This window comes from Streptomyces sp. NPDC005878 (assembly GCF_040629815.1).
In the GTDB taxonomy this organism is placed as follows: Bacteria; Actinomycetota; Actinomycetes; order Streptomycetales; family Streptomycetaceae; genus Streptomyces.
The window spans coordinates 1-56571 of record NZ_JBEXWK010000038.1; the positions used below are offsets into that span (position 1 = coordinate 1).

The following is a 56571-nucleotide window of genomic DNA, read 5'->3' on the forward strand; positions in this document are numbered from 1 at the left end:
CATCGCCGCGGCGGGCGAGCTCTTCGCCACCGCGACCCTGGGCGGGCTGACACCGCGGCCGCGCCCCCGGGCACCTAGGGGCGCGGGGAACTGCGCGACCAGCCCCCACCCACCCGCAGACACCAACCCACCCGGAGGGCTCACCCCATCGAGCCGCAGGCACACCCGGCCCGGACCTCTCTGCGGACCATGCTGGGTTGCCCGCGCAGCTCCCCGCGCCCCCGGGCACCTAGGGGCGCGGGGAACTGCGCGACCAACCCCCACCAACCCGCAGACACAAACCCACCCGGAGGGCTCACCCCGTCGAGCCGCAGGCACAGCCCCGGCCCGGAGGGGCGGAGCCCACCAACCCGGAAACACCACCCCGGCCCGGAGGGCTCACCCCACCAACCCGCAGGCGCACCCGGCTCGGAGGGCTCACCCCCGAGACACAAACCCCGCCCGGAGGGCTCACCCCACTGAGCTGTACGCCACCACGCCCCTCAGCAGCGCGTCCACCGCCTTGCGGGCGTTCTTGGGCACCGTGCTGCCCGTCGAGGTGCCGGGAGAGGCCGCCGCGATCTGGCCGAGCACGTCGATCACCTGCTTGCACCAGCGCACGAAGTCACCCGCCGGCATCTCCGCCTCGCGCAGCACCTCGTCCAGGCCCTGGCCGGAGGCCCACTGGAAGGCCGCCCAGGCGAAGCCGAGGTCCGGCTCGCGCTGGCCCACCCCCTCCGCCTGGTTGATCTTGTGGTCCTCCTCCAGCGCGTCGAGACGGCCCCAGATGCGGACCATCTCGCCGAGCGCCGCCTTGGCCGCGCCCGAGGGCAGCTTCGGCGCCACCGCGTCGTCGGCCTGGCGGGCCTCGAAGACCAGCGCCGAGACGCACGCGGCGAGCTCGGCCGGGCTCAGGCCCTCCCAGACGCCCGCGCGCAGGCACTCGCTGGCCAGCAGGTCCAGCTCGCCGTAGAGCCGGGCCAGACGGCGGCCGTGCTCGGTGACCTCGTCGGCGCGCAGATAGTCCAGCTCGGTCAGGAGCGACACGATCCGGTCGAAGGTGCGGGCGATGGTGTTGGTCCGCCCCTCGATCCGCTTCTCCAGCTGCCGGGTGTCGCGCTGGAGGCGGTGGTACCGCTCGGCCCAGCGCGCGTGGTCCTCGCGCTCGTCGCAGCCGTGGCAGGGGTGGGCCCGCAGCTCGGCGCGCAGCCGGCTGATCTCGCGGTCGTCGGCCGCCTCGGAGCGGCCCCTGCGGTGGCGCTCGGGCACGATGTGGCCGGCCTTGGTGCGCAGCGCGGAGGCGAGGTCGCGGCGGGACTGGGGCGAGCGCGCGTTGAAGGACTTGGGGACCCTCATCCGCTCAATCGCCTCCACCGGCACCGGGAAGTCGATCGCGGCGAGCCGCTTGACCTGCCGCTCGGCGGTCAGCACCAGCGGGCGCGGCCCGTCGTGCTGGTCGAAACCGCGGTGGCCGTTGGAGCGCCCGGCGGGGATGCCCGGGTCGAGCACGAGCGCGAGCCCGGCGAACTTGCCCGTCGGTACGTGGATCACGTCACCGGGCTTGAGCCGCTCCAGGGAGGCGGCGGCCGCGGCCCGGCGCTGGTTCGCGCCCTGCTTGGCGAGCTCCGTCTCGCGGTCCTTGAGGTCGCGGCGCAGCCGCGCGTACTCCTCGAAGTTCCCGAGGTGGCAGCTCATGCCCTCCTTGTAGCCCTCCAGGCCCTCCTCGTTGCGCTGCACCTGACGGGAGATGCCGACGACGGACTTGTCCGCCTGGAACTGCGCGAAGGAGGTCTCCAGGAGCTCGCGCGAGCGGTGCCGGCCGAACTGCTCGACGAGGTTCACCGCCATGTTGTACGACGGCCGGAAGCTGGAGCGCAGCGGATACGTCCGGGTGCCGGCCAGGCCCGCGAGCGCGCCCGGGTCCATGCCGCGCTGCCAGAGCACCACCGCGTGGCCCTCGACGTCGATGCCGCGGCGGCCGGCGCGGCCGGTCAGCTGGGTGTACTCACCGGGGGTGATGTCGGCGTGCTGCTCGCCGTTCCACTTCACCAGCTTCTCCAGGATCACCGTCCTGGCGGGCATGTTGATGCCCAGGGCGAGCGTCTCGGTGGCGAAGACGGCCTTCACCAGACCGCGGACGAACAGCTCCTCCACGACCTCCTTGAAGGTCGGCAGCATGCCCGCGTGGTGGGCCGCGATGCCCCGCTCCAGGCCCTCCAGCCACTCGTAGTACCCCAGGACGTTGAGGTCCTCGCCGGGGATGGAGGCGGTGCGCTCCTCGACGATCTCGCGCACCCGCATGCGCGCGTCCTCGTCGTTGAGGCGCAGGCCCGCGTACATGCACTGCTGGACCGCGGCCTCGCAGGCGGCGCGGCTGAAGATGAAGGTGATGGCGGGCAACAGGCCCTCGGCGTCGAGCCGTTCGATCACCTCGGGGCGGCCCGGCGTCCAGATCCGGGAGCGCTGGCGCCGCTCGCGCTCGCGGTCGGCCTCGCGGACCATCTTGCCGCGTCTGCGCTCGCGCGGGTTGTACGTCTTCTGGTTCTCCATCCGGGCCATGCGCAGCAGGTCCGGGTTGACCTCGCGGCGGGCGCCGCCGCGGCCGCCGTGGTCGGTGGACTCCTCGAAGAGGTCGTACATCCGGCGGCCGGCCAGCACGTGCTGCCAGAGCGGGACCGGGCGCTCCTCGGAGACGATCACCTCGGTGTCGCCGCGCACGGTGTCCAGCCAGTCGCCGAACTCCTCCGCGTTGGACACGGTCGCCGACAGCGACACCAGGGTCACCGACTCGGGCAGGTGGATGATCACCTCTTCCCAGACGGCGCCCCGGAAGCGGTCGGAGAGGTAGTGCACCTCGTCCATGACCACATAGCCCAGGCCCCGCAGCGACTGGGAGCCCGCGTAGAGCATGTTGCGGAGCACCTCGGTGGTCATCACGACCACCGGCGCCTCGGAGTTGACGCTGTTGTCGCCGGTGAGCAGGCCGACCTTGTCCGCGCCGTAGCGCCTGACCAGGTCGGCGTACTTCTGGTTGGAGAGCGCCTTGATGGGCGTGGTGTAGAAGCACTTGCGGCCCTGCTGGAGGGCCAGGTGCACGGCGAACTCGCCGACGATCGTCTTGCCGGAGCCGGTCGGGGCGGCCACGAGCACGCCCTTGCCGCTCTCCAGGGCCCGGCACGCCTCGATCTGGAAGGGGTCCAGATCGAACTCGTACAGGTCGCGGAAGGGTGCGAGCGCGGTCGCCTGCTCGGCGGCGCGGAGCCGGGCAGCTGCGTACGCTTCGGCTGGTGAGAGGTCCTCTGTCATCTTGTCTTCGAGCCTACCCGCCGCCTCTGACAGAGGTCGCGATCTTTATGGGACCGGGGCCCGGCAGGGGGCGCGCGGGGGCCCGGAACGCGGAAGCGGCCGGGTGCGCGCCGTGCGCGCCCCGGCCGCTTCGCGGCGGGCGTCAGGTGACGTCGTCGTACCCGTTGACCCGGCTGCCGGAGCGGTGGGCGTCCGCCTGCTCGGGCAGGGACGGGGACGCGACCGGCTCGATGCCGCCGATGTCCGACGGGGTGAGGTCGAGGTCGGAGGCCTCGTCGTCGGCGGGTCCTGCCGCGGCGCGCTCGCGGCGGCGCTTGTCGTTGAGGAACGAGATGCCGACGGCGATGAAGTACAGCAGCACGATCGGGGCCGCCAGCGAGAGCATCGACACGGGGTCGACGGTCGGCGTCGCGAAGGCCGCGAAGACCGTGACACCCATGATCATGCCGCGCCACCAGCCGAGCATCCGGCGTCCGGTGAGCACCCCGCCGAAGTTCAGCATGATCAATAGGAGTGGCAGCTCGAAGGAGAGGCCGAAGACGACGATCATCCGCAGGGTGAGGTCGATCAGCTCGTTCAGCGGGAGCAGGTTGAGCGTGCCCTCGGGGGTGAAGTCCAGGAGCACCTTCGCCGCCGCGGGCAGGACGTGGTACGAGAACCAGCCGCCGGCGAGGAAGAGGGGGAAGCCCGCCGCGACGAAGCCCAGCGAGTACTTCTTCTCGTTCTTGTGCAGGCCCGGGGCGACGAACGCCCAGAGCTGGTAGAGCCAGACCGGGCTGGCCCCGACGACGCCCGCCACCAGGGACGTCTTGATCATCAGCGTGAACGGCGACATCAGGCCGGACATCGTGACGTTGCCGCAGGGATCGTCGCTGTCCTTCTTGGCCAGCGTCTGCAACGAGTCCGGGCAGCCGACCGACTCCCTGACCGGCTTGATGATCAGGTCGACGATGTCCTTGTAGTAGAACGCCGCCACCACGGCGCAGACCAGGATCGCGAGAACCGCCTTGGCGAGCCGGTTGCGCAGCTCACGGAGATGGTCCGAGAGGGGCATCCGCCCCTCCGGGTCCTTCTGCTGTTTGCGGGCAGACTTCAGCAACCCACGTCCTCATCTCGTGCGGCAGGGCACCTTGGTGATCAGCGCCTGCTTCGGCCCAGGTGTCAGCGGGTGGAGTCGGTCGGCTCGGTCACGGGACGCGAGCTGCTGACGTCGCCGGGGGCCGACTGGATGGTGCGCTGGGCCGGCGGCTGCTCGCCCGGGTGGGGCGGGTCGGCGGGGGCGGTCTGCTGGCCGTCGGACTTCATGGCCTTCGCCTCGCTCTTGAGGATGCGCGCGGACTTGCCGAGCGAGCGCGCCATGTCCGGAAGCTTCTTCGCGCCGAACAGCAGGACGATGACGACGAGGATGAGAATGATCTCGGGGGCTCCGAGCCTTCCGAACATAAGCTTTTACCTTCTCACCGAGGCGACGTGGGTGGGGCTGCGGGTCCCGGTCGGACTGGTGTCCGACCGTGTGCGTGCAGCGATCGTAACGCGCAGGGGTGAACGCCGGGCAATCCCCGTACGTCCTCCCGGACACGGCCCACTGCCTCGCTGCGTGGTCCGCGCTCTGAAGCGTACCCAAAGGGACGGACACACAGGAGTCCCCACCGGTCACCGCGGGGTCTCTGCGGCCCCGGAGAGTTCAACTGCGGCGCGTTCCAGCTCCTCGGCGGCGCTGTTGATCTTCCTTGTGGTGTCGGCCACTTGCCGGCCGAGGCGCTGCGCCTCGACGAACACCTTGATCGCGAGGACGCCGAGGACGGCGATGGAGAGGAACCCGACGGCGACGGCGGTCATCGGCCAGAACATGAGCGGACCCTAGACGCTGGAGTGGAGGCGGAGGGTGCGGACCCCTCCGCCGGTGAGGAGTTCGACGATGCGCTCACCGGCCGGCTTGCGCACGGCGGAACCGCACTCGGGGCAGGTGAAGGAGTAGAAGGTGGTACGGCGGCTGGCGCCGATGGCCAGGCGCAGCGCCCCCGCGGCCAGCTCGATGCGGGCGCGGCAGTCGGGGCAGGCGGCCTTGAAGAGCACCGACTGGACCGCGGCCATCTGACGGGAAATACCGGGCATCACCGACATGTTCCGCTCGTCTCCTCAGCTCTGTCCGTCGGGCGCGCTCTGCTCTTCGTACGCCGCCAGCGCCGCCAGGGCCGCGGTGCGGGCGCTTTCCGCCAGGTCGCCGGGGGCGACGATCCTGCCGTCGCCGCCGAGCCGCAGCGCCAGACGCCGCAGCGAGGCCGGCTCCGGGGTGCGCAGGGTGATCCGCAGACCGCCGTCGGGCAGCTCCTCGGCGCTGTCGTGCGGGTAGTACTCGGCGACCCAGCGCCCGCCGGGACCCACCTCGACGACCACCTCGGGGTCCTCGGCGGCGGGCTGCACCAGCCCCTCCGAGAGGTCCCGCAGCTCCAGCTCGGGCGGCGCCGCGGGCTCGTCGAGGAGACGGATCTCGGCCACCCGGTCCAGACGGAAGGTGCGGCGCGCCTCGGAGAGGCGGCACCACGCCTCCATATAGGTGTGGCCGACGGCGAAGAGCCGGATCGGGTCGACCTCGCGCTCGGTGAGCTCGTCGCGCGCGGGCGAGTAGTAGCGCACCCACAGCCGGCGCCGCTCGGAGATCGCCCGGTCGACGTCGGCGAAGACCCCGCCCTCGGACTCGAAGGTCACCGAGAGCCGGGAGCTCGCGCCCGCCGCCTCCCCGGCCGCCGCCTCCAGCTTGGCGGTGGCGCGCAGCAGCGCCTGGCGGTCGCCCTCGCGCAGCCCCGGCAGCGTCGCCACCGCGCGGGCCGCGACCAGGAGGGCGGTCGCCTCGTCGGCGGCGATCCGCAGCGGCTCGGCCGCCTCGGCGCCCAGGGCGTTCGGATTGCGCCACCAGATGCGGTCGCCGTCGGTGTCGATGTCGAGCAGGTCGCCGCCGCGGAAGCTGGTCCCGCACATGGGCAGCACGTCGAGGTCCGAGATCAGCTCGTCCTCGCTGATGCCGAAGGCGCGGGCGACGTCGGCGACGTGCGCGCCGGGCCGCTCGCGCAGATAGGTGACGAGGGAGAGCATCCGCCGCGTCTGGTCGATGGCGTTGGCAGCCATGGTCGTCCGGTTCCCCTCAGCCCTTGGCCACGGCGCGCAGCCGGTCCACCACGTCGGCCCGCAGATCCGCGGGCTCCAGCACGACCACGTCGGGGCCGAACTCCACGAGCCAGGCGTCCAGCCCGTGCCCGTACGGAATCTCCAACTCGTCCCACCCGTCGCCGAGTTCCCGCGTCGCGGTGGCCCGCGAGCGCAGCGGGTAGCCCGCGCCGGCACGCAGCCTGATCCGCGCGGAGCGGGTGGCGGTCTCCCCCGCCCAGCTCTCCACGGTCTCGCGCACGGTCACCACGTCGGGCACCGGCGCGGTGAAGGAGCCGGCCCGCGAGCGGACCTTGCCGGTGATCCGCGAGAGCCGGAAGACCCGCTCGGCGCCGCGGTCGCGGTCCCAGCCCGCCAGGTACCAGTGGCCGCGCCAGCACTCCAGCGTCCACGGCTCGACATGGCGGGTGCCGGGGCGGGCGGCGGTGGCCTTGCGGTACTCGAAGACGACCGGGCGGCGGTCGCGGCAGGCCAGCATCAACGGCTCGAAAGCGGCCTCGTGGACCGGGATGCGTGGCTCGATCGCGCTGTGCTCGTAGGGGTTGTCGGCTTCCGGCATTCCGGCGGCGCGCAGCTTCTGGAGTGCGCCGCTGGCCGCTCCCGCGAGCCGGGCCTGCTGCCAGACGCGGGCGGCGAGCCCGAGCGCCGCGGCCTCCTCGGCGTCCAGCTGGACCGGCGGCAGCCGGTTGGAGTCGCGGCGGGCCAGATAGCCGGTCTCCCCGTCGAGGTTCTCCACTGTCTCGATGACCAGGCCGAGTTCGCGCAGGTCGTCCTTGTCGCGCTCGAACATCCGGTTGAAGGCGTCGTCCGAGCCCGCCGCGCTTCCTTCCGGCCCAGCGGCCTCGACATACGCCTCGATGGAACCGCGCAGTTCGCGCTTGCTGAGCGGACGGCGCGTCCCCAGCAGACACAGCGCCAGGTTCATCAGCCGCTCGGCCTTGGCAATCGCCATCGACGCCCTTCGCCTCTCCTCGAAATCCGCTGCTCCGACCGTTGACCGTACCGCCCCGGGGTGTCGGGGCAAAAGCCGAGGGCCCGTGCCGGACGGCACGGGCCCTCGGTGTGATCGGGTGTGATCAGACAGCGACCAGGTCGCAGACGAAGATAAGCGTCTCACCCGGCGCGATCCGGCCACCGGCACCGCGGTCGCCGTAGGCGAGGTGCGCGGGGATGGTCAGCTGACGGCGGCCACCGACCTTCATGCCCTGCACGCCCTTGTCCCAGCCCTGGATGACCTGGCCGACACCGAGCTGGAACTCCAGCGGGGTGTTGCGGTTCCAGGAGGAGTCGAACTCCTCACCGGTGGAGAAGGCGACGCCCACGTAGTGGACCTTCACGTAGTCGCCCGCCTTGGCGACGGCGCCGTCGCCCTCCCAGATCTCCTTGATCTCCAGGTCCGCCGGCGGCTCGCCCTCGGGGAAGTCGATCTCGGGCTTCTCGATGCTCACTGAACTGCTCCTCTTGAATACGTGCAGGGCAACCGGGACAGTCTTACATCCCCGCCGTCACATCTTGGCCAGGATGTCGATCGAGAAGACCATGGTCGAGTTGGCCGGGATCCCGGACTGCTCCTTGTCGCCCAGACCCTGGTCCGGCGGGATGACGACGAGGATGCGGCTGCCGACCTTCTTGCCGATCAGACCGGCCTTGAGGCCCTTGAGGGTCAGGTTCGGGAGCGCGAAGGTCTGCGTCTTGCCCTGGTCGTAGGTGCTGTCGAACTTCTTGCTGTCCTTCCACAGGAAGCCCTCGTACGCCAGGACCACGCTGTCGGTGTCCTTCACCACGTCGCCGTCGCCCTCCAGCACGTAGTCGGAGACCAGCTTCTTAGGCGCGTCGGTCTTGGGGATGGTCAGCGAGGGCGCCTTGCCGTCGGTGTTGGTGCCCACCTTCGGCAGGTCCTTGTCGTCCTGCGCGACCTCCTTGCCCTTGGCGGAGGCGGGGATGGTGGTCGCCTTGACGATGTCCACGACGAAGACCAGCGTGGCGTTGGGCTTGATGCTGTCGCCCTGGCCCTGCGCGCCGTACCCGAGCTCCGGCGGGATGCCCAGCTCGACGCGGCTGCCGACCTTCTGGCCTTCCAGGCCCTGGTCCCAGCCCTTGATGACCTGGCCGGCGCCGAGGGTGAGCGTGAACGGCTGCTTGCGGTCGAAGCTGTTGTCGAACGGCTTGTCCGAGTCCCAGGCCTGGCCGAGGTAGTTCACGGACACGGCGTCGTTCTTCTTGAGCGCCGCCCCCTTGCCCTCGCTGATGACGTTGACCTTGAGGGCCTTGGGCGGGTCGCCCTCGCCCTTGGCGAGGGTCGGCTTCTCCCCGAACGTGGCGCCCGCGGTGATGGCGGGCAGGCCGTTCTTCATCGAGGCGGTGTCGGAGGGGGAGTCGGAGCCCTTGTCGTCGCTTCCGCAGGCGGCTGTGGCAACCAGCAGCAGCGGGACGGCGAGCAGGCCGGCAAGTCGGCGCACGTGTTCCTCAGATCTCAGACGGCACGGTAGTTTGCCGCCACTCTAAGGCGTACCACGGGCCCCGTACGAGGAACGTACGGGGCCCGTGTTCCGGCGGCCGGTACCGCCGGCCGCTCACATTCCGGCGATCAGCTTCTCCACCCGGTCGTCCACGGAGCGGAACGGGTCCTTGCACAGCACGGTGCGCTGCGCCTGGTCGTTGAGCTTCAGGTGCACCCAGTCGACGGTGAAGTCCCGGCGCTGCTCCTGCGCCCGGCGGATGAAGTCGCCGCGCAGCCGTGCCCGGGTGGTCTGCGGGGGCACCGACTTGCCCTCGAAGATCTTCAGGTCGTTGCAGATCCGCGCCGCCTGGCCCTTGCGCTCCAGCAGGTAGTACAGCCCCCGCTGGCGGTGGATGTCGTGGTACGCCAGGTCTATCTGGGCGACCCGGGGGTGCGACATGGTCATGTTGTGCTTCGCCCGGTACCGCTCGATCAGCTGGTACTTCATCACCCAGTCGATCTCGGTACCGATCCGGTCGAGGTCCTCGGCCTCGATCGCGTCCAGGGTGCGGCCCCACAGCTCCAGGACCTGCTCGACGGTGCCGGTGCGGATGCCCCGGCGCTCCACGAAGTCCACGGCCTTCTCGTAGTACTCCCGCTGCACTTCGAGCGCCGAGGCCTCGCGGCCGCTGGCCAGGCGCACCTTGCGCTGGCCGGTGATGTCGTGCGAGACCTCGCGGATCGCCCGGATCGGGTTCTCCAGCGTCAGGTCGCGCATCACCGTGCCCGCCTCGATCATGCGCAGCACCAGGTCGGTGGCGCCGACCTTGAGCAGCATGGTCGTCTCGGACATGTTGGAGTCGCCGACGATCACGTGCAGCCGCCGGTAGCGCTCGGCGTCGGCGTGCGGCTCGTCCCTGGTGTTGATGATGGGGCGCGAGCGGGTGGTGGCGGAGCTGACGCCCTCCCAGATGTGCTCGGCGCGCTGGCTGACGCAGTAGACCGCGCCGCGCGGGGTCTGGAGGACCTTGCCCGCGCCGCACAGGAGCTGGCGGGTGACCAGGAACGGGATGAGGATGTCCGCCAGCCGGGAGAACTCGCCGTGCCGGGCGACGAGATAGTTCTCGTGGCACCCGTAGGAGTTTCCCGCGGAATCGGTGTTGTTCTTGAAGAGATAGACGTCGCCGGCGATTCCCTCCTCGTGCAGGCGGCGTTCGGCGTCGACGAGCAGGCCTTCGAGAATGCGCTCGCCCGCCTTGTCGTGGGTGACCAGTTCGGTCACGTTGTCGCATTCGGGAGTCGCGTATTCCGGATGCGAACCCACGTCGAGGTAGAGACGGGCGCCGTTCCGCAGGAAGACGTTGCTGCTGCGGCCCCATGACACAACACGGCGGAAGAGGTAGCGCGCCACTTCGTCAGGTGACAGTCGGCGCTGTCCCCTGAACGTGCACGTGACGCCGTACTCGTTCTCCAGCCCGAAAATGCGGCGGTCCATGACTGAACATTACGCCCGTTGCCCTCAGCTGAAACCGGGTTCGACGGCACGGGTTGGATCATTTTGGTCAACTCCCGCGACGCTTTCCGTACGCCCGTCGGCTGCGAGGACCCCTCGGGTGGCCAGGAGCACCACCAGCGCCGCCGCTCCGCCGCCGCCCGCCACGGCGAAGCTCGCCGCGCTGCCGCCGAGTTCGACGGCGGGGCCCGCGACGGCCGTACCGAGCGCGGTGCCGACGCCGAAGGCGGTCACCAGCCAGGAGAAGGCCTCGGTCACGGTGCCGCGCGGGGCGTGCCGGTCGACCACGATGAACGCGCAGGCGATGCACGGCGCGAGGAAGAGCCCGGAGACGACGGAGAGCAGCGCCATGGGCACCACACCGGGTACGAGCATCAGCGGCAGATAGCCCACGGCGAGCAGCGCGACGAGCGAGATCAGCCGTTTCTCGGGAGTTCCGGACCACTGGCGCGCCCCGTACACCAGACCGCCGAGCAGCGCCCCGAGGCCGTTGGCCGCCATCAGCCAGCCGTAGATCGCGTCCCGGCCGTGGTCGTCGGCGTACGCCGAGGCCGCCACGATGATGGCGCCCAGGGCGAGACCGACGAAGAAGAAGGCCCCGAGGAGCGCCAGCAGGCCCGTCGAGCGCAGCGCGCCCAGCCAGTGCGCCTCGCGCGGGGCGGAGCGCCACGCGCGCGAGGGGCGCGAGAGGACCACCGAGAGCGCGCCGAGCACGCCGAGCGCGTTGATGGCGACGAGCGCGACGGCGGGCGACCACAGGGCGATGCCGAGGGTGACCAGGAGCGGGCCGACGGTGAACATCACCTCCTGGGCTATCGCGTCCATCGCGTACGCGGTGTGCACCTGGTCCTGGCGGGTCAGGACGCTGGGCCACAGCGCCCGCAGCCCGCCCTCCAGGGGCGGTGTGCAGAAGCCCGCCACCAGCATCGCCGCGTAGGCGAGCGCGACCGGGTCGATGCCGGCCAGGGCGAGGACGCACATGCCGAGCGCGCTCGCCACCGACGCGGGCAGCATCACCCGGGGCTGCCCGTACAGGTCCACGGCGCGGCCGAGCAGGGGCTGCCCGGCCGCGGTCGCCACCCCGTACACCGCGGTGAGCGCGCCCGCCAGCGAGTAGCTGCCGCCCTCGGCGCGGACGAACAGCACCACGGCGATGGCCGCCGTGGCGTTCGGCAGCCGTCCCGTGAGGGTGCCCGCCAGCAGCCGCGCGGCGTGCCGCGTCCGGAGGATCTCCAGGTATCCCGCCGCCATGTCGCCCCTCGATCGGTTGAGTGTTACGTATAACGTACGCCGTCATACGTACCATGTCGACAACCCCCGGGTCCACCCCCGGACCGGGGGCGCCCAGCGACCGCCCACCCCGCCGGAGGACCCGTGAAGACCCAGCCGACCAGCCGGGACGTCGCCCGCGCGGCCGGGGTCTCCCAGGCCACCGTCTCCCTGGTCCTCGGCGACAAGTGGCGCGGCCGGGTCTCGGAGCGGACGGCCGCCCTGGTGCGCGACGCCGCCCGCGACCTCGGCTACCGGCCCAACCTCGCCGCCCGCAGCCTGCGCCTGGGACGCACCCGCACGGCCCTGCTGGTCGTCCCGGCCCTCACCAACGAGTTCTTCGCCCGCGTCTACACCGGCGCCGCCCGGGTCGCCGCCGAGCACGGGTTCGGTGTGGTCCTCTACCCCTCCCCCGAGGGCGTCGGCCCCGCCCGCGACCCCTTCGCCTCCGCCAGCGCCGCCCTCGACGGGGTCATCGCCTCCTCCATGGCCGCCGACGCCCTCGCGTCCATCCGCGGCACCGATCTGCCGCTGGTCATGCTGGACAGCGACCCCGCCGCGTCCGGGCCCGCCGCCCGCGTCAACCTCGACATCGCCGACGGCATACGGCAGGTGACGGACCATCTGCTCGGGCTCGGCCACCGCCGGTTCGTCCACCTCGCCTCGGCCGTGGACTCCTGGACGTTCCGGGTCCGCGCCCGGGCCCTGGAGGACGCGCTGCGCGCGGTGCCCGGCGCCGAGTTCCTGACCGTCCCCTCCGCGCTCACCGTCGACGCCGGCCGCGCCGCCGCCGAACACGCCCTGACCCGGCCGGGCCCGCGCCCGACCGCGCTCGTCTGCGACGACGACATCCTGGCCGCGGGAGCCTGCAAGGCCGCCCGACGGCTGGGGCTGCGGATCCCGGAGGACCTCTCGGTGGCCGGATTCGACGATCTGGCCCTGGCCACCGCCCTCGAACCGGAGCTCACCACCGTCCGATTGCCCGCCGAGCGGGTGGGCGAGCGGGGCATGGCCGCGCTGCTCGCCGTGCTGGAGGACCGGGATCCGGAGGCGGGCGATCTGCCGGTCTCCCTGGTCGTCCGCGGCTCCACGGCCCCGCCCGCGTCCTGACACGGGAAAGGCCCGTGCCCCGCCGTCGGGAACGGCGGTGTACGGGCCCCGGGGTGCTTGCGCGCCCCTACTCCTCGTCGTCGTCCGACGGCACCTCGGTCGGCTCGGCGCTGGCCTCCTCGGTCTGGAGGAGACGCGAGAGCTGACGGCCGACGATCCGCTTGAACTTGCGCTGCTGCGGCCTCGTCCGGTCCAGCACCGCGACCTCCAGCCGCTCCGCGGGGATCTCCCGGTCGGCGCCGTTGGTCTGGTTGGACAGGGCCTGCACCGCCAGCCTCAGCGCCTCCGCCAGCGACATGCCGTCCTGGTGGCGCTGGTCGAGGAAGCCGCTGATCTGCTCCGCGTTGCCGCCGACCGCGACCGAGCCGTGCTCGTCCACGATCGAGCCGTCGTGCGGCAGCCGGTAGATCTGGTCCTCCTCCGGCGTCGCCCCGACCTCGGCGACCACCAGCTCCACCTCGTACGGCTTCTCACCGGCGCTGGAGAAGATGGTGCCCAGCGTCTGCGCGTACACGTTCGCCAGGCCGCGGGCCGTCACGTCGTCCCGGTCGTAGGTGTAGCCGCGCAGGTCCGCGTAGCGCACACCGCCGATGCGGAGGTTCTCGTACTCGTTGTACTTGCCGGCGGCGGCGAAGCCGATCCGGTCGTAGATCTCGCTGAACTTGTGCAGGGCACGGGACGGGTTCTCGCCGACGAAGACGATGCCGTCGGCGTACTGCAGCACGACCAGGCTGCGGCCGCGCGCGATGCCCTTGCGGGCGTACTCGGCGCGGTCGGCCATGGCCTGCTGGGGTGAGACATAGAACGGCGTCGACACCGGCTATCCGTCCCTTTCTGTCAGTGGCGGGGTCATCTCTGCGGCCTCAGAGCAGCGCGGCGCGCGGGCCGTCGGGCTGCTGAAGGCGCTTCTCCAGGATCGAGCGGGCGATCTCGGAGGACTCCGCCTCGGTCAGTCTCCGGAAGCCCTCGTCGCTGATGACGGTGACGATCGGGTAGATCCGGCGGGCGACGTCGGGACCGCCGGTCGCCGAGTCGTCGTCCGCCGCGTCGTAGAGCGCCTGGACGACCAGGGTCGTCGCCTGCTCCTCGGTGAGGTCCTCGCGGTACAGCTTCTTCATCGAGCCCCGGGCGAAGATCGAGCCGGAGCCGGTGGCCGCGTAGCCGTGCTCCTCGGAGCGGCCGCCGGTCACGTCGTACGAGAAGATGCGGCCCTTCTCGCGGTCCACGTCGTACCCCGCGAAGAGCGGGACCACGGCGAGGCCCTGCATGGCCATGCCGAGGTTGCCGCGGATCATCGTGGACAGGCGGTTGGCCTTGCCCTCAAGGGAGAGGGTGGTGCCCTCGACCTTCTCGAAGTGCTCCAGCTCCAGCTGGAAGAGCTTCACCATCTCCACGGCCAGACCCGCGGTGCCGGCGATGCCCACCGCCGAGTACTCGTCGGCGGGGAAGACCTTCTCGATGTCGCGCTGGGCGATCATGTTGCCCATCGTGGCCCGCCGGTCGCCGGCGAGCACCACGCCGCCGGGGAAGGTGGCGGCGACGATGGTGGTGCCGTGCGGGGCCTCCACGTGCCCCTGCACGGGCGGCAGGACGCGCTTGCCGGGCAGCATCTCCGGCGAGTGCTCGGCCAGGAAGTCCATGAACGAGGACGAGCCCGGCGTCAGGAAGGCAGCTGGTAGACGCCCTGTGCCACGGGTGTTGGCTTCCACGAGGTTCCCTCCAGGTAGGCGGCAGCCCGACGAACTGTGTCGGGATCGTCTCCCAACTTGCCGATGGCCGAATCGCAGTTGAAGCACCGTACGCCACGGACCTTACCCGGCTCGTGGCGGTGATCCACATGAACGGCGGGGGCGGAAGGGCGTCTTGGGCGCACACCGCGCCGCCCCGCCGCCGGGGACCGTCGTCCCCTTACCCACACCCCTCGCCGTTCACATGTGTGGACTACTGTCCACCCTTCTGAACGAACGAGCGGACGAAGTCCTCGGCGTTCTCCTCGAGCACGTCGTCGATCTCGTCCAGCACCGAGTCGACGTCGTCCGAGAGCTTCTCGTGGCGCTCCTTGAGGTCCTCCGAAGCCTGCGCGTCCTGGGTCTGCTCCTCGACCTCCTCGGTGGAACGCGTGGCCTTCTGCTGTCCGCCGCCGGTGTCCTTGGTCGCCATCTACCTCACCCCGCTCGGTTCGATGTCCTTGATCAGACCCTACAAGCAGGGTCTGACATCGGCCCCGCACTTGGTGGAACGTGCGGGGTCTACCTCTGTGTTTCCCCTGCCGCCGCCTTTTCAGCCCCAGGTCAGCCGCCCGAGAGCACCCGGACCAGATCCTCGGCCGTACGGCAGCGGTCGAGCAGCTCCTTCACGTGATTACGCGTTCCGCGAAGCGGTTCCAGGGTTGGCACGCGCTGGAGCGAGTCACGGCCGGGCAGATCGAAGATGACCGAGTCCCAGGAGGCCGCGGCGACGTCGTCCGCGTACTGCTCCAGGCAGCGCCCCCGGAAGTAGGCCCTGGTGTCCTCCGGCGGTTTCGTCCGGGCCCGGGAGACCTCGGACTCGTCCAGGAGCCGCTTCATCCTGCCGCGGGCCGCCAGCCGGTTGTAGAGGCCCTTCTCGGCCCGTACGTCGGCGTACTGGAGGTCGACGAGGTGGAGCCGGGCGGCGTCCCAGTCCAGGTTGTCGCGCCGCCGGTAGCCCTCCATCAGCTCCCGCTTGGCGACCCAGTCCAGCTCGCCGGAGAGGCTCATCGGATCGTTCTCCAGCCGGTTGAGCACGTCCTCCCAGCGGCCGAGGACGTCCTTGGTCTGGTCGTCCGCGTCGGCGCCGAACCGCTCCTCCACGTATTTGCGCGCCAGCTCGAAGTACTCCATCTGGAGTTGTACCGCGGTCATGGTCCGGCCGCTGCGCAGGGTGACCAGATGGCGCAGGTCCGGGTCGTGGGAGACCTGGTGCAGGGCGCGGACCGGCTGGTCGACGGCGAGGTCGACGTTGATGAAACCGTCCTCGATCATGGAGAGGACGAGGGCCGTCATCCCCAGCTTGAGGTAGGTGGAGATCTCGGAGAGGTTGGCGTCGCCGATGATGACGTGCAGCCGGCGGTACTTCTCCGCGTCCGCGTGCGGCTCGTCGCGGGTGTTGATGATCGGGCGCTTGAGGGTCGTCTCCAGACCCACCTCGACCTCGAAGTAGTCCGCGCGCTGGCTGATCTGGAAGCCGTGCTCGTGCCCGTCCTGGCCGATGCCGACGCGGCCCGCCCCGGTGATGACCTGGCGGGAGACGAAGAACGGCGTCAGGTGGCGCACGATGTCCGAGAACGGGGTCTCCCGCTTCATCAGGTAGTTCTCGTGCGTGCCGTAGGACGCGCCCTTGTTGTCGGTGTTGTTCTTGTAGAGGTGGATCGGCTGGGCGCCGGGGAGCTGCGCCGCGCGCTCGGCCGCCTCGGCCATGATGCGCTCGCCCGCCTTGTCCCAGAGCACCGCGTCCCAGGGGTTGGTGACCTCGGGCGAGCTGTACTCGGGGTGGGCGTGGTCGACGTACAGCCGGGCCCCGTTGGTGAGGATGACGTTGGCGAGGCCGATGTCCTCGTCGGTGAGCTGGCTGGAGTCGGCGGCCTCGCGGGCGAGGTCGAAGCCGCGGGCGTCCCGCAGCGGGTTCTCCTCCTCGAAGTCCCACCGCGCGCGGCGCGCCCGGTGCATCGCCGCCGCGTAGGCGTTGACGATCTGGGACGAGGTGAGCATGGCATTGGCATTGGGGTGGCCGGGGACGGAGATGCCGTACTCCGTCTCGATGCCCATTACTCGCCGTACGGTCATGCGGCCCTCCTTGCCCGGCGGCGCTCCCCGGTGGGAACGGCGCTCAAGTACCGCTGTTTCCCCGGTGCGTGTGCGGTGCCCGTCCCCGCACTGCGCGACTCGGCGGTACGGAAGAGCCTAGAACGCCTTTGCGCTGGTGGGGAGATCAATTCCGTCATTGCTCTTGGTCGGTCCTTGGCCGGAATCCGGCCGGAAAAGCGGGCGGCTGCGGACGCCCCGGCCGGGCACCCGCAGCCGCCCCTGTGCACTACAGGTACTGACCGGTGTTGGCCACGGTGTCGATGGAGCGTCCGGTGTCCGCGCCCTGCTTTCCGGTGACGAGGGTACGGATGAACACGATCCGCTCGCCCTTCTTTCCGGAGATACGGGCCCAGTCGTCGGGGTTGGTGGTGTTGGGCAGGTCCTCGTTCTCCTTGAACTCGTCCACGCAGGCCTGGAGGAGGTGGGAGACGCGGATGCCCTTCTGGTTGTGGTCGAGGAAGGCCTTGATGGCCATCTTCTTGGCCCGGTCCACGATGTTCTGGATCATGGCGCCGGAGTTGAAGTCCTTGAAGTAGAGGACTTCCTTGTCGCCGTTGGCGTACGTGACTTCCAGGAAGCGGTTCTCCTCGGATTCCGCGTACATCTGCTCGACGACGGACTGGATCATCGCGTGGGCCGCCACGTCCTTGGAGCCGCTGTGCTCGGCCAGGTCGTCGGCGTGCAGCGGGAGGGAGGCCGTGAGGTACTTGGCGAAGATGTCCTTGGCCGCCTCGGCGTCGGGCCGCTCGATCTTGATCTTCACGTCCAGGCGCCCGGGGCGCAGGATGGCCGGGTCGATCATGTCCTCGCGGTTGGAGGCGCCGATGACGATGACGTTCTCCAGGCCCTCCACACCGTCGATCTCGGCGAGCAGCTGCGGGACGATGGTGTTCTCCACGTCCGAGCTGACACCGGATCCGCGGGTGCGGAAGAGGGACTCCATCTCGTCGAAGAAGACGATGACGGGGGTGCCCTCGCTGGCCTTCTCCCGGGCCCGCTGGAAGACCAGGCGGATGTGCCGCTCGGTCTCACCGACGTACTTGTTGAGGAGCTCGGGGCCCTTGATGTTGAGGAAGTAGCTCTTCCCCGCGGGCTGGCCGGTCACCTCGGCGACCTTCTTGGCGAGCGAGTTGGCGACGGCCTTGGCGATGAGCGTCTTGCCGCAGCCGGGCGGCCCGTAGAGCAGGATGCCCTTGGGCGGCCGCAGTTCGTGCTCCTTGAAGAGGTCCGGGTAGAGGTAGGGGAGCTCGACCGCGTCGCGGATCATCTCGATCTGGCCGCCGAGTCCGCCGATCTTGTCGTAGTCGACGTCCGGGACCTCTTCGAGGACGAGTTCCTCGACCTCGCTCTTGGGGACCACCTCGTACACGTAGCCGGAGCGGGGTTCGAGCAGGAGGGCGTCGCCGGGGCGGATGGTGATGTCCAGGAGCGGCTCGGCGAGCCTCACCACCCTTTCCTCGTCGGTGTGCCCGACCACCAGGGCGCGCTCGCCGTCCTCCAGGATCTCCTTGAGGGTGACGATGTCCCCGGCGCGCTCGAACTCCATGGCCTCGACCACGTTGAGCGCCTCGTTGAGCATGACTTCCTGGCCGCGCCGGAGCTCGTCGAGCTCGACGCTGGGGCTGACGTTCACCCGGAGCTTGCGGCCCCCGGTGAAGATGTCCGCCGTGCCGTCCTCGTTGGACTGCAGGAAGACACCGAAGCCGGCCGGCGGCTGTGCGAGCCGGTCGACCTCCTCCTTGAGGGCCACGATCTGGTCCCGGGCCTCGCGGAGTGTGTTGGCGAGCCGCTCGTTCTGCGCGGACACGCCCGCCAGGTTGGTCTGCAACTCGACGATCCGCTCTTCGAGAATCCTCGTATGACGCGGAGAGTCGGCGAGCTTGCGTCGCAGGACGGCGATTTCCTGCTCTAGAAAGGCAACCTGGCCGGCTGGGTCCTCAGACCCCCGCCCGGGCCGGATGCCGCGGTTGATGTCGTCGTCGTGGGCTGCCACGGTCCTCACCTCCTCCAAGGGGAGCTGGACGCTTCCTGACCCTACCTGGGCGGGTGGTGATTGAAACCCCTAGATCACAAAGACTGCGGGGTGTGTCCGATCTTCACCCTTGCGCTCTCCCTCACGCCAGGGGAATACCCACCCATCAACATCGGAAAGCGGGCGGTTGTATCGTCGAGTCGGTCAACACCCGTCAGGACTGGTACCGATTGCCCGGGCCGGCCTGTGAGGTGGGGCACACCGTACGACCACAGCACCGCGCAGGAACGGCAGGCGACATGAACGACGCTCTCGAGGTCTGGATCGACCAGGAGCTCTGCACCGGCGACGGGATCTGTGTCCAGTACGCGCCCGAGGTCTTCGAGCTGGACATCGACGGCCTGGCCTACGTGAAGAGCGCCGAGGACGAGCTGTTGCAGGCTCCGGGCGCCGTGACACCGGTCCCGCTGCCGCTGCTCCAGGACGTCGTCGACTCGGCGAAGGACTGCCCGGGCGACTGCATCCACGTACGCCGGGTTTCGGACAGCGTCGAGGTCTACGGACCGGACGCCGACTGAGACGGTACGTGACGAGTCACCTACGCTCGGTGACGGATCAGATGCTCGGCGCCTCGGACCGGGTGCTGCGGACGAACTTCCCGCCCTGCCAGCGCCACTTGGTCGCCCGCTTCTCGTCGGGGCAGCAGCGCGGCACGTCGGGCGAGGAGTAGCCGAGCAGGGTCGCGGTGACCGCGCCCTCGCGGACCGCGAGGTCGAGGACGGTCAGCTTCTCGCGGGGGTCGGCGAGCGTCGCCACCAGCCGGGGCGGGCCGCCCGGCACGGCGGGCCGCGTCAGGACGTAGACCCCGCTCGGCGGGGTGCCCGAGCCCGCCCGGCAGTGGACGGCCGCCACGGTCTCGGGGCGGCCGTCACCGTCGAGGTCGCCGGTGGCGCGGGCGGCCACTTGGGTGCCCACCGAGCCGCACCGGAGCGGGTAGGCGACGGCCGCCGCGTCGGGGGCCGGGGCCGCCGCCACGCGGGCGCCCGGGGCCCCTGGGGACGCCTTGGCGGTGCCGGGCTGGAGCCAGCCGGCCAGGGCCACGACACCGGCCATCGCGGCGGCCGTGGCCAGCCAGTGCACCGGGCGGGCGTGGGTGTGCGCGAGCTCGGGGACGGCGGCGTTCTGCACGCGGGAGGTCTCCTGTGAGGGGCGGCGCGGGTGGTGGGAGTGGCCAGCATCGTGCCACACGTCACACCCGGGCGGAACAGCGGGGTCGGGGCGGTGTGGGCCGTCCGGCACCGGCGCGGCGCTCACCTGCCCGTACCTGCCCGTACCTCCAACGGAAAAGCGCCGCCGCCGAGTTCCCGGACGGGTCCGGGAACTCGGCGGCGGCGCCGGTGCGTTGGGCCGACGGGTGCGTCAGTCCTTGTTGGGGCCCTCGTAGTCGTCTCCGTACGCGCCCTTGGCGGGGCGGCGGCGGCGCAGCGGGGGCTCGACGCCGTCCGCGAGGCGGCGGGCGGTGACGAGGAAGCCGGTGTGGCCGATCATCCGGTGGTCGGGGCGGACGGCGAGGCCCTCCACGTGCCAGTTGCGGATCATCGACTCCCACGGCTGCGGCTCGGCGAAGCAGCCGATCTCACGGATCGCCTCGACGGTGCGCGAGAGCTGGGTGGTGGTGGCCACGTAGCAGCAGAGGATGCCGCCGGGCACCAGCGCCTTGGAGACGGCGTCCAGGCACTCCCAGGGGGCCAGCATGTCGAGGATGACGCGGTCGACGTCGGTGTCCGACAGGTTGTCCTGGAGGTCGCCGACGGTGAGCTGCCACGCGGGGTGCGGCTCGCCGAAGTAGCGCTCCACGTTCTGCTGGGCGATCTCGGCGAAGTCCGCGCGGCGCTCGTAGGAGTGGAGCATGCCGTGGTCGCCGATGGCGCGCAGCAGGAAGGCGCTGAGCGAGCCGGAGCCCACACCCGCCTCGACGACGCGCGCGCCGGCGAAGATGTCGGCGAAGGCCAGGATCTGCCCCGCGTCCTTGGGGTAGACCACGGCGGCGCCGCGGGGCATGGACAGGACGTAGTCGGGGAGCAGCGGGCGCAGCGCGAGGTACGCGACGTTCCCGGTGGTACGGACAACACTGCCCTCGGGAGCGCCGATCAGCTCGTCGTGCGGGAAGGAACCCTTGTGGGTGTGGAAGTTCTTCCCGGCTTCGAGCGTGAACGTGTAGTGGCGTCCCTTGGGGTCGGTGAGCTGGACCTGGTCCCCGACCTTGAAGGGCCCGCGACGGCGGGCGGCACCGGTCGGTTCGGACATACGAACAGGGTACCGGCCCTGTTGACCCGCGGGCGCCACGGCCTGCGCGGACCCGGGGCGGGCGGGACGGCGGCGCCGGCTAGGGGGTGGGCCGCGCCATCGCCGCCACGAAGGCCTTCTCGACGTCGGCGGCCGAGAGCACTCCGTAGATCTCCCCGCTCTCCTCGACCACCAGGTACTCGGTGGCCGGGGTGGCCCGCAGCCGGTCCAGGAGCGGCTCGCCCGCCAGCTCGGCCGGGACGCGCATCCCGTCGGTGAGGTCCTGGGCGAGGCCGCTGACCGCGACCCAGGGACGGCGGTGTTCCGGTACGCCCACGATGGCGGCCTCGCGGACCAGGCCGGTGGGGTCGCCGTGGCCGTCGACGACGACCAGCGCGCGCGCCCCGGCCTCGTTGGCCCGGCGCAGCGCCTCCGAGAGCGGGGTGGCGGACTCCACGGGGACGGCCCGGCGGGTGAGGTTGCGGGCGCGCAGCTCCGGCAGGTGCTCGCGCAGCCGGGCCATGCGCAGGCTGTTGCCCGCGCCGGTCCAGATGATCGCGGCGAGGATCGCGGCGAGCAGCGCGTCGGTGACGGTGTCCATGCCGTCGACCTCTTCGGGCGCGTTGCCGAGGGCGCCGGTCTGGGTGAGCAGCGGCAGGCCGATGAGGACGGTGACGGCCAGCGCCCGGCCGACCCAGGCTGCGGCGACCGTGCCGCTCATCGGCCTGCCCGTGATCTTCCACACGACGGCGCGGAGCATCCGGCCGCCGTCCAGCGGCAGTCCGGGCAGCAGGTTGAAGCCCGCCACGATCAGGTTGGAGATCATCAGCCCGGCGAGCAGCACACCGGGGACGGTGCCGGGCTCGACGGCCTGCATCCCCACGTAGAAGAGCCCCGACAGGACCAGCGAGAGCAGCGGGCCGACGAAGGCGAGCACGAACTCGCGGCCCGGGGTCTCGGTCTCCTTCTCGATCTCCGAGACACCGCCGAAGAACTGGAGCTGGATGCGCCGCACCGGCAGCCGGAAGCGGAGCGCGGCGACGGTGTGGGCGAGTTCGTGGACCAGCACCGACGCGTAGAAGGCGACGGCGAAGAAGAGCGAGACGAGGTAGCGGGCGGCCCCGAGCTCGGGCAGCACCCGGTCGAGCTGGCCGCCGAAGACCCAGGTGATCAGGGCGGCGACCAGGAACCAGCTGGGGGCGACGTAGACCGGCACGCCGAAGGGGCGTCCCATGAGGAGTCCGCCGCCCGGCTCCGGTCCACGGGGCGACTTGCCGCTGCCGGGCGCGCCGCCGGGGCCTTCGTCGCCCGCGCCGGACTGCGGCCTCTTGCTGTCGCCGCTCTCGTCCACGGTGTCCCTTCGTCGGTGCTTCTGTCACGATCATGCAGTGTGAGGGGGCTCGTCGTCGATGGTATTCCGCTCGCTGTCAGTGGCGGGCCGTAGGGTCTGTGTCATGGATACGAGCACCCAGGAGGCCGCGCCGGACCGGCGGCCCGTGTCGTTGTCGCCGTCGCGGGCGAACGACTTCATGCAGTGCCCCTTGCTGTACCGGTTCCGGGTGATCGACAAACTCCCCGAGAAGCCGAGTGAGGCGGCGACGCGCGGCACGCTGGTGCACGCGGTGCTGGAGCGCCTCTTCGACGACCCGGCGGCGGAGCGGACCGTTCCGCGGGCGAAGGCGATGATCCCGGGGCAGTGGGACCGGCTCCTGGAGGCGAAGCCCGAGCTGACGGACCTCTTCGCCGAGGACGCGGACGGCGCCCGGCTGACGCAGTGGCTGTCGGAGGCCGAGCGGCTGGTGGAGCGGTGGTTCTCGCTGGAGGACCCCACCCGTCTGGAGCCGGTGGAGCGGGAGTTCTTCGTCGAGACGGAGCTGGAGTCGGGGCTGCGGCTGCGCGGGGTGATCGACCGGGTCGACGTGGCGCCCACCGGCGAGGTGCGGATCGTCGACTACAAGACGGGCAAGGCCCCCCGCCCGCAGTACGCGGAGGGCGCGCTCTTCCAGATGAAGTTCTACGCGCTGGTGGTGTGGCGCTTGAAGAACGTGCTGCCGCGCCGGCTCCAGCTGGTCTACCTGGGCAGCGGCGACGTGCTGACGTACGACCCGGTGGAGGCGGACCTGCATCAGGTGGAGCGGAAGCTGCACGCCCTGTGGGAGGCGATCCGCCAGGCCACCGAGACGGGCGACTGGCGGCCCCGGCCCACCAAGCTGTGCGGCTGGTGCGACCACCAGGCGGTCTGTCCGGAATTCGGGGGGACTCCCCCGGCCTATCCGCTTCCGGTGATTCCGGCCGCGGATCGCGCAGTCTGAGGCAGGCCGGTCCGGCCGATGGGCCGGGCGGTGGGCGGGGCACCTGGCGAGTGGCTCGGCTCCCAGCCGAGGCGGCGCGGGGCGGGCAGGGCAGAATGGACCCGGTCCAGCAATCCTGATGAGGAGTTCCCGTGGCGATCCGCGTCCTACTGGTCGACGACCAGCCGCTGCTGCGCACCGGTTTCCGGATGATCCTGGAGGCCGAGCAGGACATCGCGGTGGTGGGCGAGGCCGGCGACGGTCTCCAGGCCCTCGACCAGGTGCGGGCGCTCCAGCCCGATGTGGTGCTGATGGACATCCGGATGCCGCGGATGGACGGCGTGGAGGCGACCCGGCAGATCAGCGGCCCGGGCAAGGACGGCCCCGCGAAGGTGCTGGTGCTGACCACCTTCGACCTCGACGAGTACGTGGTGGAGGCGCTGAAGGCGGGGGCCAGCGGCTTCCTGCTGAAGGACGCCCCGGCCAACGAGCTGGTGCAGGCGATCCGGGTGGTCGCGGCGGGCGAGGCGATGCTCGCCCCCTCCATCACCCGCCGGCTGCTGGACAAGTACGCGGACCACCTCCCCTCGGGCGAGGAGCCGGTCCCGGACACGCTGCACACGCTGACCGACCGTGAGGTCGAGGTCCTGAAGCTGGTGGCGCGCGGTCTGTCCAACGCGGAGATCGCGGCGGACCTGTTCGTGAGCGAGACGACCGTGAAGACGCACGTCGGCCATGTGCTGACGAAGCTGGGCCTGCGCGACCGCGTCCAGGCGGCGGTGTACGCGTACGAGAGCGGTCTGGTCCGGCCCGGCGCCCAGTAGGACGGCGCGCGGCGGCGGCACGGGCGAAGGGGTGCGGGAATCGATTCCCGCACCCCTTCGGTGTGTTCGGAGCGTTCGGAGCGTCGGCGGCGCCTAGTTCTTGCTGATCTCCCAGAACCGGAAGACCGTCGACGGGTCCAGCGTCCACTCCAGGCCCGCCACGCCCTCGCGGGCCACCGCGTACTGCTTGCCCTGCCACAGCGGCAGGATCGGCAGGTCGGCCGCGACGATGTCCTGGAGGCGGGAGAAGTCGGCCTCGGTGGCCGAGCGGTCCTCGGTGGCGGCGGTGGACGGGATGATCTCGTCCGTGACCGGCTTGCTGACGTAGTGGTTGGCCAGCACGCTGTCCTTGCCGAAGAACGGCGAGGTGAAGTTGTCCGGGTCCGGGTAGTCCGGGATCCAGCCCTTCACGTACACGCCGTACCGGCCCGCCGCGATGTCCTTCTCGTACTGCTTGAACTCGACGGACTTCACGTCGGCCTCGAACAGCCCGCTGGCGTTGAGCTGCTTGGCGATGGCCCGCAGTTCGTCGTCGGTGCCCGGTCCGTAGCGGATGGGCGTCGACCACAGGGTGAGCTTGACCTTGCCGTTGATCCCGGCCTTGTGCAGCACCTGCTTGGCCTTCGCGGGCTGCGGGCTGCCGCCGTACATGTCGAACAGGGCGGTGCTGTGCGCGGTGATGCCGCTCGGGACGATCGAGTAGAGCGGCGTCGCGGTCGACTTGTAGACATCGCGCACCAGCGCCTCGCGGTCGACGAGGTAGGCGACGGCCTTGCGCACGGCGAGCTTGCCGGCGACCGGGTCGTCCATGTTGAAGACCAGGTGCTGGACCTCGGCGCCGGTGCCCTCGACGACCTTGACGCCCTTCTTGTCGGCCACGCTGGAGGCCTGGAGGTCGGCGATGTCCTTGGCGGTGAGACCGCGGTAGGCGAGGTCGATGTCGCCCTGCTTCAGCGCGTCCGCCAGGTCCTTCTGGCGGCCATGGAAGAGCTTGATGGTCATGCCGGAGTTCTTGACCTTGGCACTGCCCTTGTAGGCGGAGTTCACCGAGAAGCTCGCCTGCTTCTCACCGAAGGCGTCCAGCTTGTAGACGCCCGAGCCGACCGCCTTGCCGTCGGTGCGCAGCTTGTTCGCCGGGTACGCCTGGTGGTCGACGATCGAGCCGGCGCCGGAAGCGATCCTGCTGGGGAAGGTGGCGTCCGGCACCTTGAGGTGGAAGACGACGGTCTGCTCGTCCGGGGTGTCGATCTTCCCCAGGGTGGAGAGCAGCGGGGCGGGCCCGTTGGGGTCGTTGATGCGCAGCACCCGCTCGAACGAGAACTTCACGTCCGCGGAGGTCAGCGCGTGGCCGTTGGTGAACTTCAGCCCGGAGCGCAGGGTGCAGCGGAAGACCTGGGAGCCGCCCTTGTCGAACGCGCACTGCTCGGCCGCCTCGGGCTGCGGGGCGGAGCTTCCCTTGGGGAAGCTGAGCAGCGACTGGAAGACGTTGTTGAACAGCAGCCAGGAGCCCGGGTCGTAGCCGGAGGCCGGGTCGGTGGCCTGGATGTCGTCCGACATCCCCATGACCACCGACTCCCCGTTTCCGGAGGAGGAGCCGTCCTCCGAGCCGCAGCCGCTGAGGAGACCGGTCGCCAGCCCCGCGGCGAGCGGGGCCGTCAGCCATCGGTTCCGTATCTTCACGTGCGAGTGCCTCACAGTCGTTGCTCGGCCGCGGGCCCCGGGGGTCGCCCCCCGGGAGCCGCGGCCTCACCTAAATTGCTTGCCGGCACGGGAGAGTCGCGGCCGGGTCCTGCCTTACTTCACACCGCGGCCCAGCTCCCACAGCTGGAGGTCGGCCGAGGAGTTGAGCGCCCACTCGGTGCCGGTGATGTCGCTGCGGGCGGCGACGTACTGCTTGCCCTGCCACAGCGGCAGCACCGGGACGTCGTTGGCGACGATGTCCTGGATCTTCTCGAACGGCTTGGCGGCCTGGTTGCGGTCGGCCGCGACCCGGGACTCGGGGATCAGGGTGTTGCGGACCTCGACGTTGGAGTACGGCGAGTTGAGGAAGTTGTCGCGGCCGAGGAAGGGCGCGACGTAGTTGTCCGGGTCCGGGAAGTCGGGGAACCAGCCGAGACCGTAGACGGCGTACTCGCCGGCCTTCTGCGCCGGGCGGTACTTGGGCCAGTCGGTCGCCTTGAGCGTGGTGGCGAACAGACCGGTGGCGTTCAGCTGGTCCCGCAGGATCGAGAACTCCTTGGCGGTGCCCGGGCCGTAGTGGTCGCCCGTGTAGTTCAGCGTCAGCTTCACCGGGGTGGGGACGTTCGCGGCCTTCAGGATGCCCGCGGCCTTCTGCTTGCTCGGCTCGCCGTACTTGTTGAAGAACGAGTTGGTGTGCCCGGCGATCGAGGTCGGGATGAGCGAGTAGAGCGGCTCGGCGGTCGCCCCGTACACCTTGGAGGCCAGCGCGCCGCGGTCGACGACGGCGGCCATCGCCTGGCGGACGGCCTTGTTCTTCACCGACGGGTCGTTGGTGTTGAAGCCCAGGTAGCGGATCTCCAGGCCGGGCATCTCGACCAGGTTGACGTCCTTGGGCGGGGTGACCGAGTACTTCTGGATCTGCTCCGGCGACATGGAGCGGGTCATCAGGTCGATCTTGCCGGACTCGAGGTCGGCGCCCATGGAGCCGGCGTCGGGGAACGAGCGGAGCTCGACCTTGTCATGGTTGACCTTCAAGTCGCCCTTGTAGTTGGGGTTCTTGGTGAAGACGGCCTTGACGACCTGGTCGCCCTTGTACTCGGCCTTGAGGGTGTACGGGCCGGACCCGTCGACCTCGAAGCCGCCGCGCAGCTTCTTCGGCAGGTACTTGTCCTTCTGCACGATCGCGGCGGCGGGCGTCGCGAGCTTGTACGGGAAGGTGGCGTCCGGGGTCTTCAGATGGAAGACGATCTCGTCGTCGCCCTTGGTCTCCATCGTGTCGATGTTGTCGAGCAGCGCGACGGGGCCGTTGCCGTCCTTGATGGTCAGCACGCGCTGGATGGAGTAGTGGACGTCGGCGGCGGTCAGCTTGGAGCCGTCGGCGAACTTCAGACCGCTGCGCAGCTTGCAGCGGTAGCTCTCGTTCTCCTTGTCGGTGAACGAGCAGCTGGAGGCCGCGTCCGGGACGGGCTCGCCGCCGCCGCGCGGCACGTGGACCAGCATCTGCACGGTCTGGCGCAGCACGTTCCAGGCACCGGTGTCATAGGCGTAGGCCGGGTCGAAGGGAGCGGGCGCGTCCTTGGTGACCACGAACTGGTCCGTGGTGCCCACGACGATGGCCTTGCCGCCGTCGCCCCCACTTCCCGCGCCGCCACATGCGGCGAGTACGGGGGCGAGCAGGCCCACTACGGCCGGCAGCACCAAAGTCTTGCGGTTCATCCTGGACGTTCTCCCTATGTGTCCGGCACTGGGGTACAGCGGTGTACGGAAGACTCCGCCGCGGCCGCCCGGTCGGGGCGGGGAGGCGATCGGGCCGGTACGTACGATCGGACCTGCGCGCCCGGCGGCTTGGTGGGTGCCGGGGCAGTTGAGGGTGCGGCGAAGTTCTCGCGACGAGATTAGTGGGCGGGCCGGTAAAGCCCGTACCGGGCCTGCTCCATTCACACGCCACGCAGTGGCCGGAAATAGCGGCCACCGGATATCGCGGCGGTGGAATCTTTCGTACAGGAGATCACCAAACAGGACACAAGGGCACCTCCGGAAGGCCTGGAGACGCCCTTGATGTGGGTCGCTGACGGCGGATCAGGTGACGAAGGTCACCCCCTTGACAAAGCTTGACAAGGCTTGAGATCACCGTGCCGCCTCGTGAATTCCGGCGCGGAGATGTCACTGCCGACCTCTTGCGGGGTAACGGAAAATGCACGGTCGGATGCGATCGGTTTGCGTCGCATTCAGGCGGCACGCTGTGTGTACGGATCAGTTCATCCGGGTGATCAGCGTACGCAGAAAATGCAGGTCGACCTGTTCGAGGGATTCCACGACGACCCGGCCCTCGGCGGCCTCGATGGGCGCCACGGAGGGCACCGCCACGACCCGGCAGCCGGCCGCCTCGGCGGCGGCCACACCGGTCGCGGTGTCCTCGACGACCGCGCATCTGGTGGGGTCCGCGCCGAGCCCGGCGGCGGCGAAGAGGTACGGCTCGGGGTGCGGCTTGGTACGGCCCACCTCGTCCCCGGCGACGGTGAGCGCGAAGTGGCGCGCGCCCAGCGAGTGCAGGACCCGGTCGATGATCCGCCGGTGCGAGGCCGAGACGAGCGCGGTCGGCACCGCGTGCTCGGCCAGCTCGCCCAGCAGCCGGGCCGCCCCGGGCATCAGCGGCACGCCCCCGCCGATGCGCGCCTCGAAGCGGTCGTTGAGCAGCACGGTGAGCTCGGGGACGGTGATGTCGGCGCCGGTGGCCTCGATGAGGAACCCGGCGCTGCGGGTCATCGGGCCGCCCACGACGACCTCGCGCCAGGTCGGCTTGAGCGTGTGGCCGAGCGCGGCGAAGACCTCCACCTCGACGTCCCACCAGAACCCTTCGGTGTCGACCAGGGTGCCGTCCATGTCGAGGAAGACGGCTTCGAGCGCGGAGCCTTGAGCCGAACCGGTTACGGGCGCGGGAACCGTGGTGGTCATCCGGGCACACCTCCTGGAGGGACGAGAAGGCCGGTTCCCGGGGAGGGAACCGGCCTGCGCTGGACCGACCAGTGTACGTCCGGTCGGCGCCGGACGCCCGTGGTGAGGGTCACGTCCCCCTCGGGGCCCGCTGGTGGCGCGCGGAGCGCCTACCGCGCGTTGAAGTACTTCGCCTCCGGGTGGTGGATGACGATGGCGTCCGTGGACTGCTCGGGGTGGAGCTGGAACTCCTCGGAGAGGTGGACGCCGATCCGCTCGGGCTCCAGCAGCTCGGCGATCTTGGCGCGGTCCTCCAGGTCGGGACAGGCCCCGTAGCCGAGCGAGAAGCGCGCGCCGCGGTACTTCAGGGCGAACATGTCCTCCACCTCGGCTGGGTCCTCGCCGGCGAAGCCCAGCTCGGCGCGCACGCGCGCGTGCCAGTACTCGGCCAGGGCCTCGGCCAACTGCACGGACAGGCCGTGCAGTTCGAGGTAGTCGCGGTAGGAGTTGGCCGCGAACAGCTCGGCCGTGGCCTCGCCGATCTTCGAGCCGACCGTGACCACCTGGAACCCGACCACGTCGGTCTCACCGGAATCCTCCGGCCGGAAGAAGTCCGCCAGGCACAGCCGGCGGCCCCGGCGCTGGCGCGGGAAGGTGAAGCGCGTCCGCTCCGAGCCGTCCTCGTTCAGGATGATCAGGTCGTCGCCCTTGGAGACGCACGGGAAGTAGCCGTGGACGACGGCCGCCTCCAGCAGGTTCCTGGTGTGCAGCTGCTCCAGCCAGCCGCGCAGCCGCGGCCGTCCCTCGCTCTCCACCAGCTCCTCGTAGCTCGGCCCGTCGCCGGCCCGGTTCTGCTTGAGGCCCCACTGGCCCTTGAAGAGCGCCCCCTCGTCCAGCCAGGAGGCGTACTCCTTGAGGCCGATGCCCTTGATCACCCGGGTGCCCCAGAACGGCGGCTCGGGGACGCGGTTGTCGACGGCGACGTCCGAGCGGACCGAGCCCTCGGGCTCCTCCGGCTCGGGCAGCGCGGTCGCCCGCTTGGCCACCCGGCGCTGCTTGAGCTCGGGCAGGGCCGCGCCCGGTACTCCGCGCTTCACCGCGATCAGCGCGTCCATCAGGCGCAGGCCCTCGAAGGCGTCGCGGGCGTAGCGGACCTCGCCCTCGTAGATCTCGTGCAGGTCCTGCTCCACGTACGCGCGCGTGAGGGCGGCGCCGCCGAGGATCACCGGGTAGTCGGCCGCCATCTTGCGCTGGTTGAGCTCCTCCAGGTTCTCCTTCATGATCACGGTGGACTTCACCAGGAGGCCGGACATGCCGATGACGTCGGCGCGGTGCTCCTCGGCGGCCTCCAGGATCGCGGAGACGGGCTGCTTGATGCCGAGGTTGACGACGTTGTAGCCGTTGTTGGACAGGATGATGTCGACGAGGTTCTTGCCGATGTCGTGGACGTCGCCGCGCACGGTGGCCAGCACGATGGTGCCCTTGCCCTCCGCGTCCGACTTCTCCATGTGCGGCTCCAGATGGGCCACGGCGCTCTTCATCACCTCGGCGGACTGCAGGACGAACGGCAGCTGCATCTGGCCGGAGCCGAAGAGCTCGCCGACGACCTTCATGCCCTCCAGGAGGGTGTCGTTGACGATGTCGAGCGCCGGGCGGGTGAGCAGCGCCTCGTCGAGGTCGGCCTCCAGGCCGTTCTTCTCGCCGTCGATGATCCGGCGCTTGAGCCGCTCCTCCAGCGGCAGGGCGAGCAGTTCCTCGGCCTTGCCCGCCTTCATCGACTTGGTGCTGACGCCCTCGAAGAGCTCCATGAGCCGCTGGAGCGGGTCGTAGCCCTCGGAACGCCGGTCGTGGATGAGGTCGAGGGCGACCTTGACCTGCTCCTCCTCCAGGCGCGCGATCGGCAGGATCTTGGAGGCGTGCACGATCGCGGAGTCCAGGCCCGCCTTGACGCACTCGTCCAGGAACACCGAGTTGAGGACGACCCGGGCGGCCGGGTTGAGGCCGAAGGAGATGTTGGACAGGCCGAGCGTGGTCTGGACGTCCGGGTGGCGGCGCTTGAGTTCGCGGATGGCCTCGATGGTGGCGATGCCGTCCTTGCGGGACTCCTCCTGGCCGGTGCAGATGGTGAAGGTGAGGCAGTCGATGAGGATGTCCGACTCATGGACGCCCCAGTTGCCGGTGAGGTCGTTGATGAGCCGCTCGGCGATGGCGACCTTGTGCTCGACGGTACGGGCCTGGCCCTCCTCGTCGATGGTGAGCGCGATCAGCGCCGCCCCGTGCTCCACGGCCAGCTCGGTGACCTTGGCGAAGCGCGACTCGGGCCCGTCGCCGTCCTCGTAGTTGACGGAGTTGATGACCGCGCGGCCGCCGAGCTTCTCGAGCCCGGCGCGCAGGACGTTCACCTCGGTGGAGTCGAGGACGATCGGGAGGGTGGAGGCGGTGGCGAAGCGGCCGGCCAGCTCCTCCATGTCGGCGACGCCGTCGCGGCCCACGTAGTCGACGCAGAGGTCGAGCATGTGGGCGCCCTCGCGGATCTGGTCGCGGGCCATCTCCACGCAGTCGTCCCAGCGGCCCTCCAGCATGGCCTCGCGGAACTTCTTGGAGCCGTTGGCGTTGGTGCGCTCGCCGATGGCCAGGTACGAGGTGTCCTGGCGGAACGGGACGGTCTGGTAGAGCGAGGCGGCACCCGGTTCGGGGCGCGGCCGGCGCTCGGTGGGGGCGACGCCACGGACCCGCTCGACGACCTGGCGCAGATGCTCGGGCGTGGTGCCGCAGCAGCCGCCGACCAGGGAGAGGCCGTACTCGCGGACGAAGGTCTCCTGGGCGTCGGCGAGCTCCGGCGCGGAGAGCGGGTAGTGGGCGCCGTCCTTGCCGAGGACGGGCAGTCCGGCGTTGGGCATGCAGGACAGCGGCACCCGGGAGTGGCGGGCGAGATAGCGCAGGTGCTCGCTCATCTCGGCGGGGCCGGTGGCGCAGTTCAGGCCGATCATGTCGATGCCGAGCGGCTCCAGGGCGGTGAGCGCCGCGCCGATCTCGGAGCCGAGCAGCATGGTGCCGGTCGTCTCGACGGTGACCGAGCAGATGATCGGGACGCGGTAGCCGGCCGTGTCCAGGGCGCGCTGGGCGCCGAGGACGGCCGCCTTGGTCTGGAGCAGGTCCTGGGTGGTCTCCACCAGGAGCGCGTCGGCGCCGCCCGCGAGCATGCCCTCGGCGTTGCGCTGGTAGGCGTCGCGCAGAGTGGTGTACGGGGCGTGGCCGAGGGTGGGCAGCTTGGTGCCGGGGCCCATGGAGCCGAGCACCCAGCGCTGCTGCCCGGTGGAGGCGGTGAACGCGTCGGCCACCTCGCGGGCGATCCGGGCGCCGGCCTCGGACAGCTCGTACACGCGCTCGGGGATGTCGTACTCGCCGAGGGCGGAGAAGTTGGCACCGAAGGTGTTGGTCTCCACGCAGTCGACACCGACGGCGAAGTACTCCTCGTGCACCGAGCGCACGATGTCGGGCCGGGTGATGTTGAGGATCTCGTTGCAGCCCTCGAGGTCCTGGAAGTCCTCCAGGGTCGGGTCCTGGGCCTGGAGCATGGTGCCCATGGCTCCGTCGGCCACCACCACGCGGGTGGCGAGCGCTTCGCGGAGCGCGTCGGCGCGGGTCCGGCTGTCGGCGGAAGGGGTCGGCAACGAGGCCATGGATGTGCTCCCTGGAGTGCGACGGCTGTCGGCTTTGCGGCGTCCAAGGGGAGGCCGCACCCGGTCAGGGTAACCGGGCACCGGCCCCATGGGCACAGGTGTCCCACGGGGCGGACGGCACAGGGGGCCGGCCGGGTGACGGCCGGATGGCCGGGGTGCGGCGCGCGTGCGAACCGGCCGGATGGCGGCGGGGAGCGTCCATCACGGTGACACGGGGTCGGCAACGGCCGATACTGTTCAGCATTGTCGAACTCCATGTTCCGAAGGTGGGAGGAAGCGCGATGGCGCGGAACATCCAGTCGCTCGAACGGGCGGCCGCCATGCTGCGGCTGCTCGCGGGCGGCGAGCGGCGGCTCGGCCTGTCCGAGGTGGCCTCCGCGCTCGGCCTGGCCAAGGGCACCGCGCACGGCATCCTGCGCACGCTCCAGGCGGAGGGGTTCGTCGAGCAGGACCCGGCCTCGGGCCGCTACCAGCTCGGCGCCGAGCTGCTGCGCCTGGGCAACAGCTATCTGGACGTCCACGAGCTGCGGGCACGGGCCCTGGTGTGGACGGACGACCTGGCCCGCTCCAGCGGCGAGAGCGTCTACGTGGGCGTCCTGCACCAGCAGGGCGTGCTGATCATGCACCACGTCTTCCGGCCGGACGACAGCCGTCAGGTCCTGGAGGTCGGGGCGATGCAGCCGCTGCACTCCACCGCGCTCGGCAAGGTGCTCTCCGCGTTCGACCCGGTGGCGCACACCGAGGCCGTGGAATGCGAGCGGACGGCGTTCACGCCCCGCACGGTGACCGAGCCGGACCGCTTCGAGGAGCTGCTCGACCTGATCCGCGCGCGCGGCTGGGCCGGCGACACGGAGGAGACCTGGGACGGGGTGGCCTCGGTGGCCGCGCCCATCTTCGACCGGCGCCGGATGCCGGTGGGCGCGGTGGGGGTGACCGGGGCCGTGGAGCGTGTGTGCGCGGACGGCGAGATCCGTTCCGACCTGGTGGCGGCGGTGCGCGACTGCGCCCGCTCGGTCTCGCGCGATCTGGGCGCCGGCCGCTTCTGAGCGTCTGACCAGCCGCTTCCGGCCCCGCTCTGATCGTTTCCGAGCCTGGCCGGAAGTTTTCGATCAATGTGGCTGAAAGATACCTACTGGTAACGATCGGGATACCGGCCACAGAACCCTTGACGACGACTTCACCCCGGGGCAAAACTGCCGTTCATCGGTCGGCATTGTCGAACACCTAACGGCAATACGAGTTAGAGTGTGACAACGCCAAGGGCCGTCAAGCCCTCGACGTGAGGGCGCGGATCTCCGGAGGGACCCGGGATCCGCCTTCCCCTGGACGAAGGACAAAGGAGTCGCGGGTGTCCAGCTCCGACATCTTCACCGGCGAGATCATCGGTACCGCCGTTCTCATCCTGCTCGGCGGTGGCGTCTGCGCCGCCGTCACGCTGAAGAGCTCCAAGGCACGCAACGCGGGCTGGCTGGCCATCACCTTCGGGTGGGGCTTCGCGGTGCTCACCGGCGCCTACATCTCCGCCCCGCTCTCGGGTGCGCACCTCAACCCGGCGGTGACGCTCGGCCTCGCGATCGAGGGCGGCACCGAGTGGAGCGACGTGCCCACCTACCTCGCGGGACAGCTGCTCGGCGCCATGATCGGCGCCACCCTGGTCTGGCTCGCCTACTACGGCCAGTTCCAGGCGCACCTGACCGACCCGGAGATCGTCGGCGACCCTGCCGACCAGGCGATCGAGGGGCCGCACGACGCCGGCGTCTCGCACGCCGGCCCGGTGCTCGGCATCTTCTCCACCGGCCCCGAGATCCGCAACGCGATACAGAACCTCACCACCGAGATCATCGGCACCGCCGTGCTGGTCCTGGCCATCCTGACCCAGGGCCTGAACGGCGACGGCAAGGGCCTCGGCGTCATCGGCGTACTGATCACCTCGCTGGTCGTCGTCGGCCTCGGCCTCTCGCTCGGCGGCCCCACCGGCTACGCCATCAACCCGTTCCGCGACCTGGGCCCGCGCATCGTGCACGCGCTGCTGCCGCTGCCCAACAAGGGCGGTTCGGACTGGGGCTACGCCTGGGTGCCCGTCGTCGGCCCGCTGGCCGGTGCCGCCCTCGCGGGCGGCCTGTACAACCTCGCGTTCGCCTGAGCCGTACAGCGTTGAGAAGCCGTAGAGACCTTCAGACCTCCAGGAGAACTCCGTGAGCGACACCCACACCACCGCCTCGCACGGCCACGGCCCGTTCATCGCGGCCATCGACCAGGGCACCACCTCCTCCCGCTGCATCGTCTTCGACAAGGACGGCCGGATCGTCTCGGTCGACCAGAAGGAGCACGAGCAGATCTTCCCGAAGCCGGGCTGGGTCGAGCACGACGCCGCCGAGATCTGGACCAACGTCCAGGAAGTCGTGGCGGGCGCCATCGACAAGGCGGGCATCACCGCCGCCGACGTCAAGGCGATCGGCATCACCAACCAGCGCGAGACCACGCTGCTGTGGGACAAGAACACCGGCGAGCCCGTGCACAACGCGCTCGTGTGGCAGGACACCCGCACCGACGCGCTCTGCCGCGAGCTCGGCCGCAACGTGGGCCAGGACCGCTTCCGCCGCCAGACCGGCCTGCCGCTCGCCTCGTACTTCGCCGGCCCCAAGGTGCGCTGGCTGCTCGACAACGTCGAGGGCCTGCGCGAGCGCGCCGAGCGCGGCGACATCCTCTTCGGCACCATGGACTCCTGGGTCATCTGGAACCTGACCGGCGGCACCGACGGCGGTGTGCACGTCACGGACGTCACCAACGCCTCGCGCACGCTGCTCATGAACCTCCACGAGATGGCGTGGGACGAGAAGATCCTCGCGTCCATGGACATCCCGGCGGCCGTGCTGCCCGAGATCCGCTCCTCCGCCGAGGTGTACGGCCACGCCAAGGGCGGCGTCCTGGACGGCGTCCCGGTCGCCTCCGCGCTCGGCGACCAGCAGGCGGCCCTGTTCGGCCAGACCTGCTTCTCCGAGGGCGAGGCCAAGTCCACCTACGGCACTGGCACCTTCATGCTGATGAACACCGGTGACAAGCCCGTCAACTCCTACAACGGCCTGCTGACCACCGTCGGCTACCAGATCGGCGAGCAGAAGCCGGTCTACGCCCTGGAGGGCTCCATCGCCGTCACCGGTTCGCTGGTGCAGTGGATGCGCGACCAGATGGGCATGATCAAGACGGCCGCGGAGATCGAGACCCTGGCCTCCTCCGTCGAGGACAACGGCGGCGCCTACTTCGTGCCGGCCTTCTCCGGCCTGTTCGCCCCGTACTGGCGCCCCGACGCCCGCGGTGTGATCGCCGGCCTCACCCGGTACGTCACCAAGGCGCACATCGCGCGCGCCGTCCTCGAGGCGACCGCCTGGCAGACCCGCGAGATCAGCGACGCCATGACCAAGGACTCCGGCGTCGAGCTGACCGCGCTCAAGGTCGACGGCGGCATGACCTCCAACAACCTGCTGATGCAGACCCTCTCGGACTTCCTGGACGCGCCCGTGGTGCGTCCGATGGTCGCCGAGACCACCTGCCTCGGCGCCGCCTACGCCGCCGGCCTCGCCGTCGGCTTCTGGCCGGACACCGACGCGCTGCGCGCCAACTGGCGCCGCGCGGCGGAATGGACCCCTCGCATGGACGCCTCCCAGCGTGACAGCGAGTACAAGAACTGGCTCAAGGCCGTCGAGCGGACCATGGGCTGGATCGAGGACGAGGAGTAGATCGACCATGACCACCACGCAGAGCGTCCCTGCCCTGGGGACGCACCCGGCCTCCGGCTCCACCCAGAGCCGCGCCGAAACTCGGGAGCAGCTTTCCAAGGCGACATACGACCTCCTGGTGATCGGCGGCGGCATCCTGGGCATCTCCACCGCCTGGCACGCCGCGCAGTCCGGGCTGCGGGTGGCCCTGGTGGACGCCGGCGACTTCGCCGGCGCCACCTCCTCGGCCTCCTCCAAGCTCCTGCACGGCGGTCTGCGCTACCTGCAGACCGGCGCCGTGAAGCTGGTGGCCGAGAACCACTTCGAGCGGCGTGCGGTGTCGCGTCAGGTGGCACCGCACCTCGCCAACCCGCTCACCTTCTACCTGCCCGTCTACAAGGGCGGCCCGCACGGCGCGGCCAAGCTCGGCGCCGGTGTCTTCGCCTACTCGGCGCTCTCCGCGTTCGGTGACGGCGTCGGCCACCTGCTCTCGCCCTCCAAGGCCGCGCAGGACGTGCCGGAGCTGCGCACGGACAACCTGAAGGCCGTGGCCGTGTACGGCGACGACCAGATGAACGACGCGCGCATGGCCCTGATGACGGTCCGCGCCGCGGTGGACGCGGGCGCCGCGGTGCTCAACCACGCCGAGGTCACCGGCCTGCGCTTCACCCGGGGCCGGGTCACCGGCGCCGAGCTGCGCGACCGCCTCTCGGGCGACGAGTTCGGCATCGACGCCCGGCTGGTGCTCAACGCGACCGGCCCCTGGGTCGACCACCTGCGCAGGATGGAGAACCCGGACGCGGCCCCCTCCATCCGTCTGTCCAAGGGCGCGCACCTGGTGCTCAAGCGCACCTCCCCCTGGAAGGCCGCGCTCGCGACCCCGATCGACAAGTACCGCATCACCTTCGCGCTGCCGTGGGAGGACATGCTCCTGCTCGGCACCACGGACGAGGAGTTCGAGGGCGACCCGGCGGACGTCGCGGTCACCGAGAAGGACACCGCGCAGATCCTGGACGAGGCCGCGTTCTCCATCCGCGACCAGCAGCTCTCGCGCGATCTGATCACGTACTCCTTCGCCGGTCTGCGGGTCCTGCCGGGCGGTCCCGGCGACACCTCCAAGGCCAAGCGCGAGACGGTCGTCACCGAGGGCCGCGGCGGCATGCTGTCGGTGGCCGGCGGCAAGTGGACGACCTTCCGCCACATCGGCCGTACGGTGATGAAGAAGCTGGAGCAGCTGCCCGGCCGCCCGCTCGGTGATGACTTCGAGCCCATCTCCGAACTGCCCGGCAAGCTGCCGCTGCCCGGGATAGCCAACCCGCGCGCCGTCGCCCACCGCCTGATGGTGGACGGCCCGGCGCCCGGCCCGCGCATGGCGGCCGACACCGCCAAGCACCTCGCCACGCACTACGGCTCGCTCTCCTTCGACATCGCGCGCCTGGCCAACGAGGACGCGGCGCTGGCCGAGCGGATCCACCCGGACGCGCCGGAGATCTGGGCGCAGGTCGTCTACGCGCGCGACCACGAGTGGGCGGAGACGGCCGACGACGTGCTGCGCCGCCGCACCACGCTGACGATCCGGGGCCTGGCCACGGACGAGATCCGCGGCAAGGTCGACGACCTGCTGGGCAAGAAGGACTGACGTACGGTCGCATCCGCTGAGACGGTCGCATCCGCTGAGCGGGGCGGAAGGGGCGGTTCCCACGAGGGAGCCGCCCCTTTCGTCTGCGCTCCCGTGTACCGGCGGGGATCGGGGACGCATAATGGGGGCCGATTCATCGGATGTATGGAGGTCGCCGCATGGCAGTCACCGACGAGGCCATCGAGAAGATCAAGGAAATGATCGTCTCCGGTGCGCTGCGCCCGGGCGACCGGCTGCCCAAGGAGAGCGAACTCGCCGCCGAGCTGGGCCTGTCCAGGAACTCCCTGCGCGAGGCCGTCCGCGCGCTCTCCCTGATCCGCATCCTCGACGTACGCCAGGGCGACGGTACGTATGTGACCAGCCTCGACCCGCAGTTGCTGCTGGAGGCGATGAGCTTCGTCGTGGACTTCCACCGGGACGACACGGTGCTGGAGTTCCTGGCGGTGCGGCGGATCCTGGAGCCGGCGGCCACCGCGATGGCGGCGGCCCGGATCGAGGACGCGGAACTGGACGCGCTGGCGGCCCAGTTGGACGCGCTCGGCCCGCAGCCGTCGGTGGAGGAGCTGGTCGCCTGCGACCTGGAGTTCCACCGGCGGATCGTGCGCGGCGCGGGGAACTCGGTGCTCTGCTCCCTCCTGGACGGCCTCTCGGGCCCCACCACCCGGGCCCGGGTGTGGCGCGGGCTGACCCAGGAGGACGCGGTGGCCCGTACCCTCCACGAGCACCGGGCCATCCTCGCGGCCCTGCGCGACCGGGACGCGGAGGCCGCGAGGTCGTGGGCGACGGTGCACATCGCGAGCGTGGAGCAGTGGCTCAGGTCGACGCTCTGAACCGGGCTCTCAGTCCTGCTTCTCGCCGCTCGCGAACCGTGAGACACCAGCGCCACGATGATGATCGCCCCGTTCAGGAACTGGTTCCACAGCGCCGGAACCCCGCCGAGCGTCATCACGTTGACGACGAGTTGCAGCGTCAGGACCCCCGTGAGCGCCCCGAAGAGCGTGCCGCGCCCGCCTTTCAGGCTGATCCCGCCGTGGTCGGCTCCTCGATCCAGTACGGGGCGTACGGGGCCCGTACGTCGTCGTCGAGGTCGGCGCCGGGCGGCCCAGGACGAAGGGCCGCAGTGCCTCGATGGCGGCGGCGGTCACCTCGTTGCCCCGGCCGATGGTGAACACGAAGCCGTGGCCCTCGGTACGGGCGGGGCCGTCGGTGCGCAGCACCACATAGGCGGCGGAGTAGTCCGGGTCGGGGTTCATCGCGTCGGAGCCCTCGAGCCGCTCCGAGGTGGGGAAGCGGATGTCGTGGACGTCGAACCCGGTGACACTCGGTCTCATGCATGCCCCCAGTGGCTGAGTCCCGACGGAAGAACGCTTGCGACGAACTTCTGCTCGACCATCCGGCCCCGCTCGGTCATCCGATGTATGGGGATGTATAGCGCCGCACGGTCCCCGCAGTCCAGGGGCGCGACGGAGATTTCCGCTCTACAGCTCGGATGAATCGCGGCGGAGGTCGTCCTGTGCCCCGGCTTTCGCGCCTTCATGCGCGGATCACTCCGGTGGGGAGCGGCCCGTGCACGGGGGCTGCGGCGGGGTAGTGCTGAAGCCGTAAGGTTGGGGCGTACGCAAAGAACTTCGGAGGGAGGCACTGGGTGATCGAGCTGGAGGGAGTTCCCGAGCTGGTCGACCCGGTCATGATCGCCGCGTTCGAGGGCTGGAACGACGCGGGCGACTCCGCCTCCTCAGCCGTCGCTCACCTGGAGCGCGAGTGGAAGGGCGAGGTCTTCGCCGCCCTCGACGCCGAGGACTACTACGACTTCCAGGTCAACCGGCCCACGGTGTTCCTGGAGGGCGGCGTCCGCCGGATCACCTGGCCCACCACACGGCTCTCGGTCGTCCGGGTCGGCGGCGACAAGCCGCGCGACCTGGTGCTGGTGCGCGGGATCGAACCGTCCATGCGCTGGCGCTCGTTCTGCAACGAGATCCTCGGCTTCGCGCACGAGCTGGGCGTGGAGATGGTGGTGATCCTGGGCGCGCTGCTCGGGGACACCCCGCACACCCGTCCGGTGCCGGTCAGCGGGGTCACCTCCGACCCCGACCTGGCCCGCACGATGGACCTGGAGGAGACCCGGTACGAGGGTCCGACCGGCATCGTCGGCATCCTCCAGGAGGCCTGCACCCACGCGGGCGTCCCGGCGGTCAGCCTCTGGGCGGCGGTGCCCCACTACGTGTCGCAGCCGCCCAACCCCAAGGCCACCCTCGCCCTCCTCAACCGGCTCGAAGACCTCATCGACCTGCGCATCCCGCTGGGCGAGCTGGCCGAGGACGCCCGCGCGTGGCAGCTCGGGGTGGACCAGCTGGCGGCCGAGGACAGCGAAGTGGCCGAGTACGTCCAGACGCTGGAGGAGGCGCGGGACACCGCGGACCTGCCCGAGGCGTCCGGCGAGGCGATCGCCCGCGAGTTCGAGCGGTATCTGCGCCGCCGCGACGGCGGCCCCGGACCCGGTGGCCCGGTGGCCGGCGGGCACGCGACGGACGGCGGCGAGTCCACGTCGTATCTGCGCGACACCAGCAGCGGCCGCACCCGGCCGCCGAAGCCGCCGCGCGAGGACCCGGACGAGCCGGGCGAGGGCGAGTCGTCGGAGGGCTGAGCGGCCAAGGGGTGAACAACCGGAGCGCGCGGGGCGGTTCCAGGAGCCGCGGGCACGACGAAGGCGCCGGGCGGGGCTGATGCCCCGCCCGGCGCCTTCGTCGGCGGCAGTGGTTACAGCGCTACGCCGAGCAGCGCGTCGACGGCGCGGGAGACCACGCCGGGCGCGCTGTCGTCCGTACCGCCCTCGGTGCGCTGGAGCTCCGCCCACCGGTCCACGGCCCGGAGCGCCTTCGGGGCGTCCAGGTCGTCGGCGAGGGCCTCGCGGATCTCCTCGACCAGCGCGTCCGCGGACGGCCCGTCGGGGCGGGAGACGGCCGCGCGCCAGCGCTCCAGCCGCTCCACGGCGTCCTGGAGGACCTGGTCGGTCCACTCCCAGTCGGCCCGGTAGTGGTGCGAGAGCAGCGAGAGGCGGATCGCCGCCGGGTCGACGCCGTCGCGGCGCAGCTGGGAGACGAAGACCAGGTTGCCCCGGGACTTCGACATCTTCTCGCCGTTCAGGGCGACCATGCCGGCGTGGACGTACGTCTGCGCCATCGGGAACTCGCCGGTGAGCACCTGGGCGTGCGAGGCGCCCATCTCGTGGTGCGGGAAGGCGAGGTCGGAGCCGCCGCCCTGCACGTCGAAGCCCATGCCCAGGTGGTCGAGGGCGATGGCGACGCACTCGATGTGCCAGCCGGGCCGGCCGCGGCCCAGGCTCGCGCCGTCCCAGCTCGGCTCGCCCTCGCGGGCGGCCATCCACAGCATCGGGTCGAGCGGGTTCTTCTTGCCCGGGCGCTCGGGGTCGCCGCCGCGCTCGGCGGAGAGCCGCCGCATGGCCTCGGCGTCGAGGCGGGAGACCTGGCCGAAGTGGGCGTCGCTCTCCACCGAGAAGTAGATGTCGCCGTCGAGTTCGTAGGCGGCGCCCAGGTCCCGCAGCCGCTCGACGAGCGGCACGATGCCGGGTATCGCCTCGACGGCGCCGATGTAGTGCTGGGGGGGAAGCATCCGCAGGGCGGTCATGTCCTCGCGGAAGAGCGCGGTCTCGCGCTCGGCGAGCGCGGTCCAGTCGTGCCCGTCGCGGATCGCCCGCTCAAGCAGCGGATCGTCGACGTCGGTGACGTTCTGGACGTAGTGGACCTGCCGCTTGGTGTCGAGCCACACGCGCTGCACGAGGTCGAACGCGTTGTAGGTCGCCGCGTGACCCATGTGGGTCGCGTCGTACGGCGTGATGCCGCAGACGTAGATACGGGCGACGGGACCGGGGTCGAGGGTGACGAGACCGCCGGTCGCGGTGGAGTGGATCCGGAGGTCGCGGCCCTTGCCGGGCAGGGCGGGGACCTCAGAAGCGGGCCAGGCATACATGTCATGAGCGTAACCGGACGCACGCTCCAGATTCGAACCGGATGGGCGCTCTTGGCCGAATGAGGGGTCTTGCGCGGGCTCACCCGCCGTGCGTGCATCCGGCTTGTCCCGTTACGTACTCCCGCCGGGACTACACCGGCGGCCAGGGGATCGGCGGCCACTCGCCGGACGGGCCGCGGTGCACCCCGTCGGCCAGCAGACCCGCCACCCGGGCCCGCAGGGCGTCGAGCTCGGCGGCGGTGATCAGCTCCGCCAGTCGGGTGGCGAGCGGCTCCCCGGGGGCCAGCGCGGCGGCCAGCCGGGTCAGCGCCGCGATCGCCTCGGCGGTCAGCGGCTCGCCCGCCCAGCCCCACAGCAGGGTGCGCAGCTTGTCGTCGACGTGGAAGGTGACCCCGTGGTCGATGCCGTGGAGCCGGCCGCCCTCGGCGAGCAGCAGATGGCCGCCCTTGCGGTCGCCGTTGTTGATCACCGCGTCCAGGACGGCGAGCCGTCGCAGCCGCTCGTCGTCGGCGTGGACCAGGAGCGCCGTACGGCCCTCCCCCACGTCCGCGAGCCCGATCGCCTTCCAGCCCTCGCCCGGCTCCTCGCCCTCGACGAGTGCGAGCAGGCCGCCCTGGTCGAGAGCCCCGTCGCTCCCGGCGGGCCGTTCGATCCACAGCTGGACCATGCCCTCGCCGTACGGCCCGTCGCGCAGCACGGTCGGCGGCACCAGGTCCCAGCCGAGCGCCGCGCAGACCTCGTAGGCGGCGACCTCGCGCTGGGCGAGGGTGCCGTCGGGGAAGTCCCACAGCGGGCGCTCGCCGGCCACCGGTTTGTAGACGCAGTGGGCTTTCGCCCCCTCGTACGCGACGGAGCAGTAGAGCACCGCGTTGGAGGCCTCGCGGATCCGGCCGCGCACGGTGAGCTCGCCCTTGGCGAGCAGTTCCACCGCCGTCAGGCTCCCCGTCGGTATCCGTTCTGGCGCGGGCATACGTGTCCTTCCGGGTCGAGCGGCAGGCTGCACAGCGGGCACGGCGGGCGGCCCGCGTTGACCACGTCCAGGGCGCGCTTGGCGAACGCGCGGGCCTGGGCGCCGGTGAGGCGTACCCGCAGCATCGGCGGGCCGTTCTCGTCGTCCTGGAGCAGCCGCTCCTCGGCCTCGGCGAGGTCCTCGTCGGAGTCGGCGTCGAGCTCGACCAGGGCCTGCGCCTCGATGACCATGCGCTGCTCCTCGCCGTCCCAGGCGAGCGCCATCGTGCCGACGCGGAACTCCTCCTCCACCGGCGAGTCCAGCGGCGCGGTGTCGGTGACCTCGGCGGGCGCGACGGCCGGTACGGGCGCGTTGCCGCCGGTACGCCGCACGACCTCGTCGAGCAGCTCGTCGATCCGCTCGGCGAGGGCGGCGACCTGGGTCTTCTCCAGGGCAACGCTGGTGGTACGGCTGCCCGCGGACGCCTGGAGGAAGAACGTACGGCGCCCGGGCAGCCCGACCGTACCGGCCACGAAGCGGTCCGGTGGGTCGTAGAAGAACACCTGACGGGACACGTCCTGGTCTCCCTATGTCGGAAGTGAGCGATGAGCGCGGGCCCGGCGGGCGGAGCGCGGTGTTTTCGGCCCGTCCACCCTACTGCGCCCGGCGATCACGGTGCTCCCGCGCCACCCCCTACGACGGCCCGGCCCTCGTCGGCCGGGTCCTGGGCCGCCTCGTGCCGCTCCTTCGGCTCCCTCGGCGCCAGCGAGGCGAGGTCCCCGGTGTCCCCGAGCCGTACCAGGAACGGGCGCAGCCGGGTGTAGCGGATCACGGTCAGGGAACACGGTTCCACCGAGATCCGCTGAAAGAGGTCCAGATGCATTCCGAGGGCGTCCGCGACGACCGACTTGATGATGTCCCCGTGCGAACACATGAGGAACACGGCGTCCGGCCCGTGCTCGGCCTCCACGCGCGCGTTCCACTCGCGCACCGCCTCGACGGCCCGGCCCTGCATGGCGGCCATCGACTCGCCGCCGGGGAAGGCCGCGGCCGAGGGGTGCTGCTGCACCACCTCCATCAGCGGGTCCTCCATCAGCTCGGCGAGCTTGCGGCCCGACCAGTCGCCGTAGTCGCACTCGCTGACGCGCTCGTCGGTGTGGAGCGCGAGCCCGGGCCGCGCGTCGAGGAGCGGGCGCAGGGTCTCGCGGCAGCGCTCCAGCGGGCTGGAGACGGCGGCGGCGAGCGGCAGTCCGGCGAGCCGGGCGGGCAGCGCGGCGGCCTGGGCGGCTCCGCGCTCGTCCAGCAGCACACCGGGCGTGCGCCCGGCCAGCACGCCCGAGGTGTTGGCGGTGGAGCGTCCGTGACGTACGAGGATCAGCGTGGCCATGTCCGCCAGCGTAGGCCGAGCGGCGCGCGGGGGTGCGGGCGGTACGGCTTCGCGGAAGAATGCGCGCCGTGATCGTCGACTGCGCCATCTACCGGGACGGCCGCCGCACCGAGGGCCCGCCGGACTACTCCGACGCCCTGGACAAGGCCCGCTCGGCCGGGGACGGGTTCGTGTGGCTGGGCATGTACGAGCCCACCGAGGAGGAGTTCGAGCTGGTCAGCAATGAGTTCGGGCTGCACGCGCTGGCGGTCGAGGACGCGCTGACGGCTCATCAGCGGCCCAAGCTGGAGGTGTACGACGACTCGCTGTTCGCGGTCCTGAAGCCGGTGACGTACGAGGCGGAGACCGACACCGTGAGCACCGGGGAGCTGATGCTGTTCATCGGCGACTCGTTCGTGGTGACCGTCCGGCACGGCGAGGGCTCGCCGCTGCACGATGTGCGCATGCGCCTGGAGGCCGAGCCCGAACTGCTGCGGCACGGCCCGAGCAGCGTGCTGTACGCGGTGAGCGACGCCATCGTGGACCACTACATGGAAGTGGCCGCCGAGCTCCAGACGGACCTGGAGGAGCTGGAGGCGGAGGTCTTCGCACCGGTCGGCCGCGAGAGCAGGGGCCGCGCCCAGAGCAGCGGCACGGTCGCCTCCCGGATCTACACCTTCAAGCGGCAGGTCCTGGAGTTCCGCCGGGCGACGGGGCCGCTGGCGGAGCCCATGCAGCGGCTCGCCGGGGCCGGGGTGCCGTTCGTGGACGACCAGGCACGGCCGTTCTTCCGCGACGTCAGCGACCACCTCACACGCGCCAACGAGGGCGTGGACAGCCTGGACCGGCTGCTTTCCGACATCCTCTCCGCCCACCTCGCGCAGATGGGCGTGCGGCAGAACGACGACATGCGCAAGATCTCCGCCTGGGCGGCGATGGCCGCGGTGCCGACGATGGTCGCGGGGATCTACGGCATGAACTTCGAGCACATGCCCGAACTCGGCTATGTGTGGGCCTATCCGGCGGTCCTGGTGCTGATGGTGCTGCTGGAAGTGGCGCTGTACCGGACGTTCAAGCACCGCGGCTGGCTCTAGGGCGTGTCGCGGGGGCAGGCGGGACTTTCGCGACACGCCCCGGGGCCCCGGAGCCCGCCGGTCAGGCGAACTCGGGCGCCGGGACCGCCGGTCCGCCCAGCGCGTCACGGCGCTCGGGCATGGTCAGCGAGACCATCCGCCGCCAGCCGCCGGCCCGTTCCCAGGCGTACACCACGTGGACGCCCGCCGCCAGCACCGCGGACTTGGCCCTCGGCCAGCCGAGGACGCGGCCCATGTGCCCGATCACGGCGAGGCTGACGTCCCGGTAGATCCGGATCTCGGCGAGCGCGCACTCGCGCAGCACCCGCTGGATGGTGCGGCCGTGCCCCGCGCGGGCGAGGCGCAGCAGCTCCTCGTGGCAGTACGCGAGGTGGTTGTCCTCGTCGTCACTGATCATCCGGATCGCCCGGCCGATCTCGGGGTGGTCCCCGAAGTACCGCACCAGCATGGCCATCTGGTCGGCGGCCCGCTGCTCGGTGACGCGGCTGTGCGCCAGGTACGTGACGATGTCCCGCTCGGTGAGCGGCCGCTCGGCGCGCAGCCGCTCATGGGCGAGACCGATGCCGTGGCGCTCCAGGAGCATCGTGTAGTCCGTCCCGGCCGGTACCGGGACCGGGGTGAGGCCGCGCTTGTTCAGCAGGGCCCGGAAGATCCGCCCGTGCTTGTCCTCGTCGGCGCCGTGCCGGGCGACTTTCGGGGCGAGGTGGGCGAGCTCCGGCGGGACCAGGGCGGAGATGCGGCCGTTCTCCCAGCCGCCCTGGCTCTCGCCGCTGGCCGCGATCGAGCAGAAGAGCCGGAACGACTCGTCGTGGTCGAGGATCTCCTGGAACAGGCTCTTGGCCGAAAGCATCGCCGTACCTCCGCATGACTGCCGCACAGACATCTGCAAAGAACCAGTCAAGGGCTCAGGACATAACGGGGCAACAGGGGTGCTTCCCCACTGGGCCGAACGAAGGAACGCGCCGGGGCGCCGCTGCCCGTAACCGACCCGGCGCCCGGCGCGTTGTTGAGGGTGACGGCCGTGGCGGGGAAGACCCCCCGAGCCCCCACCACGGCCGCAGACTTCCCTCGCCTTCCCGGCTACGCCAGACCGGCGTGCTCCAGCGCCTCCACGCCCGCGCGCAGGGCCGCGACGCGCTCGTCGAGCGTGAAGCCGGCCGGGGCGAGGGTGAGGGTGGTGACCCCGGCGGCGGCGTAGGCCCGCATCCGGTCGGCGATGCGCTCCACCGAGCCGAGCAGGGTGGTGGAGTCGATGAGCTGGTGCGGGATGGCCGCGGCGGCGCCCGCCTTGTCCCCGGAGAGGTACTTCTCCTGAATCTCGGCGGCCTCCTTCTCGTACCCCATGCGCTGCGCGAGCTGGTTGTAGAAGTTCTGCTTGCGGCTGCCCATCCCGCCCACGTAGAGCGCGGTGTACGGGCGGAACATGTCGGCCAGCGCGCCGACGTCGCCGTCCGCGCCGAGCGCCAGCGGCAGCGTGGGGCAGACGTCGAAGCCCTCCAGCGTCCTGCCCGCCTTCTCGCGGCCCGCCCGGAGGTGGCGGATCGCGGTCTCCTCCAGATGGTCGGCGGAGGGGAAGATCAGCAGCGCGCCGTCGGCGATCTCGCCGGTCTGCTCCAGGTTCTTGGGGCCGATCGCGGCGATGTAGAGCGGGATGTGCTCGCGCTCGGGGTGGACGGTGAGCTTGAGCGCCTTGCCGGGGCCGCCGGGCAGCGGAAGCGTCCAGTGCTCGCCCTCGTAGCTGAGCCTCTCACGGGTCATCGCCCGGCGGACGATCTCCACGTACTCCCGGGTGCGGGCGAGCGGCTTGTCGAACTTGACGCCGTACCAGCCCTCGGAGACCTGCGGGCCCGAGACACCGAGGCCCAGGCGGAACCGGCCGCCGGAGAGCGAGTCGAGGGTGGCGGCGGTCATCGCCGTCATCGTGGGCTGGCGGGCCGGGATCTGGAGGATCGCGGAGCCGACGTCGATGCGCTCGGTCCGGGCGGCGACCCAGGCCAGGACGGTGGGCGCGTCCGAGCCGTAGGCCTCGGCGGCCCAGCAGACGTCGTAGCCGAGCCGGTCGGCCTCCTGGGCGACGGCGAGATTGTCGCCGTCCATTCCGGCGCCCCAGTAACCGAGGTTGATCCCGAGCCGCATGACGGTCCCCTTACTGATCAGTAACGTCCCTGTTCGGGGGGACTCTAGCGCGCGGGCGGGCGCCGGGGCAGGGCTCCAGGAGCCGAGTTGTCCACAGGCCCCCACCGGCCACGCCCGTGGCCAGTAACCTCAGCGCCCATGGAGCTAAGGCACCTGGGCCGTACGGGCCTGCGCGTATCCCGGATCGGGCTCGGCACCCTCACCTGGGGGCGGGACACCGACGAGCACGACGCCGCCGGTCTGCTGAAGGCGTTCTGGGAGGCCGGCGGCACCCTCGTCGACACGGCGGACGTGTACGGGGGCGGGGACGCCGAGTACCTGCTGGGGCGCCTGGTGGAGCGGCTGGTTCCGCGCCGCGACCTGGTCATCGCCACCAAGGCGGGCAGCGTGCCCGACCCCGACCGGCGCTTCGACGGCTCGCGCGGCCATCTGCTCGCCGCGCTCGACGAGTCGCTGGAACGTCTCGGCACGGACTACGTCGACATCTGGCAGGTGCACGCCTTCGACCCGGCGACCCCGCTCGACGAGACGCTCCAGGCCCTGGACATCGCGGTCTCCAGCGGCCGGGTGCGGTACGCGGGCGTGTCCAACTTCTGCGGCTGGCAGCTCGCCAAGGCCGCCACCTGGCAGCTGGGCGCGCCGGGCGTGCGGACCCGGCTGGCGAGTACGCAGATGGAGTACTCGCTGCTCCAGCGCGGGGTGGAGCGCGAGGTGCTGCCCGCGGCGCTCGACCTCGGGATCGGGCTGCTGCCGTCCTCGCCGTTGGGGCGCGGGGTGCTGACGGGCAAGTACCGCAACGGCACCCCGGCGGACTCCCGGGGGGCCTCCCAGGCGCTGGCCCCCTTCGTCGCGCCCTATCTGGACGAGGCGGCCGGCCGGATCGTGGACGCGGTGGCGATAGCCGCGGACGGCCTCGCGGCGACGCCGCTCCAGGTCGCCCTCGCCTGGGTGCGGGACCGGCCCGGGGTGACCGCGCCGATCGTGGGCGCGCGCAACGCGCAGCAGCTCACGGCGGCTTTGTCAGTGGAGGCGCTTAGTCTTCCAGACGAGATCTGCCGGGCGCTGGACGATGTGTCGGCGCCCGTGCACCGCTATCCCGACCAGGACTGGAGCACCTTGTGACCGCGCTTCCCCCGGGGACGGCCCCCGGAACCCCGGCCGAGGGCGCCCTCGGCGCCGACAACGGCGGGGCCCCTGCGGCCGAGGCCACCGACACGCCCGAAGGCGTGGGGGAGGCCACGCAGGACCTGCCTCCTGCCGCCCCGGAGCAGCCGGGCGAGCCGGGCCGGCCGGGCCGGCACACCGGGGAGGACGGGGACGCCGGGCCCGAGGGGGGTGGTGTCCGGCCCGAGGGCGGGGACGGGGACGTCCGGTCCGGGGACGGGGACGTCCGGCCCGGGGACGGGGACGCCCGGCCCGAGGACGGTGCGCCGCTGTCCGAGGCGGGTGTGGGCGAGGGCGGTGACACCGGGGCCGGGGCCGAAGGCGGCTCGGGCGTTGCCGGTGCCGATGACGGCTCAGCCTCGGACGGCTCGGCCTTGGCGGGCTCGGCCGGGGACGGCTCGGCCGGGGGCAGCAGCACCAGCGAGGGCGCCTCGGTCGAGGGCAGCTCGGCCGAGGACGGCTCGGTCGAGGACGGCTCGGCCGGGGGCGGCAGCACCGGCGAGGGCGGCTCAGGCGAGAGCGGCAGCACCGGCGAGGGAGGTGCCCCCGGCGAGGGAGGTGCCCCCGGCGAGGCCGGGGGTGTCGGCGGGGACGAGGCTGCCGCGCTTTCCGAGGCGCAGGCCGAGTTGGCCGCGCAGCGCGAGCTGCGGGCGCGGATCGAGGCGCGCAAGGCCGAGAAGGAGGGGCCCGTCACGGCCGGGACCAAGCTGAGCGGGCAGGCCGCCGACCTGCTCGCGGCCGTCCGCGCGGTCGAGAGCGGCGAGAAGCCGGGCACGTCCTTCTTCGCCTCCGCCCCGGCCCCCCGCCGCCCCGCCCCCGTCCCGGCCGCCCCCGCGCCCACCCGTGCGCAGGCGCCGCAGCCCGTGCGCGCGGCGGGGCCCGAGGCGGTGGCCGCGGCCCGGGCGGTGCTCGCCGAGGGAGGCGCGCCGGACTCCCTGGCCCCGCAGGTCACGGAGGCCCTGGGCGAGCAGGCGGCCGACATGCTGCGGGCCGACCCCTGGCAACTGCTGGCCGTGCCCGGCGTCCGCCCCGAGCAGGCCGACGGCTTCGCCCGGGCGCTGCTGGGCGCCGAGTGCGGCCCGGACGACCCGCGCCGGGCCGCCGCGCTGGTCACCTGGACGCTGGAGCGCGCCTCCGTCCAGGGCCACACCGCGCTGCCGGTCGCGGCGGTGAAGGCGGCGCTGGCCGAGCGTTCGCTGCCCGACCCCGACGAGGCCGTACGGCACGCGATCAGCGAGGGCGTGGTGCTGGTCTTCCAGGACGACGAGGCCTCGCTGGACGGTGAGCCGGGCGGCGTCGAGGAGACCGCCCCGGAGGATTCGAGCGAGGAGGAGGCGCGGGAGACGGCCCCCGTCGAGGTGCTGCTGGGCCTCGACCGGTACGCGCTGGCGGAGGAGAGCCTCGCCGACGGCCTGGCGCGGCTCGCCAACACCCCGGTGAAGGACGACGGCGGCGCCTGGGAGGCGGCCGCCGCGGCCGCTCCGTCCCCGTCCGCCGCCGAGTTGATCCGGGCGGTGGCGGGCGCCGGCCTGGTCACCCACTCCGGCGGCGAGGCCGCCCGCGCCGAGTCGGCGGCCGTGGTCAGCGCCGCGCACGGCCTCGGCCTGCGGGCGGCGGGCGCCGTCCACACCCGGGACGGACGGCGACGGCTCGCCGCGGCGGTGGGCCCCGAGCGGGCGTTCACCGTGGCCGGGCTGCTCTCCGCCGAGGGCCCCGGCCGGGACGAGGACGGGGCGCTCGCGCTGGACGTCCTGGTCGTGCAGGACGCCCCGCAGCTGGACGTGGAGAGCGCGGCGATGCTCGTCGAGTCCCTGCCGGACGGCTGCCGGCTGGTGCTCGGCGGGGACCCGGAGGTGCTGGGCTCGGCGGGCGCGGGCCGGGTGTTCGCCGATGTGCTGGCGGCCCGGGCGGTGCCGCACGTGGCGTCCCGCACCCCCGACCCCGGCCCGATCGGCGAGTTGGTCTCCGGGATCGGCGTCGGCGAGCTCGGCCAGGTCGAGGCGCCGGGCAAGGAGGTCGTCATCGTGCCCGTGCGGGACGCGGGCGAGGCGGTGCACCGCTGCGTCCAGCTCGTCGCGGACTCGGTGCCGCGCGCGCTCGGCGTGCCCCCCGAGCAGACCCAGGTGATCACGGTGGGCCACGGCGGCTCGGCGGGTACGCGGGCGCTCAACGCGGCCCTGAAGGAGCGGCTCAACCCGGGCCCCGGCCGGTTCGGGGGCTTCGACCCGGGCGACCGCGTGGCGTACGCGGAGGCGCCCGGGCGCACCTCGGTGGGCGTCGTCGGCTCGGCGGGCCCTGACGGGCTGCACCTCGACTGCGGGGGCGAGCGGCTCGTCGTACCGAAGGAGCGGGTGGAGTCGGCGCTGCGGCACGGCTGGGCCCTGACCGCCCACCAGGCGGCCGGCACGCGCTGGCCCGCGGTGGTGGCGGTGCTGCCCGGGGACGCGGCGGGGGGCCTGAGCCGGGCGTGGGTCTACACGGCGTTCGGCCGGGCCGAGCGCCATCTGTCCGTGGTGCACGGCGTGGACCAGGCGCTGCCGCGCGCGGTGGCGGAGGTGCCCGCCCCGGCGCGTACGACGCGGCTCACGCCCCTTCTGGCGGCCCTGCTGCGCGCGCCCGGGGCGGAGTAGCCCCGGGGCCGTCCGCGGCCCGCACACGACAGCCTCCGCGCCCGGAAGGGGCACGGAGGCTGTCGGCGTGCAGGCGCGGCGCCCGGAAGGTCAGGGCGCGGCGGGCAGGTCGTCCTCGTCCTCCAGCTCGTCCTCGTCGAAGACCGCGCTGACGTCGAACCGGCACACCACCCGCTGCGGGTCGGCGTGGTCGAAGGGTGTGCTCAGCCACTCCCCCGGCTCCGGCAGCTCGTCCGCCGCCGACACCCACAGCGTGGAGTCGCCCTCCTCCAGGCCGAACTCCTTGTGCCGGGAGGCGATCTCGTCCGGTTCGTACTCCCCGAAGAGCACGCCGAGCGCCGCGTGCACGCTCGTGCCGACCACCGCCGCCGCCCGGTCGTCCTCGGCGGGCTCGTCGGCCTCGGGGTCCAGGTCCGCGATCCGCTGGGCCTGGGCGAGCAGCCGCTGGGGCTCCACCACCGCGTAGTCGCGGCGGATCAGGACGCTCAGCGCGTTCGGCTCCTCGGGGCCCGTGTAGGGCGGCAGGGAGTCGTCGGCGCCCGGGATCTCGAAGGGGGTGACCTCGTCGTACCGGTCGTAGAGCCGCTCGTCGTACGCCTCGGCAGCGGCCGCCAGGGCGTTGAACGCGTCGTACACGGCCGGATCGTCGTCCCCGGTGCGGCGTTCCACCGCCTCCAGGTGGCGGTCCAGCGCGGCTTTGACCGCGTCGGCGGCGGCACGTACCTCGGCAGCGGAGGGCTGCGCAGCATCAGACATAGTGCAGACGCTATCCGTACCGGGGCTCTGCCCGCACAATAGATGCGATGCCGGAATACGAATTTGTCGACGTGTACGTGCCGCGCGGGGTGTCCCGCAAGGAGACCACACGTCTGTTGACCGACCACGCCGAGTACGGACACTGGGAGTTGGAGCGACTGAGTCTGCTGCGTGACGGCAGCCGCAGGGTGCGGCTGCGCAGGCGGATCATCCGCCAGCTGCGCGCCACGTGGTGACGGACCCCGGAGGACGAAAACGGATCGGGCCCCGCTGTCGCGGGGCCCGATCCGTTCTGCCCGGCTCCTGCCGCTCCGGGAGCGGCTCCGCCTACCCGGGCTTCGCCTGAGCGGGCCTCACCTACGCGCCGGAGCGGGCGCGGCGGTAGAGCGTGGTTCCGGCGAGGAGCAGGCCCGCACCGGCCGGCAGGGCGATGCCCATCATGTCCGACCCGGTGTGCGCCAGCGTGCCGGCGGCCTGCGGGGCCGTCAGGGCCTGGCTGCCCGGGGTGTGCGCGGCGGCCGAGGTGCCCGTCCCGTTCCCGGTGCCCGGGGTGCCCGGGGTGTGCGGGTGCTGTCCGGGCTTGGTCCGGTGGATCGGCTTGACCTGGTCCCCGGGCTTGCCCGGGTGGTGGGTGCCGGGGTGGTCCGTGTCGCACGGCTCACCGGGCTTGCCGGGGTGGCCCGGCTTTCCGGGGTGACCGGGCGTGCCCGGGTGCCCCGGCTTCCCCGGGTGTCCGGAGTGGTGCGGGGGCCGGTGGTCGTCGCCGGAGACGTTGGCGCAGTCGTTGCCGAAGACCGGGTTGAGCGCCCCGATCACGGTGACGCCGTTGCCGCAGGCGTTGACCGGCACGTCGACGGGCGCCTGGACGCTGTTGCCGGAGGCGACGCCGGGCGAGTGGCTCGCGCCGCCGTGGGCCGTGGCCCCGCCGGCGCCGTGGTGCGAACCGCCCTTGTTGACGCAGGTGTTGCCCATCGCCGGGTTGAGCAGCCCGATGATGTTGACGGTGTTGCCGCACGCGTTGACCGGCACGTGGACCGGCGCCTGGACCGCGTTGCCGGACGCGGCGCCCGGCGAGTCCTTGGCGCCCCCGTTCGCCGTGGAGTCGGCGTGCGCGTAGCCGCTGCCCATGGCGATGACGCCGGTGGCGGCGGCCATGGTGATCAGGCCTTTTCGGGTGACCTGTCGCATAGGTGGTTCCCTGCCTTCTACCTACCGGATGCTCCCGGACGCCGGTGCGCCCGGGAGGGGGTGCCTGGCAGCCCCGGAGCGCATGATGCGCGCTCCGGGGCCGCCGGGCTCGGACCTCACGGGGTGGGGTTCGACGTCACTTGTTGACGCAGGTGTTGCCGAAGGCGGGGTTCAGCAGCCCGATCACGGAAATCGTGTTGCCGCAGACGTTGACCGGCACGTGGATGGGCACCTGGATGACGTTGCCGGAAGCGACGCCCGGGGAGTTCACCGCGGCGCCCTGGGCACCGGCGTCGGCGACGGCGAGGCCGGCACCCGCGAGAACCAGACCACCGGTGACAGCCGCAGCAGCGACGACCTTCTTGATCATTACTTCCTCCTTGTTGGCAAAGGCGCGATCCCAGCCGCGGACCGCACACCCTGTAACGAGGGGAAAGTTATGGGGCTACGAGCTTATGAACGCATTCACTCTTCTCAGTCAACTCCGTACACCCGGGCGATTGTTGGCGTGTCGTTTCGCCACCGGGGCCACGGAGAGGACCGCAGGTGCGGGGCGCGCCCGGCACCTGCGGTCCTTCCCCGCTCAGGAGGCGTCGATGAACCGGTCGAGGACCCGTACGCCGAACTTGAGACCGTCCAGCGGCACCCGCTCGTCCACGCCGTGGAACATCCCGGCGAAGTCGAGCTCCGGCGGCAGCTTCAGCGGCGCGAAGCCGAAGCAGCGGATACCGAGGTCCGCGAACGACTTGGCGTCGGTGCCGGCCGAGAGCATGTACGGCACGGCCCGCGCGATCGGGTCCTCGGCCACCAGGGCGGTCTGCATGGCGTCGACGAGCGCCCCGTCGAAGGTGGTCTCCAGCGCCTTGTCGGCGTGCACGTCCTCGCGCCGGACCCGCGGCCCCAGGATCCGGTCGAGGTCGGCGAGGAACTCCTCCTCGTACCCCGGAAGGAACCGGCCGTCGACGTGCGCGGTGGCCTGGCCGGGGATCACGTTGACCTTGTAGCCCGCGCCGAGCTGGGTGGGGTTGGCGGTGTTCTGGAGCGAGGCGCCGATGAGCTTGGCGATGCCGCCGAGCTTGGCCAGCGTCTCGTCCATGTTCTCCGGGTCGAGCTCGGTGCCGAGCGCGTCGCCGAGCTCGTCGAGGAAGTGCCGCAGCGTCTTGGTGACGCGCACCGGGAACTTGTGCCGTCCCAGTCGCCCGACCGCCTCGGACAGCTCGGTGATGGCGTTGTCCTTGTGGATCATCGAACCGTGTCCGGCGCTGCCGTCCACGGTCAGCTTCATCCAGTGCATGCCCTTCTGGGCGGTCTCCACGAGGTAGAGCCGCAGGTTCTCGTTGACGGTGAAGGAGAAGCCGCCGACCTCGCTGATCGCCTCCGTCACGCCCTCGAAGAGGTCGGGGTGCTTGTCGACGAGGTAGCGGGCGCCGTAGGTGCCGCCCGCCTCCTCGTCGGCGAGGAAGGCGAGCACGATGTCGCGCGGGGGCTTGCGGCCGCTGCGCAGCCGGTCGCGTACGACCGCGAGGGTCATCGCGTCCATGTCCTTCATGTCGACGGCGCCGCGCCCCCAGACGCAGCCGTCGGCGATCTCGCCCGAGAACGGGTGGTGCGTCCAGTCGTCGGCGTTGGCCGGGACGACGTCGGTGTGGCCGTGGATGAGCAGTGCGGGCCGCGAGGGGTCCTCGCCCTGGATCCGGGCCACCGTGGAGGCCCGGCCGGTGTGCGACTCGAAGATCTTCGGTTCCAGTCCCACCTCCGCGAGCTTCTCGGCCACGTACTCGGCGGCCGCCCGCTCGCCGGGGCCGGAGTGGTCCCCGTAGTTGCTGGTGTCGATCCTGATCAGGTCGCGACAGAGGTCGACGACCTCGTCCTCGCCGGTCACGCCCCGCGCCGCCTTCGACTCGCTCACGCTGCTTCCTCCCGCTGCTGCCGCTGCCGCTTCGTTGAGTCCCCTCATCCTCCCTCGCGCGCCCCGCGCGCCCAAGGGCGGCGTCCGGTGGACATACGCCGTTCACGCAGGCCACGGGGGTGATCGAGCACCCCCAGATGTTTGCTATTGTTTTCCACGTCGGAACGGGCACGGCCCGCGAGACAGACACCTTGTCCGGGTGGCGGAATGGCAGACGCGCTAGCTTGAGGTGCTAGTGCCCTTTATCGGGCGTGGGGGTTCAAGTCCCCCCTCGGACACCACTTGAAAACCCCAGCTGAGCTGGGGTTTTCTTGTTTTTGTGAGACGTAGGTCAAAGATTCCGGCCGCCCCGCTCCCCCAGCGCGACGGCATCGACCCGGTGCGGGTGCGGCTGCCCGCCGACCCGGAGGGGGCCTGGGGGACGGTCCGGGAGCATCTCGTCGAGCGGTTCCGGGGGGCCGTCGGGGCCGGGCGGGTGGAGGAGATGGTGCGCGGCGGGCGGTTCCTGACCGCCGACGGGCCGGTGGACGAGGCGCTGGCCTACCGGGCGGGGATGTACGTCTGGTTCCACCGCGACTTCGCCCCCGAGGTGCCCGTGCCGTTCGGGATCGGGATCGTCCACCGCGACGAGCGGATCGTGGTCGCGGACAAGCCGCACTTCCTGGCCACCACGCCCCGGGGGCGGCACGTCACCGAGACCGCCGTGGCCCGGCTGCGGCGCGAGTTCGCCCTGCCCGCGCTCCAGCCCGCGCACCGCCTGGACCGGCTGACCGCCGGTCTCGCCCTGTTCGTGGTGCGTCCCGAGGACCGGGGCGCGTACCAGAACCTCTTCGCCGAGCGGCGGGTGCGCAAGGAGTACGAGGCGGTCGCCCCGTACGATCCGGGCGTGGCGCTGCCGGTGACCGTGCGCAGCCGGATCGTCAAGGAGCGCGGGGTGATCGCGGCCCGCGAGGAGGCGGGCGAGCCGAACGCCGAGAGCCGGATCGAGCTGACCGGGCGCCGGGGCGCCCTCGGCCGCTACCGGCTGCTCCCGGCGACCGGGCGCACCCATCAGCTGCGGGTCCATATGAACGCCCTCGGGCTGCCGATCCTCAACGACCCGGTGTATCCGGTGGTGGCCGAGGAGCCCGACCCGGACGACTTCGGCCGGCCGCTGCAACTGCTGGCGAAGGTGCTGGAGTTCACCGATCCGGTGGACGGGCGGGAACGGAGGTTCACGAGCGGGCTGCGGCTGGCCGCGTGGGACGCGGACGGCGGGGAACAGTAGACAGGGCGATACATCGGATCAATCGGGGGCCGGAGAGCGGGAATTCGGGTCGCGGGGGTATCTCGGCGCCTCAGACGTCTGATAAATCTGCTCGTATGCGCGTCACACAGCTCGGTGGCAGCGGCTGTGCCGTCAGTGCGCTCCCCCTCGGCGCGGCCGGACTCGGCAACCTCCTCGGCGAGGTGTCCGACGCGGACGCCCGGGAGGCGGTGGACGCCGCCGGACGGTTCGGGCGGCCCGTGCCGCGGGCGCTCTGGGAGGAGCTGGGCGTATGAGGGTGGCACCGGGGCCCACCAGCCCCCGCCCGACCGGTCCAGGGGCCACCCCGCCTGTCGTCGACGCGCACCACCATGTGTGGGACCTCGGCGTCCGCGATCAGGAGTGGCTCGCGGCTCCCGGGTTCGCGGGCCCGCGGCGGGACTTTCCCGTCGCGGAGCTGCGGCCCGCTGCCGCCGCCGCGGCACCAGGTGCAGGGTGAGCCCGACCCCCGGTGG

The 56571-nt window shown here is 71.5% G+C and carries 49 protein-coding genes, 1 tRNA gene and 4 pseudogenes (1 of these 54 only partly in view); 18 read left to right on the forward strand and 36 right to left on the reverse strand.

The window, feature by feature from the left end:
- Positions 1-450 precede the first annotated feature (450 nt).
- The 11 genes from ABZ404_RS35065 to ABZ404_RS35115 all read right to left on the reverse strand — a co-directional run bounded on the left by ABZ404_RS35065 (position 451) and on the right by ABZ404_RS35115 (position 11654).
- A complete protein-coding gene (locus ABZ404_RS35065) occupies positions 451-3285 on the reverse strand; it encodes a DEAD/DEAH box helicase (protein WP_358837662.1) in 2835 nt (944 codons plus the stop codon).
- Between the two features lie 142 nt (positions 3286-3427).
- Positions 3428-4384: a twin-arginine translocase subunit TatC gene (gene tatC, locus ABZ404_RS35070; RefSeq protein WP_358832821.1), complete on the reverse strand. Its 957-nt coding sequence runs from the start codon at positions 4382-4384 to the stop codon at positions 3428-3430.
- A 62-nt stretch (positions 4385-4446) separates the two neighbouring features.
- Positions 4447-4728, reverse strand: coding sequence for a Sec-independent protein translocase subunit TatA (tatA, locus tag ABZ404_RS35075; protein ID WP_358832822.1), 282 nt, complete (start codon positions 4726-4728; stop codon positions 4447-4449).
- Positions 4729-4938: 210 nt separating this feature from the next.
- Positions 4939-5136 (reverse strand): hypothetical protein, encoded by a 198-nt coding sequence (locus ABZ404_RS35080; protein ID WP_358832823.1) that lies wholly within the window; start codon positions 5134-5136, stop codon positions 4939-4941.
- 9 nt (positions 5137-5145) lie between these two features.
- Entirely contained in the window at positions 5146-5409 is a 264-nt protein-coding gene (locus ABZ404_RS35085; protein ID WP_358991305.1) for a hypothetical protein, read from the reverse strand.
- Between the two features lie 15 nt (positions 5410-5424).
- Positions 5425-6411, reverse strand: coding sequence for a WYL domain-containing protein (locus ABZ404_RS35090; RefSeq protein WP_358832825.1), 987 nt, complete (start codon positions 6409-6411; stop codon positions 5425-5427).
- A gap of 16 nt (positions 6412-6427) precedes the next feature.
- On the reverse strand, positions 6428-7402 hold the full coding sequence (locus ABZ404_RS35095; RefSeq protein ID WP_358832826.1) for a WYL domain-containing protein: 975 nt from the start codon (positions 7400-7402) through the stop codon (positions 6428-6430).
- A gap of 124 nt (positions 7403-7526) precedes the next feature.
- Entirely contained in the window at positions 7527-7898 is a 372-nt protein-coding gene (locus tag ABZ404_RS35100; protein WP_358832827.1) for an FKBP-type peptidyl-prolyl cis-trans isomerase, read from the reverse strand.
- Between the two features lie 57 nt (positions 7899-7955).
- Positions 7956-8909: an FKBP-type peptidyl-prolyl cis-trans isomerase gene (locus ABZ404_RS35105; RefSeq protein ID WP_358832828.1), complete on the reverse strand. Its 954-nt coding sequence runs from the start codon at positions 8907-8909 to the stop codon at positions 7956-7958.
- Positions 8910-9023: 114 nt separating this feature from the next.
- A complete protein-coding gene (gene pafA, locus ABZ404_RS35110) occupies positions 9024-10385 on the reverse strand; it encodes a Pup--protein ligase (RefSeq protein ID WP_358832829.1) in 1362 nt (453 codons plus the stop codon).
- Between the two features lie 24 nt (positions 10386-10409).
- A complete protein-coding gene (locus ABZ404_RS35115; RefSeq protein ID WP_358832830.1) occupies positions 10410-11654 on the reverse strand; it encodes an MFS transporter in 1245 nt (414 codons plus the stop codon).
- 123 nt (positions 11655-11777) lie between these two features.
- Between ABZ404_RS35115 and ABZ404_RS35120 the strand changes: the two genes are divergently transcribed.
- The gene (locus tag ABZ404_RS35120) at positions 11778-12782 is read left to right on the forward strand and encodes a LacI family DNA-binding transcriptional regulator (RefSeq protein ID WP_358832831.1); all 1005 of its coding nucleotides are present in this window, start codon (positions 11778-11780) and stop codon (positions 12780-12782) included.
- A gap of 67 nt (positions 12783-12849) precedes the next feature.
- On the opposite strand, the gene prcA is transcribed toward ABZ404_RS35120, so the two are convergent.
- The 6 genes and pseudogenes from prcA to arc all read right to left on the reverse strand — a co-directional run bounded on the left by prcA (position 12850) and on the right by arc (position 18599).
- Positions 12850-13599, reverse strand: a complete 750-nt coding sequence (gene prcA, locus ABZ404_RS35125; RefSeq protein ID WP_358832832.1) for a proteasome subunit alpha — start codon at positions 13597-13599, stop codon at positions 12850-12852.
- 46 nt (positions 13600-13645) lie between these two features.
- Positions 13646-14491 (reverse strand): proteasome subunit beta, encoded by an 846-nt coding sequence (gene prcB, locus ABZ404_RS35130; protein WP_358832833.1) that lies wholly within the window; start codon positions 14489-14491, stop codon positions 13646-13648.
- Positions 14443-14634 (reverse strand): annotated as a pseudogene (locus ABZ404_RS35135) (endonuclease domain-containing protein); the annotation flags it as partial. The gene prcB and the pseudogene ABZ404_RS35135, both read right to left, overlap by 49 nt.
- An 89-nt stretch (positions 14635-14723) precedes the next feature.
- Positions 14724-14942, reverse strand: coding sequence for a ubiquitin-like protein Pup (locus tag ABZ404_RS35140; protein WP_067134420.1), 219 nt, complete (start codon positions 14940-14942; stop codon positions 14724-14726).
- A 131-nt stretch (positions 14943-15073) separates the two neighbouring features.
- A complete protein-coding gene (dop, locus tag ABZ404_RS35145) occupies positions 15074-16585 on the reverse strand; it encodes a depupylase/deamidase Dop (RefSeq protein ID WP_358832834.1) in 1512 nt (503 codons plus the stop codon).
- Positions 16586-16832: 247 nt separating this feature from the next.
- Complete coding sequence (gene arc, locus ABZ404_RS35150; protein ID WP_358832835.1) at positions 16833-18599, reverse strand: proteasome ATPase; 1767 nt, start codon at positions 18597-18599, stop codon at positions 16833-16835.
- A 278-nt stretch (positions 18600-18877) separates the two neighbouring features.
- Between arc and ABZ404_RS35155 the strand changes: the two genes are divergently transcribed.
- Positions 18878-19156: a ferredoxin gene (locus ABZ404_RS35155; protein WP_358832836.1), complete on the forward strand. Its 279-nt coding sequence runs from the start codon at positions 18878-18880 to the stop codon at positions 19154-19156.
- Between the two features lie 37 nt (positions 19157-19193).
- Here the strand turns inward: ABZ404_RS35155 and ABZ404_RS35160 are convergent, their stop codons facing one another.
- The 3 genes from ABZ404_RS35160 to ABZ404_RS35170 all read right to left on the reverse strand — a co-directional run bounded on the left by ABZ404_RS35160 (position 19194) and on the right by ABZ404_RS35170 (position 22215).
- Positions 19194-19766 carry a hypothetical protein gene (locus ABZ404_RS35160; protein ID WP_358832837.1) on the reverse strand — a complete coding sequence of 191 codons (573 nt, stop codon included), beginning with the start codon at positions 19764-19766 and terminating at the stop codon, positions 19194-19196.
- Positions 19767-19997: 231 nt separating this feature from the next.
- Positions 19998-20885 (reverse strand): tRNA (adenine-N1)-methyltransferase, encoded by an 888-nt coding sequence (locus tag ABZ404_RS35165; protein WP_067156039.1) that lies wholly within the window; start codon positions 20883-20885, stop codon positions 19998-20000.
- Between the two features lie 79 nt (positions 20886-20964).
- Positions 20965-22215 carry a site-2 protease family protein gene (locus ABZ404_RS35170; RefSeq protein ID WP_358832838.1) on the reverse strand — a complete coding sequence of 417 codons (1251 nt, stop codon included), beginning with the start codon at positions 22213-22215 and terminating at the stop codon, positions 20965-20967.
- Positions 22216-22318: 103 nt separating this feature from the next.
- On the opposite strand from ABZ404_RS35170, the gene ABZ404_RS35175 reads away from it, so the two are divergent.
- Both ABZ404_RS35175 and ABZ404_RS35180 read left to right on the forward strand, forming a co-directional pair.
- Positions 22319-23176 carry a RecB family exonuclease gene (locus ABZ404_RS35175; RefSeq protein WP_358832839.1) on the forward strand — a complete coding sequence of 286 codons (858 nt, stop codon included), beginning with the start codon at positions 22319-22321 and terminating at the stop codon, positions 23174-23176.
- A gap of 131 nt (positions 23177-23307) precedes the next feature.
- Positions 23308-23979 carry a response regulator transcription factor gene (locus ABZ404_RS35180; RefSeq protein WP_053723497.1) on the forward strand — a complete coding sequence of 224 codons (672 nt, stop codon included), beginning with the start codon at positions 23308-23310 and terminating at the stop codon, positions 23977-23979.
- A 93-nt stretch (positions 23980-24072) separates the two neighbouring features.
- On the opposite strand, the gene ABZ404_RS35185 is transcribed toward ABZ404_RS35180, so the two are convergent.
- From ABZ404_RS35185 to metH, 4 genes are all read right to left on the reverse strand, one after another.
- Positions 24073-25659 (reverse strand): ABC transporter substrate-binding protein, encoded by a 1587-nt coding sequence (locus tag ABZ404_RS35185; protein ID WP_358832840.1) that lies wholly within the window; start codon positions 25657-25659, stop codon positions 24073-24075.
- 114 nt (positions 25660-25773) lie between these two features.
- Entirely contained in the window at positions 25774-27375 is a 1602-nt protein-coding gene (locus tag ABZ404_RS35190) for an ABC transporter substrate-binding protein (protein WP_358832841.1), read from the reverse strand.
- A 537-nt stretch (positions 27376-27912) separates the two neighbouring features.
- Positions 27913-28614, reverse strand: coding sequence for an HAD family phosphatase (locus tag ABZ404_RS35195; protein WP_358832842.1), 702 nt, complete (start codon positions 28612-28614; stop codon positions 27913-27915).
- Positions 28615-28763: 149 nt separating this feature from the next.
- Positions 28764-32276: a methionine synthase gene (metH, locus tag ABZ404_RS35200; RefSeq protein ID WP_358832843.1), complete on the reverse strand. Its 3513-nt coding sequence runs from the start codon at positions 32274-32276 to the stop codon at positions 28764-28766.
- A gap of 281 nt (positions 32277-32557) precedes the next feature.
- On the opposite strand from metH, the gene ABZ404_RS35205 reads away from it, so the two are divergent.
- The 5 genes from ABZ404_RS35205 (at position 32558) to ABZ404_RS35225 (ending at position 38461) form a co-directional block, all read left to right on the forward strand.
- On the forward strand, positions 32558-33322 hold the full coding sequence (locus ABZ404_RS35205) for an IclR family transcriptional regulator (RefSeq protein ID WP_358832844.1): 765 nt from the start codon (positions 32558-32560) through the stop codon (positions 33320-33322).
- A 302-nt stretch (positions 33323-33624) separates the two neighbouring features.
- A complete protein-coding gene (locus ABZ404_RS35210; protein WP_358832845.1) occupies positions 33625-34419 on the forward strand; it encodes an MIP/aquaporin family protein in 795 nt (264 codons plus the stop codon).
- A gap of 52 nt (positions 34420-34471) precedes the next feature.
- On the forward strand, positions 34472-36013 hold the full coding sequence (glpK, locus tag ABZ404_RS35215) for a glycerol kinase GlpK (protein ID WP_358832846.1): 1542 nt from the start codon (positions 34472-34474) through the stop codon (positions 36011-36013).
- A 7-nt stretch (positions 36014-36020) separates the two neighbouring features.
- The gene (locus ABZ404_RS35220) at positions 36021-37631 is read left to right on the forward strand and encodes a glycerol-3-phosphate dehydrogenase/oxidase (RefSeq protein WP_358832847.1); all 1611 of its coding nucleotides are present in this window, start codon (positions 36021-36023) and stop codon (positions 37629-37631) included.
- A 158-nt stretch (positions 37632-37789) separates the two neighbouring features.
- Entirely contained in the window at positions 37790-38461 is a 672-nt protein-coding gene (locus ABZ404_RS35225; RefSeq protein WP_358832848.1) for a FadR/GntR family transcriptional regulator, read from the forward strand.
- 9 nt (positions 38462-38470) lie between these two features.
- On the opposite strand, the pseudogene ABZ404_RS35230 reads toward ABZ404_RS35225, so the two are convergent.
- Both ABZ404_RS35230 and ABZ404_RS35235 read right to left on the reverse strand, forming a co-directional pair.
- Positions 38471-38661 (reverse strand): annotated as a pseudogene (locus ABZ404_RS35230) (ABC transporter permease); the annotation flags it as partial.
- Between the two features lie 58 nt (positions 38662-38719).
- Positions 38720-38962: pseudogene (locus ABZ404_RS35235) on the reverse strand (fuconate dehydratase); the annotation flags it as partial.
- A gap of 314 nt (positions 38963-39276) precedes the next feature.
- On the opposite strand from ABZ404_RS35235, the gene ABZ404_RS35240 reads away from it, so the two are divergent.
- Positions 39277-40275, forward strand: coding sequence for a PAC2 family protein (locus ABZ404_RS35240; protein ID WP_358832849.1), 999 nt, complete (start codon positions 39277-39279; stop codon positions 40273-40275).
- 113 nt (positions 40276-40388) lie between these two features.
- Here the strand turns inward: ABZ404_RS35240 and mshC are convergent, their stop codons facing one another.
- The 4 genes from mshC to ABZ404_RS35260 form a co-directional block, all read right to left on the reverse strand.
- Positions 40389-41618, reverse strand: a complete 1230-nt coding sequence (gene mshC, locus ABZ404_RS35245) for a cysteine--1-D-myo-inosityl 2-amino-2-deoxy-alpha-D-glucopyranoside ligase (RefSeq protein WP_358834915.1) — start codon at positions 41616-41618, stop codon at positions 40389-40391.
- Positions 41619-41748: 130 nt separating this feature from the next.
- On the reverse strand, positions 41749-42588 hold the full coding sequence (locus ABZ404_RS35250) for an SCO1664 family protein (protein WP_358834914.1): 840 nt from the start codon (positions 42586-42588) through the stop codon (positions 41749-41751).
- On the reverse strand, positions 42552-43142 hold the full coding sequence (locus ABZ404_RS35255; protein WP_358834913.1) for a DUF3090 domain-containing protein: 591 nt from the start codon (positions 43140-43142) through the stop codon (positions 42552-42554). Before ABZ404_RS35255 ends, ABZ404_RS35250 begins: the two co-directional genes overlap by 37 nt.
- A 95-nt stretch (positions 43143-43237) precedes the next feature.
- A complete protein-coding gene (locus ABZ404_RS35260; protein ID WP_358834912.1) occupies positions 43238-43954 on the reverse strand; it encodes a histidine phosphatase family protein in 717 nt (238 codons plus the stop codon).
- A 59-nt stretch (positions 43955-44013) separates the two neighbouring features.
- Here ABZ404_RS35260 and ABZ404_RS35265 point away from each other — a divergent pair, with 59 nt between their 5' ends.
- Positions 44014-45027 carry a magnesium and cobalt transport protein CorA gene (locus ABZ404_RS35265; RefSeq protein WP_358834911.1) on the forward strand — a complete coding sequence of 338 codons (1014 nt, stop codon included), beginning with the start codon at positions 44014-44016 and terminating at the stop codon, positions 45025-45027.
- Positions 45028-45088: 61 nt separating this feature from the next.
- Here the strand turns inward: ABZ404_RS35265 and ABZ404_RS35270 are convergent, their stop codons facing one another.
- Both ABZ404_RS35270 and ABZ404_RS35275 read right to left on the reverse strand, forming a co-directional pair.
- On the reverse strand, positions 45089-45877 hold the full coding sequence (locus ABZ404_RS35270) for a ferritin-like domain-containing protein (protein WP_358834910.1): 789 nt from the start codon (positions 45875-45877) through the stop codon (positions 45089-45091).
- Positions 45878-46107: 230 nt separating this feature from the next.
- Complete coding sequence (locus ABZ404_RS35275) at positions 46108-47163, reverse strand: LLM class F420-dependent oxidoreductase (protein ID WP_358834909.1); 1056 nt, start codon at positions 47161-47163, stop codon at positions 46108-46110.
- 138 nt (positions 47164-47301) lie between these two features.
- Here ABZ404_RS35275 and ABZ404_RS35280 point away from each other — a divergent pair, with 138 nt between their 5' ends.
- On the forward strand, positions 47302-48285 hold the full coding sequence (locus tag ABZ404_RS35280) for an aldo/keto reductase (RefSeq protein ID WP_358834908.1): 984 nt from the start codon (positions 47302-47304) through the stop codon (positions 48283-48285).
- A 326-nt stretch (positions 48286-48611) separates the two neighbouring features.
- Positions 48612-50957 (forward strand): ATP-dependent RecD-like DNA helicase, encoded by a 2346-nt coding sequence (locus tag ABZ404_RS35285; protein ID WP_358834916.1) that lies wholly within the window; start codon positions 48612-48614, stop codon positions 50955-50957.
- A gap of 90 nt (positions 50958-51047) precedes the next feature.
- Here ABZ404_RS35285 and ABZ404_RS35290 read toward each other — a convergent pair whose 3' ends face one another.
- A complete protein-coding gene (locus ABZ404_RS35290; protein ID WP_358834907.1) occupies positions 51048-51713 on the reverse strand; it encodes a hypothetical protein in 666 nt (221 codons plus the stop codon).
- 47 nt (positions 51714-51760) lie between these two features.
- On the opposite strand from ABZ404_RS35290, the gene ABZ404_RS35295 reads away from it, so the two are divergent.
- On the forward strand, positions 51761-51949 hold the full coding sequence (locus ABZ404_RS35295) for a DUF5703 family protein (RefSeq protein ID WP_344075348.1): 189 nt from the start codon (positions 51761-51763) through the stop codon (positions 51947-51949).
- A 121-nt stretch (positions 51950-52070) separates the two neighbouring features.
- On the opposite strand, the gene ABZ404_RS35300 is transcribed toward ABZ404_RS35295, so the two are convergent.
- The 3 genes from ABZ404_RS35300 to ABZ404_RS35310 all read right to left on the reverse strand — a co-directional run bounded on the left by ABZ404_RS35300 (position 52071) and on the right by ABZ404_RS35310 (position 54810).
- Positions 52071-52901: a chaplin gene (locus tag ABZ404_RS35300; protein ID WP_358834906.1), complete on the reverse strand. Its 831-nt coding sequence runs from the start codon at positions 52899-52901 to the stop codon at positions 52071-52073.
- 136 nt (positions 52902-53037) lie between these two features.
- Positions 53038-53271, reverse strand: coding sequence for a chaplin ChpH (gene chpH, locus ABZ404_RS35305; RefSeq protein ID WP_358834905.1), 234 nt, complete (start codon positions 53269-53271; stop codon positions 53038-53040).
- A gap of 213 nt (positions 53272-53484) precedes the next feature.
- Positions 53485-54810 carry a M20/M25/M40 family metallo-hydrolase gene (locus ABZ404_RS35310; RefSeq protein WP_358834904.1) on the reverse strand — a complete coding sequence of 442 codons (1326 nt, stop codon included), beginning with the start codon at positions 54808-54810 and terminating at the stop codon, positions 53485-53487.
- A 193-nt stretch (positions 54811-55003) separates the two neighbouring features.
- Here ABZ404_RS35310 and ABZ404_RS35315 point away from each other — a divergent pair.
- The 4 genes and pseudogenes from ABZ404_RS35315 to ABZ404_RS35330 all read left to right on the forward strand — a co-directional run.
- Positions 55004-55091, forward strand: a tRNA-Leu gene (locus ABZ404_RS35315).
- 38 nt (positions 55092-55129) lie between these two features.
- Positions 55130-56077: an RluA family pseudouridine synthase gene (locus tag ABZ404_RS35320; RefSeq protein WP_358834903.1), complete on the forward strand. Its 948-nt coding sequence runs from the start codon at positions 55130-55132 to the stop codon at positions 56075-56077.
- Positions 56078-56172: 95 nt separating this feature from the next.
- Positions 56173-56352 carry a hypothetical protein gene (locus ABZ404_RS35325; RefSeq protein WP_358834902.1) on the forward strand — a complete coding sequence of 60 codons (180 nt, stop codon included), beginning with the start codon at positions 56173-56175 and terminating at the stop codon, positions 56350-56352.
- Positions 56349-56571 (forward strand): annotated as a pseudogene (locus ABZ404_RS35330) (amidohydrolase family protein) (it continues 493 nt past the right edge of the window). The gene ABZ404_RS35325 and the pseudogene ABZ404_RS35330 overlap by 4 nt, the downstream one beginning before the upstream one ends.

What these genes read in the sequence shown, in the direction of transcription:
- ABZ404_RS35265 (WP_358834911.1), top strand. Translation starts at nt 44,014, where the DNA reads ATGCGCGCCGTGATCGTCGACTGCGCCATCTACCGGGACGGCCGCCGC.
- ABZ404_RS35290 (WP_358834907.1), bottom strand. Translation starts at nt 51,713, where the DNA reads ATGTCTGATGCTGCGCAGCCCTCCGCTGCCGAGGTACGTGCCGCCGCC.
- ABZ404_RS35270 (WP_358834910.1), bottom strand. Translation starts at nt 45,877, where the DNA reads ATGCTTTCGGCCAAGAGCCTGTTCCAGGAGATCCTCGACCACGACGAG.
- ABZ404_RS35175 (WP_358832839.1), top strand. Translation starts at nt 22,319, where the DNA reads ATGGATACGAGCACCCAGGAGGCCGCGCCGGACCGGCGGCCCGTGTCG.
- ABZ404_RS35275 (WP_358834909.1), bottom strand. Translation starts at nt 47,163, where the DNA reads ATGCGGCTCGGGATCAACCTCGGTTACTGGGGCGCCGGAATGGACGGC.
- ABZ404_RS35190 (WP_358832841.1), bottom strand. Translation starts at nt 27,375, where the DNA reads ATGAACCGCAAGACTTTGGTGCTGCCGGCCGTAGTGGGCCTGCTCGCC.
- ABZ404_RS35080 (WP_358832823.1), bottom strand. Translation starts at nt 5,136, where the DNA reads ATGTTCTGGCCGATGACCGCCGTCGCCGTCGGGTTCCTCTCCATCGCC.
- pafA (WP_358832829.1), bottom strand. Translation starts at nt 10,385, where the DNA reads ATGGACCGCCGCATTTTCGGGCTGGAGAACGAGTACGGCGTCACGTGC.
- ABZ404_RS35325 (WP_358834902.1), top strand. Translation starts at nt 56,173, where the DNA reads ATGCGCGTCACACAGCTCGGTGGCAGCGGCTGTGCCGTCAGTGCGCTC.
- ABZ404_RS35195 (WP_358832842.1), bottom strand. Translation starts at nt 28,614, where the DNA reads ATGACCACCACGGTTCCCGCGCCCGTAACCGGTTCGGCTCAAGGCTCC.
- dop (WP_358832834.1), bottom strand. Translation starts at nt 16,585, where the DNA reads ATGACCGTACGGCGAGTAATGGGCATCGAGACGGAGTACGGCATCTCC.
- chpH (WP_358834905.1), bottom strand. Translation starts at nt 53,271, where the DNA reads ATGATCAAGAAGGTCGTCGCTGCTGCGGCTGTCACCGGTGGTCTGGTT.
- metH (WP_358832843.1), bottom strand. Translation starts at nt 32,276, where the DNA reads ATGGCCTCGTTGCCGACCCCTTCCGCCGACAGCCGGACCCGCGCCGAC.
- tatA (WP_358832822.1), bottom strand. Translation starts at nt 4,728, where the DNA reads ATGTTCGGAAGGCTCGGAGCCCCCGAGATCATTCTCATCCTCGTCGTC.
- ABZ404_RS35065 (WP_358837662.1), bottom strand. Translation starts at nt 3,285, where the DNA reads ATGACAGAGGACCTCTCACCAGCCGAAGCGTACGCAGCTGCCCGGCTC.
- ABZ404_RS35165 (WP_067156039.1), bottom strand. Translation starts at nt 20,885, where the DNA reads ATGTCCGAACCGACCGGTGCCGCCCGCCGTCGCGGGCCCTTCAAGGTC.
- ABZ404_RS35205 (WP_358832844.1), top strand. Translation starts at nt 32,558, where the DNA reads ATGGCGCGGAACATCCAGTCGCTCGAACGGGCGGCCGCCATGCTGCGG.
- ABZ404_RS35295 (WP_344075348.1), top strand. Translation starts at nt 51,761, where the DNA reads ATGCCGGAATACGAATTTGTCGACGTGTACGTGCCGCGCGGGGTGTCC.
- ABZ404_RS35300 (WP_358834906.1), bottom strand. Translation starts at nt 52,901, where the DNA reads ATGCGACAGGTCACCCGAAAAGGCCTGATCACCATGGCCGCCGCCACC.
- ABZ404_RS35115 (WP_358832830.1), bottom strand. Translation starts at nt 11,654, where the DNA reads ATGGCGGCGGGATACCTGGAGATCCTCCGGACGCGGCACGCCGCGCGG.
- ABZ404_RS35090 (WP_358832825.1), bottom strand. Translation starts at nt 6,411, where the DNA reads ATGGCTGCCAACGCCATCGACCAGACGCGGCGGATGCTCTCCCTCGTC.
- ABZ404_RS35250 (WP_358834914.1), bottom strand. Translation starts at nt 42,588, where the DNA reads ATGCCCGCGCCAGAACGGATACCGACGGGGAGCCTGACGGCGGTGGAA.
- ABZ404_RS35220 (WP_358832847.1), top strand. Translation starts at nt 36,021, where the DNA reads ATGACCACCACGCAGAGCGTCCCTGCCCTGGGGACGCACCCGGCCTCC.
- ABZ404_RS35095 (WP_358832826.1), bottom strand. Translation starts at nt 7,402, where the DNA reads ATGGCGATTGCCAAGGCCGAGCGGCTGATGAACCTGGCGCTGTGTCTG.
- mshC (WP_358834915.1), bottom strand. Translation starts at nt 41,618, where the DNA reads ATGTATGCCTGGCCCGCTTCTGAGGTCCCCGCCCTGCCCGGCAAGGGC.
- ABZ404_RS35155 (WP_358832836.1), top strand. Translation starts at nt 18,878, where the DNA reads ATGAACGACGCTCTCGAGGTCTGGATCGACCAGGAGCTCTGCACCGGC.
- ABZ404_RS35260 (WP_358834912.1), bottom strand. Translation starts at nt 43,954, where the DNA reads ATGGCCACGCTGATCCTCGTACGTCACGGACGCTCCACCGCCAACACC.
- ABZ404_RS35280 (WP_358834908.1), top strand. Translation starts at nt 47,302, where the DNA reads ATGGAGCTAAGGCACCTGGGCCGTACGGGCCTGCGCGTATCCCGGATC.
- ABZ404_RS35140 (WP_067134420.1), bottom strand. Translation starts at nt 14,942, where the DNA reads ATGGCGACCAAGGACACCGGCGGCGGACAGCAGAAGGCCACGCGTTCC.
- ABZ404_RS35225 (WP_358832848.1), top strand. Translation starts at nt 37,790, where the DNA reads ATGGCAGTCACCGACGAGGCCATCGAGAAGATCAAGGAAATGATCGTC.
- ABZ404_RS35085 (WP_358991305.1), bottom strand. Translation starts at nt 5,409, where the DNA reads ATGTCGGTGATGCCCGGTATTTCCCGTCAGATGGCCGCGGTCCAGTCG.